Origin of the sequence: Pseudomonas sp. Sample_20 (assembly GCF_004307585.1) — a bacterium.
Taxonomy (GTDB): domain Bacteria; phylum Pseudomonadota; class Gammaproteobacteria; order Pseudomonadales; family Pseudomonadaceae; genus Aquipseudomonas; species Aquipseudomonas atacamensis.
Genome location: NZ_RCOA01000020.1, coordinates 114,145 through 171,815 on the forward strand (window position 1 = coordinate 114,145; position 57,671 = coordinate 171,815).

Sequence of the window (57,671 nt, forward strand, 5' to 3'; positions counted from 1 at the left end):
TTGGGGCATGGAATCGAGAAGGACCTGGGCGTACGAAGAAGCTTGGCCGGCCCTCTCGCAAGGGAAAGAGACATGGTTACCGTTGCGATGCAGTCATGCAGCAGATGCTACTGAAGGGGTTCCTCGCCAGTAAATCTCCCCACAAAACTCAAAACAAGATCTACAGCGACATCCTTACGGGAGAGTTTGGTTGCATTGCATACAAGTTGGCCGGGAAGACAGTGGAGTATAGACATCCGCAAGGTGAGCCATTCCCTTCTTTCCCGCAGTTTAGGTACTGGATATCTAAATTGATAAGCGCAAAAGAGCTGCGTATCGCTTTGAAAGGAAAGCATCGCGCTCGTGCTCAATCTGGTTCAGAGGGAAGTTTTGCCGATAACCTCATCAATGTGAATCAGCGGATTGAGTTCGACGGATATTATATTTCCGAGAAACTCTCTGGATTGACTGAAGGCAGTGCGGTTGACAGCTTCTGTGTCGTCCGTGCTGTTTGTGCGTTGTCAGGGATGGTGCTTGGCATTGGCTTTTCAGAAGGCAAAGAAAATATGGCCGCCTATCACATGGCGATCTACTGCATGGCATGTGACAAGGTCAAATTCTGCGAGCAGTACGGTATTGAAATCAGCGCCGAGGAATGGCCAAGTGCTGGCTTGTCGGGTGGCATCGTGCTTGATAGAGGACCTGCTGCAGGCTACGAAGTAGAGCCAGAGATTCACTGGTTAAAGTCGGTAGAGCTGACACCAGTCTACTCAGGCCAATCCAAGGCTACTGTCGAATCCTCTCACCCGAGAGAAAAGAAGGCGTTGGGGCAGCCGACCTATTTTCACAGCAAGCTTGATTTCGTGCAGATGGCCAAGCGCGAGATTCTGCGGGTCCTGAAGGATAACCATACCTCTGACGCTGGAAAGCGCATGGACGAGGAGATGATTCTGGCCGGCATTAAGCCAACCCCACATGACATTTACTGCTATTGGAGTATGCGAGGACGAGACTCCTCGATTGGCGTTCCCTTCGATACTGCTGTGAGGCAGTTTTTGGATGTACGGCCAGCTGCGATAAGAAAGGACGGTGTCTATTTTTACGGGCGAAAATATCGATCCCGTGCGCTGGAAGAAACAGGAGTATTTGACTTGGTGGCTCGGCAAGGCGTCATCAATACTTCAGCATATGTTTTGGTCATGTGTGTTCGTCATATATGGATCGAAATTAAAGGAGCCTTGTACGAATTAGACTTTGTGCGGCCATCGCGTAGCTCGTATGGCTCTATCGATATTTCCCTGCGTGATCTTCAGTCGGTTGACCAGGTGCGTCGAGGAGCTGCTGCTGATCTTAGAGATGAGCGCCCTGCGCATGAACAACATTTCGAAGACAGATTCAAAAGGAGTACAGGCGAGGACTGGAACGCTGGCGAGAGAAAAATCGGACGGCCCTCAAAAGGCGGCGCTGCCCTGCGCGACAGGGACGATTTCAATCGATTCAGAGGCGCTAAAAAATGAACAGAACCATCGAAGCCCGTTTCGACGGTTATATGGATATTGAAAGCATCCGTAGTCGAGTTACCGTTCGACCAGATCCGGTACCGGATTTGGAGACGCTTCCCCCCATGCTCGGTGCTGAGCTACTCGCTGAGCGGCTCAAGGAGATGTACCTCCCCAGCCAGTTCTCGCTCAGTTTCATTGAAGAAATGATCGGTTTGGCATATCTGCACAACCTCAAAGTTTTCAGGAGCGAGGCTGAGTACGCTGGCAGGATCTTCAACCCTCCCGACGTGGAGGCTTCACCGATTTGCCTTACCGGTCTGGCTGGGGTGGGGAAAAGCCAGACGATTGCTGCTCTTCGAAGAGCAATGCCCCCACCGGTAGAGCTCACTTGTGACCTGTTCGAGGGCAGCATCGAGCTTACCTCTATGTGGTACGCGAGCGCCCGCGGGAAAGCGAGTGGTAAGCAGCTCCTGCTGGATTTCGTTCATGGAAGCGGTCATGACGGGCGTGGTGGCAATCTGGCAAAACTGCTTGTGGAGTGTCGCCGTCGCGCCAACCGGGACGGAGTTTCAACTGTTGTTATGGATGAGACACAGCACATCAACACCGGCATGGGCGCGTCCAAAGTGACCGACATACTGCTGACGATGGTAGCCATCGGAGTGCCAATGATTTTTGTGTCCAACTACAGCCTCGTGCACAAGCTGCTTCGTCGCAACAGTGAGGACAAGCAGAGGCTGCTTTCCGAACCAAGGATAATGCTGCCCGAGGATCCAAGGAGCCAGGATTGGGCAGAATACATAGGCGAGTGCATGAGGGTCAGTGGCGGCCGTATCAATTCAGGTAAGGACGAATTTGCGGCTGAGCTTTACCGTTCCACCTTTGGTATCAAGCGGCTCGCTGTGCAGCTGGTAAAGCTCGCTTACATCGAATGCCGAGCCGCTAGTAGAAATCGGATTGAAGTCGAAGACCTCCAAAAGGCCTACAGGTCCAGCGCATACACCAGCAGCGCGAAGGAGGTCGAAGAGTTGCAATTGCAGGTCATCAACAAGGGTACCCACGGGGCGCATCTGGACCTGTGCTGTCCATTTGATTTACCTGTTGAATTCAAGTCGAACGTGGTGAGCTTTAACCGGGCAGATCGCGATCAGCGTGTACAGACAAGGGTCTTCGATTCGTCGGCTACCGAGACTGAACGCTCCCTATTGAGGGAGATCGCCAAGCCGGAGGAGAAAACTCCGACCAAAGCGACCCGTCGAAAACCGCTTCCAGTGGCGACCGACGAAGAACTAACGCTAGCCTTTCATCAATACATGGAGTCACAGTCGCCGTCCTCAAACCTCAAAAAGCCGAGGTAATGTTCATTAGGGCCTCCGAGCCATCGGCCATCACGGAAAAAATTCATCCCTGGAAGCAAGCCCGAAATTATCCTCGGGCTGTTGTGGAACAACCTCGAACATGGTGAAGGATCGTCCCCCCGCGACGAGGCCCGAACGCGCCTGCTGGCTACTCAGTCAAAAGGTGGACCGTTATTGATTACTTCCCCCAGCAATTTGCGAACGTGCCCGATGTACGAGTTCAGTCCTGCCTGTACGCTTACCTCGGATGCAGCGGCCGAAACGCCAAAGATCATTGATAGAGCTTTATCAACAGCAGGATTGGAGCGGATGGCGTGTTGCGTACGTGGGTGGTCAAGTTCAACGAAACCCTGGATCAGCCCTTCAAGCGTAATGACCTTTCTCCTCAAACTAGGGGCTAGCGCTTCGAGAAGGTGCTCACCTAGTCCATTTAGTGCGCGTTTGTCGCCAGTCAAAATGACGCTGTCAGGATCTGCGGCGGCTGCTGCAAAGAGCAGTGCTTCGCCGGCATCAATTCCAGGCACGGCGTACAGTTGCTCAAGGACATCCAGATCAACTTCTGCAACTGATACTTTTTCCGCCAAGCCCAGTAGCGTTGCGATCTGGGTGGCAGCTTCCTCGCTTTTGCATAGTTTGAGCGGGTTCTGCTTCGGCAGTAGCTTGTAACGAGCGGAGTCCAGAACCAACACCTGGATCGCACCACTCCGAGTAAAAAGCTTTGGGAGCTGCTCCAGTATTCCGTACTGGGCCAGTTTGAGAATCACGTCATTATCGATGAACAATTTCAGCGCCATACGAAATCCTATTCGGCTGGAGCCACACGGTAGAGGAGATCGATGGTGTCGTCCGGGAGAACCTCTGGCTTAATGCAACGCCAGAGCAAATCGTTGACGACGATGCCGGCCGGTTTGGCCCCCGCCTGTAGAAGGTTGATCGCGGCCATTCCTAGTGCCCAAGCATCATTGTGTTTGGCAAAATTTAGTACCACATGACCGGGGTCCACATGGTTTGCCTTACCGTATTGCATAGCCGCATCTGCAAGCCCTGCTGCGGACATGTTGCCTGTGCCATTGCCGTAGGTCGCGTTTTCCCGACCGTTCAGCAGGGTAATCGCAAACTGATCTGCCGCCTGCTCGTCTGCATCAGGATCATCTAGTGCATACGACTGCTCGCCGAGTGTCTCGTCGATCAAGATTTCGTCTGGATCGATATGTCCTAAAGCACAGTGCCCGATCTCATGGGCGATAATGAATGACTGCCAGGCCCACGACCTGCTTTTTTTGGACAAGATAATGACAGGTCGCCCTTCGAGCATGGTGACCATGCCATCCATCTTTGGTAGCCCTTCGCATACCTGTTCCAAATAGATCACAGGTACGCCATGACGCCAGCATGCTTGCAGCATGTTACGCAGACCCAGCCAATTCCCACCTTCCGTTCCTAAAATCTCATCTCGGAGCTGCAAAGGGTCTTGTGGAAAGGGGGTGTATTCGTAGGGGGTCGCGTAGGCAATAGACTCTGCGACAAACATCGCTAGTGAGGTCGCAGCGCTGAGGTTCTTCGATTTGTTGGGAATAGAGCGCTTGTACTTGATGTCACGGCGCCGGAGTTCTTCGAGTCCAGGACTGTCGGAGAACAAGGGAGCGACACGCAGCCCCAGTCGCTTGGCCAGGATTGATGCGACTTCGAGAGTCGCCCCCTCATCCTGCAGCATCTCGCTGGTCACCCAGTCGGGTAGCAGAGAGCTCTGGAATTCACGGGGATAACCGGCTGACTCTAGCGCCCCGAAGATTCGATCAATTTGAGTGGCCGGCATTGCGACCTCCTTGAGCAGAAAGCGGGACCGATTGACCGACAGAGTTCGCTGCAAGCCCTTTCAGGCTCCGAACTACCTTAATCAACGCCCGGGCATGAACATCCGAGCCATCCCATACAGACATTATTGCATCCTTCAGTTCAGTCTCCAATGAACCATGCCCTAGGGGGGCGGCCAATTCATTAACCCCGTAGAAGGTGCAAAGCTTATTGAATTGCTCGCTGTACCTTAGCCTAGGTTTGTGGCCATTGCGAAGCCTCCATACAGTTGGCTGAGAAACCCCGCTTTGCCTTGATATTTCAGCATCACTGCGGGAGTCTGCCTTGATGGATTCTATGATTTGGTTATAGACGAGCTGGATCTTGGTGCTACTCATGATATTCACTATAGGCTATTCGCCTACACAAATGAATAGATTTTTGGTACGCTTGTCCTTGTTATTTGACCTTTGGACCCACACCTCATGATCCCTTCCACTTTCTGCTGGACCAAAATGGGCGTCGAATCAGGCGAAGGCCTGGACCTTATCGTGCGTCGCAAGGAGTGGGAGCGTCAGCTCGGGGACGGTCTTTTCTTCTGGGGCATTGGTCAGTCGCTTGGAGACAATGCTCGCGATGCCGCGGCATCCATTGATGGCGAAATGCAGGTTCTGTTCTCGCCGATGTTCAGCAAGCCGAAGGACATTGACGTTCGCCCTGAAGACATCTTTGTCTGGAACAGTTGGGTTGATGGGCGAGGTAACGTCATGCCTCTCCCCAAACACGTCTTGATTACCAGTCGAGCCGACCTTCCTTCAGGACGGCGCAAATCGAGTCACTACGCTCTGGTCTGCAGGTCGGATCAGCGGCTGGGCGGTGGTACGGAGATAGAGGTGACCGCAGCCCACCTTAGGAATTTTTCCAGTGATAAGCCGCTAGGTGCTTCGCAGGTTACTGCCGTCGTAAAAAACGCCAACCACGCGCTCAACGGAAATGCCGCCAGAAAGTATGCAGTGAGCTTCACCGCCACCATGGAGGCTCCGTATGCTGTTCAGCTCAGTGATCCTTCGCTTTTGACTGTTCAAGATTTGGAACGCATCAGCGAGGTCTCGACCAGCGGCGATTTGAAGGACTGGAGTGCACTCGTGTCGAGCCTTCGCGGCCAATCCCAGCCCGCTCTCACTTCGCCAGTTACTCTTGATCTTTTCGACTTTGAATCTGGCTTGTCAGTGGCCGTCTGAGCGGAGCAGCTTGGAAACCTTCAGGAAATTCTGCAGTACCTCCTCACCTGGTTTCCCTGCGTCCAGAAAGTACAGCTCTGCTCCCGTCTCGAACGCATAAAGCGAGGCAATCTCGCATTGAAGGGTCACATGTCGGCGCAGGTCGCTTGCCTTCGGCAACGGGCGGCCGGCAGGATCTGCCTTGATACGATCTGAGAGTGTCTGCGCATCCGCGTAGAGGCAAACAATCACGTCTGGCGCGAGGTCATGCAACTGCGCTTTTGCGAATGGCGTCACCCTGAAACCGAACGTTTCGATCGTAACGGGGTGAGAGTCGACTACGAGATTGCCGCCTTCTTTTTTGAGCGTTGCCGCGACCGCAATCAGTTCTCTGTCGATTCGCTCGACATCTTGGCGCGTTATCAGGGCTGCGGATTTCTCTCGCATATCGTCTTGCGTCACCGGGCCCGTACGCTCGGAAACGACGCGAGCTAGCTCCTTGCTGTAGGTAAATACGCGGACTTGGCCAGGTAAACTGGCCAACCGCTCGGTCAGCGTCGATTTGCCGGTAGCCGGTGCTCCGGTCAAATAGATCAGCCTTCCCATCCCTGGATTCTCCTTATCAGTCCCTGAGGAACACCGCGTAAGGGGGTTTAACGCGAGCAATTAAGCCAATCTGCTTGATGATCCGTTGCTCAGGAGGTGGTGGGATGTGCGGCTCGTTATAGATCAGGCAGCCCTTATCGTTTTGCCCTTTCAAGTATTCAGCTGCAATTCGCCCACGCGATTGGCCTACACCGACATGGAAGTCGTTCAGGTTGACCTCAAACTCCTCCGTTTTCAGTTCATCCAGGACAAGCGCAAATCGTGAACCACGTACCTCGATACCTCTTGGAACAGCCTGCCAGTCCACGCCATCTTCAGAGTACTGAGATGCAGCTACCGGGGGGGCCGAATGCTTGGAGTTCATCTCGTTCATGATGATAAGGAGATGTTTTCCTTCCTCCTGCATAGCCCTACCAAACGGCTGGACCATCGTGCGAGGATGGCAGGAGCTTCCTCCGTATCCCCAGAAAATTGAACCGGCCTCATCGAACTCTCGACGCTTCCTTTCCACGATATCTTCGAGTGTCTCGGAAGCGTGAAGCCCCACCTTCATGAAGATCACGCCTTGGCCATTCGCAAGCGGGTTAGGCATCCGGAACCTCCTGATAATGTTCGAGGGAGTAGCGCTGCTCTGCCTCACGATTTACGTTGAGGCTGGGGATTTCTCGCACGTGCTTGTAAATCAGCGGATTGTCCTTTCCGTAGAAATTTCGGAGGCGTTCGGCTGACAGCTTCTCCGAGGTCTTTTCCATCAAACCTGGGACCACCCTGCGGAACAAGCATGAGCAGGAACGCAGGTCAGGTGCGTCATCGAGGTGGTAGAGATGGAGCTGCGGAAGCATTTCAGAGACGACGTAACCCAGTTCTATGGCCCTGAGCTGCGTATCTCTGAGCACCTCTTGAGTCCAAGGAAGATCCGGATCATCAGCAATGACAACAATGCCAAGACCTCGCTCGTTGGTAGCCTGGCTGCCTCGCTCCAGAAACGCCGTTACGCTTTGGCCACCGTTACTCGCTCCCCAGGGCGGGTTGATATGGAAACCGTCGTAGGCGCCAAAATGCTCGGTAGGAAGAGGGTCAGCCACGTTATAGAGATGGGCAGTGATCTCGATCTTGGGTGCTAGCTTCTCACCGAATCGCTGTACGGAGTTGACGATACGCTCATCGAAATCCAGAAGCGTGATTGATTTCGGCCCATAACTGATCACATCTTGGGCTTTGAGGTGAGCAGCGGAGAGGGCTATTCCATCGCCGTCACCAACGAAGACAACCTTCTTCCCATCGAAGACCCTTGCGACGTACTCGGCCTGAATGACCATATCCGCGACTTTCATGTAGATCTGGTCGAACTCGCGCAACGGTGCGGGTCGATTCATCACCACATCAGATATGCTATTGATTGCATTTCTTAGATCAAACTTCACTATCAACCTCCATGTTAGCGGCTGATCCTTAGCGGTGATGGATAGTTTAATGGCTAAGGGCTATCTGCAAGCATAGTCTGGGTGGTGAGGTGAATGGAAGATGCTACCGGCACGCCTTTGGGTCGTGAGTTTTTGATGCTATCCAATTTGTTTGAGCATTGTTCACGAGAATAGGCATTGCCAATGTTCTCGCTAGAGCTAGATGGTAGGTGATGAGCCGATTGGGTATTCTCTGAGAGCTAGCTCCGAGATTTTGTTGGCTCGTTGCCTCCCCTTGGAGACGCTTGACAGCCCGCTTCCACAGCGGGCTTTTCTAATTCTGCAATGATTTTGGTACTTGCTACCTACCACGCGATCTTCAAACCACCCACCTCGGCAATGCTGCTTACACCACTTCATGAGATGGTATGCGCTCCTATCCTTGGCGCTGAAAAGCCCCCGCGTCCCTTGCTCAACGTCATTAGCAACCTGATACCTAGGCAATAGATCTCTTTCGGGTCCGCGCTACTGCTGCTCACACACTGGTGTCTGAAGTCGCTCGCCTGATGGATGGGGGGATATCTCCGTCCGCTTTGCTGCTCTGGCCGATCCTGGCGGCCGCCGCGGTTATCCACGTCCAGACCGGGCGATGCAAGTTGGGCGCCTGAAAAATGAGAGCTGATGTACACCAGATCCTCTCCTAAGGCCCGTGCTTAATCACAGCTGACGCTAGTTTTCCCCGCCAGATGGGATTGAACTGGGCCTGCAGTCTAGTGATGCTGTTTCTTAGCTTAGGTCATCCTAAGGTTCGTCACTGCTGAATGCGTAATCCGGTTGCATCGTGTTTGCGCTTCAGAGCGACATCAATATCCGCAATGAACCGTTCGGGCGTCATCGCCAGAATTTCCCCCGTTAGCCGGTGCACAGCGACTACAGTTTCCGCCCGAACGGCTTGATTGCTGGTGAGTTGAACTGCACGTACCAAATTGGATGGCTCGTAAAAGTCGCTCAGCATTTTGGACAGGGCTCCGAGTTCTCGCTCCATGCTCGTGATAGCAGCCACTTTATTGAGAGTGGATTCTGCGTGATCGATTTCAGCGTTAGTCAGGTGTTCTTTGGCAGGGATGAGTTCGAGCTGTTTACGGTAGTCTGATATCTGCCCGGCGTACGTTTGATAGTCCAGTTCAAGCCATGCTCCCAACCCGGTGAGCTTGCCGTAGGAACTCGGGTACCAGGTTCTCTCGACCACTTTCTTTCCATTATCGGTACCTGTCTTGGTTATCTGATATTCCCAGACCACCTCTAGCCTATTCGTCTTCCAGCGGTCGATTAATTTATGCCAAATCTGCCGGGGTAGTGCGTTGTGCAACTCAGTGATCCGCGCTTGCAAATCCCTGTGTTGCATGTGAAGGGCTTTGCCCTGCTCCACGTAGGATTGCCGCTTCTTGAGTAGCGATTCCACCTTACGGCGGCGGATTGATTGCCGCTGGTTCATATCAAGCTGCTTGAAGCCTGCTTTGACCGATTCGTCATCCAAGCTGAGGTACTTGTGAGCGCAGCAATGACCGATCAGAACCACGGAGCCATCGGTACAACCTACGACGTAACCTTTTTGGTGCTGCTGAGCACATCGTTTACCAAGCTTTTCATACTGGCAGCTTGCTTCAGGTTGATAGAGTTTATAAGGCCACACCCCGTGGCTGAAATTCTCTTTTTTAAGCAGCAGGTCTAGGGCGATTTCGAAGTGACTTTGGATGTCAGCCAAGGTCTTGAATTCTATGAAGTCGGTTGATGGCATCAATTGCTCCAATCTGGTTAAAACGGGAGAAGATGGGGCGCGCAGGGTGGTCTGTATGTATAAACAGTATAGGGTGCATAGATCTTCGATGGAAGGCTTTGTGCCATCACTTCATATTGGGGTAGGGGTCTTGGGCGGGACGGAGTCTGGCCACGCACAAGGCCAGGACGATCAGCCTACAGTACGGGGTTCGCGCTTCCCCCCGTCCGGCGCTCTTGACCGAGCGGGAGGCCGCATCGATTCTGGCTGCGACAGTTTTAACTCTAAGTGGCAGTAAAGGTTTACTCATCGATGGATCTGTCTGCGGATTGTAAGTGTGTTGCGCTGATCAAATCTCGCCGTTTTATCCTTGCTACCGCGCCCGCAGGAAACGCAAAATGCGGCCACCATGGCTGAATCCGACTTTTGCCTGCAAACGTAGGCGATCCCGTACCCATTAGAAACAGGCCAGTGGCTACGGCCATTGCTTGGTAGGTGTACAGCAGCCCGAACCGGATGTTTCAGCGCTTGTGCTTTTTAGCTTTTTTCTTACGTTGCTCTAGCTTTTTATCAAATACAATTTTATTCCACTGTTCTGCCATTTCGCCAGCCTGCCTATAAACGCCTTTGCTCATTTCAATACTTTCAAATAGTTCAAGTATCGTAGGAGAGATCTCCATTCTCTGCTTTGTAAGAATGAAAACCATCAGGTGCGAAAACACACAAAGACACAGGGCGGTCAATAAGAGTGTTATCTGAATCCACAGGGATTCTGCGGGCGCGAATGCACCGGAGTTAATCTGTATCAGGTAATAGTTAAATACGCCTATGATGAAAAGCTGAAGTCCAATCAAGGAACGCGTTATGGCCTTAGGAAGTCGGGCACCGACGATCTTTCGTTTTTGCAACGCAAAGCTGTCGTACACGCTTAACAATAAAAATGGGAAGCCAGCAAAAGCTATGTCAATGCTTGACAGGCTGTAGTCCGCCGAAGAGATGTTTATAATGAATGTAAGTGATAATCCGCTAAGTAGTGCTATACAGAAATCTTTATTCAGCTCACCATAAAACTCCCTGTAATAGGGAGAGCTTCGTCCAGTCAAAGCTTGAATACAGTCATAGGTGTATACCGTGCCGAGAATCCATGAGACGGATATTGCTGACAGCAGAATAAAATGCCACCAGGAATGGTATTGAAAACTCAGTTGCCACAAAGTCGATGCGGCAGCGACGAAAAACAGAATGTATTTCATTAGGTTCAGCAATCTCTCATTGGCACGACTGTTACGTTTGGCGGCTCTCTGAAACCTGCTTTGATCAGCAGTTCATGCATCGCACGGTGCGGCGCTTTTTTCCAGGCTGGCTTAGGTTAGTCATGCGCAAGCCAAGAGCGCCTTTACGTCGTCATCGTTGAGCATGAACACACCTGCCGCCACACTTGATCCTGGTGTGCCCATCACGACCAGGTCAGCGTACATCCCTTGAGTCAGTGCAAATCCTTGCTGCTTCCCAGGAACCGCGAATGCGCCTTTTTGCTCAAGCCCAGCATTCTCGTAGAAATCTACTAGGTCATAGCCGCACAACAGGTGCGTATCGCGCGCATCGTCGATCAGCGCATTGAGAATCTGTGATCCAATACCGTGGCCGCGAAAATCTGGGAAAACAAAGATTTTGTGACAATAGCGTGGAACGTTCGGGTCTGGATGAACGAACATCAACGCATAGCCGTAGAAGCAGCCATTTTCATGGCTCATGGCAACCTTCAGTTGCCCTGCTCGGTAGCACTCGTCAAAAATTCCCACTACATGCTTGATGGCCTTTCGGGTTGCCTCTTCTGAAAAGAAAAGAAACTGCATGGCTAGAGTGGGCTGAGCGAGCAGATCCTGAAGCACGCCCTTGGCTTCGTTTTCCAAGATCTGGGGGAGGAAGGTGTCGATCAGTTGTTGATCAGAAAGAGTGGTGTCTAGCATGGATAAGCGCTCCTGCTTTGCCTGGATAGCCTGCTTGTTTTCGCATGGACTATACCAGTTGTCCTAGGGTAGAGCGCCGAGCGTACCTGCCACTGTGAGAGTTTGTCATCCGACAAATCATCCAACATCTTGCGGTTTGGATAGCTCGCGACGCCCTTGCTTGTGTGTTCGAGTTGAAACTAGGAATGCCTGGTTATTAAGAGCTTAGATGGCCTGGAGCGCTGATATTCAGCCGGCAGTGAGGCAAGTGTGTTGTCTAGAGCTGTCAACTTGATGATCAACACCACTAAATACGAAGTTAGGACAATCACTAGTTAATTTTCGGCTATGACCCTTCCCCTGGCAGGAGTATCGGCCCATGCAAACCATGATCCTTTTCCCTGGTGACACCCCGGTCGACAGTTCAACCCATGAAGGGAAAGGCACGCTTGCAGGTTAAAGGAATGAGGAACCCAAGTAGGGAAAGGGCTGAAAAGTGAAAGGCATGTGAATGGCCCCCTTGTTTGCTGGGCATGCTCCGGGTTTAGCTTTTTCACCGACGCATCTAGTTTTTGATAGCAGATGGCCCTTCCTGCTAGCTACGATGACTCTAAGTTATCTGAATTGGGGGGGGCCGTATGGAGCAAACCGAAATTGAGCCGCTTTTGGCGACGGTATACGCGGTTCTGCGCGCAGAGGGTGCTGATGAGGCGGCGGAGGTAGTCCGTGGTCATCCTGCAAATGCGGAGCTGACAGGCAACGACAACTGGAATGGCGGAACCAACTATTGGGAAATCCACTTCATCATTCCTGCTTTGGAGTACGCCAAGCTCGGGGTCAAACGGGTCCAGCTACAGGAAAGGATCACAACCGCGCTGAGGACGGTAACCGAGCACGAGCAAAGCGACGCGTACTCGGCGCTAATCGTGCCTGCACGTGAGTATCACGTGGATTGGCGTTCCGGGAAGTCTTCCAACCTACCGAAATCGGTGCGGCAAAACATCACGGACGGCCTACGTCTAGAGAACGTGAAGTGGTATGGGGAGCTCAATGATGTTGAGTTTCTGAGTCGGCTATATGAGCTTGAAACCCTTCCCTCTACGGACAGTCGCTACAAAGACGCTGTCGGCGACATTTGGCAGCATCGCTATAACAACGATGACTGGGAGGATGACTGGATCTTCAGCGACTCCAGATTCAACCTCTTCGATGGGAGCGCTGAGGCATTTCTCCGGTTTCTCTGCGAAACGGTGCACCCCGTAGTTCGTCCCCAACGAGAAGAAGCGATTAAGCTCGTTGAGCATTTCAACTATCAACTCCAGAAAGCCGGCTGGGAGTTGTACCAGGAGCAGCAAATTGCCGGCCGCCCACGCTTTTCCTACCGGTTGATAAGCAGCGCTTCGACAGAAGCGAACGCAACCAGGTCGGTCATGCGAGCGAGAGTTGTTGTCGAGGCGCTGAGCGCCGGATGGATGGCGAAGCAAATTGAACGTCTGGAATATGCCGTAGATTCAGACCCCGAATTGGCGATCGGGACGGCCAAAGAACTGGTAGAAAGCTGCTGTAAGTCCATTCTCACGAAACGAGAGATTCCGTTCACCAAGGCCGATGACCTAGGCAATCTGACGAAGAAGGTTACCAAAGCATTGCAGCTGGTTCCCGACGGAGTCAGTGAAGCAGCTAAGGGCGCTGAAAACATCAAGAATATCCTCCGCAACCTCACTCAGTTGACCAGCAATCTCACACAGTTGAGAGGTTTGTACGGTACCGGACATGGCAAGGACGGCCAACATCGCGGGCTGCAGCCCAGGCATGCTCGGCTTGCGGTTGCCGCAGCAGTGGCATTTATCGATTTCGTATCGGAAACGCATCGATACCGAGAAGCTTCCGAGCCGCAGAGGTGAAGAGCTTGGCAGAGCAGTCGTTTGAAGGACCCGATGGGCATTAGCCCCGACCGGCTCGCCTCCAGCCAGACGCTTCCAGATACCCCCATCAACAAACAGCGGGCTGACGCCCGCGGAAAAACTTAACGCGGTGTCTGAGATTAGTTGACCACTACACTCCCTGCCGTAAAAAGATAAAGGGGTGCTAGACTCCTTGCGAGGTCTAGCACCCCTAACCTTGCGCCACCACAGCCCTGACCAGTCAAGACTCGACCCTCAGCTGGTTCAGGGCTTTATTTTTGAGGGCGCCGAGGTGGGTGGATTGGCACTCGACGCCCGCGACTCTTCTCCTCAGTAATTGCATTTTTTGGCCTCCTCTAGGTTGTATCGATCAGCTAAGCGTTGCACCACCACAGCCCTGACCAGTCAAGACTCGACCCTCAGCTGGTCCAGGGCTTTATTTTTGAGGGCGCCGAGGTGGGTGGATTGGCACTCGGCGCCCGCGACTCTTCTCCTCAGTAACTGCATTTTCAGCCTCCTCTAGGTTGTATCGATCAGCTAAGCGTTGCACCACCACAGCCCGACCAGTCAAGACTCGACCTTCAGCTGGTCCAGGGCTTTATTTTTGAGGGCGCCGAGGTGGGTGAATTAGCACTTAGCGCCCCGTACTCTCCTACGCATTAGCATTCGTCCTCCTGATCCGCTTGGGTTTGGTGGGTGGAGCTGGGGCCGTCTCGTCCAATACGGAGGGGCTCGATGCCTGCTTAGCAACTTCAGCAGCCACAGCCGCCTTCTCTGCTTCTTTGAGCGCGGCCCAATAGGCATGGAGCGCTTCTATGTCGCCATAGGCACCGATCTCCGGAAGTCGCTCGATGAAGCGGCTATACAGGCCATCCTGAACCTTGCCGTGGCTGCGCATCCACTCGACCGCAGCATTAGGATTGGTGAGCATCACGTAGTGAAATTCGCCGGATGCGCCTGGCTTGGTCATGATGAAGTTCAGCTCCCGGAGCTTCTTCATCCGGCGACGCCAGGTGTCCACGGCCCGCTCCCCGAGAAACCCGGCTTCAGCCGCAAGCGTGCTTGGGTTCTCGATCGTTATGACCGGATGATCGGGCATACGCGCCCATAGACAAAACAGCACGTGCCCGGCAGGCTGCCCCTTCGAATCGGCGTCAATAATCTGCATGGCAATGGGCAGGGTTCGAGGAATCGTGCTAAAGCCGTCGTGGGTTTTTCGCGTCCATTTCAACGCATCGGGAATGGTGGGAAAGTGGACCAGCATCAGTTGCTGAGCACGTTCCGCCATCGTTAAGCGGCGTTTTGCTGACTGTTTTGAGTTGGCCATTGTGCAGCCCTTATCCGTTTCTGTTGGGTTCAGTTTCCGGGCATCTGTTGACGATGGCAAACCGTCATTACACGCTCATATCGCGCATTTCTATGCACGTGAATGAACGATACAGACCACTCAAATTCCTGATATGAGACTAGTTCAGGTAATCGAATTGCGTGATATCGCGCAGAAAATATTTATAACCTGCTGAATTTCATATTTTTATTTTTGTTTTTCGGTGCTCAGTTGTGCTGAATGTACTCGGCGTGCTCAGTGTGCTCGCCGTGCTGCAGGGTGTAGGGTGTGGGAAGAGGGGCATGGCGAGGTGGGGCAGCATCCTTTTTTCGCACCTGAAGGCACGATCGCCTTCATCAATAGCGGACCTTGGAAGTCGGAGAGCGGAAGCCCTATTGCGCACTTCAGCTCATATAGGCTTTCATCCGCACAACAAGGATGGAGACTTTAATGTACCTCGCTGAGCTGACTATTAAGAATTTCCGCAAGCTACGTGACGCCAAGCTGAAATTTCAGCCTGGGTTGAATGTGCTGGTAGGTCCAAACAATGTTGGCAAAAGCGCTGTAGTGGATGCGCTTCGGACCCTTCTCGCCGGTCATGACGAACCGTATCCCCGCCTTGATATCGCCGACCGGCACCGTCCGCTTGAAGGCGAGCCGGCTGGCGACATTTCCTTCCATTTTGTCTTTCGTGATTTAAGCCATGATGATGAAGCGGACTTTATCGCTGCGCTCAAGCCTGCTGCTGAAAAGACCATGGAAGCCCATATCCATGTCCGCTATACCGACGCAGATCAGACAGGACGCTTCAGGGTGAAGCGTTGGTGTGGAGATCATCAGGACGTGGCCCTTACCTCAGACATGATGGAAAACCTCAGGGGCGTTTATCTCCAACCCCTGCGGGATGCCGCTCAGGGACTTCGACCCAGCCGCAACAGCCAGCTGGCACACCTGCTTCACATGCTTACGGATGAACCTGCCCGTGACGCGATTAACCAAGCATTGAAGGAACTGGACGAAAAGCTCCAACAGACCGAAGCGATCCAGAACACCCATACCGCGATTTCGTCCCGACATGGCCTGATGATGGGCGATCAATTGGCACAGACACTCGCTGTTGGGCTTAGCGCGACGGACTTTCAGCGGTTATCTGCTCGGCTTTCCCTCACGGCTCAAGCAATGGAAATTGAGCAGAATGGCCTAGGTTTCAACAACCTGATTTTCATGGCGGTAGTGCTAAGCGAGCTGGCCAAGAATCCGGACGCCGCGTATCGCAGCTTGATTGTTGAAGAGCCGGAAGCCCATTTGCATCCCCAGTTGCAGCGCGTGTTGTTGCGCTACCTCGCAGGCGTGCCAACGAGCGAAGGTGAAAAGGCGGTGCAGCTGTTCGTCACCAGTCACTCCCCCAATTTTGCCAGCAACTCCAAGCTCGAATCCCTGGTGTGTTTGGTTGAGAACGATGCCGGCGTAGAGACCTTCTTCCCGCGCGACATCAAGTTCGGTAAGGGCAAACGCGAAAAGCTGGAGCGCTATCTGGACGTTACCCGAGCCGAACTTTTTTTTGCTCGCCGGGTTATATTCGTGGAAGGCGCCGCCGAGCTCATGCTCGTCGATGCTCTGGCCACGCTCATGGGGCTGGACTTGCGAGAGTTCGGGGTCAGCCTGATCAGTGTCGAAGGACTCAATTTCGATTCTTTCCTACCCTTGTTCGGTGAAAACGGACTTCGGATCCCGGTTGCCGTCGTAACCGACGCCGATCCTTTCGAGGAGGAAGAGGCCAACGAGCTTGCGGAAGGTGCGCTGGATGCAGGTAACATCGAAGACATTCTCGCCGAGGCTGCGTATCTCGAAGAAACGGACGCCCCTGTCGCCGACGGTCCTGACGCGGATGGTCCGTTGGCTGAGCCTGCGAAGAAAAAGAAGAAGCTAAAACGGAAAGAAGTTTACCCGTCGCTGGGAGACGAGGTGAGGCTGTCGAGCAACACCGTCAAGATGAAGGAATCGGAAGACGCTTTCGTCAAAGTGTTCCACGGTTTGAAAACGCTGGAATACGACCTTGCATTACTTGAGGCGAACCGCGACCCGATGCTCAAGGCTTTGGCAGACCCTCATCCGATCATTTCGGCAGCGCTACGCAAGTTCGTCGATGCTCAGCCAGACAACACCGCGAAGGCGAGAGCGCTGTTTTGCGGTATGTTCGAGCGTAAAGCGAGTAGCGGTAACCTGCAAAAGGGTCGGTTTGCCCAAGCTTTGGCTGAACAGATTGCCAGCACGCCAACGTGCGAAGTACCTGATTATCTCCGTAAAGCGATTGAGCATGTCTGCCAGGGAGCGATCAAACCATGAAGCTCTCCGATGAGCAGAAGGACATAATCAATGCGCCTCTAGGGCCTATCGCTGTCACAGCCTGCGCAGGTAGCGGCAAGACGGCAACAGCTATCAGGCGTCTGATTGCCGTCCGGCAAAAAATGGAAAATAGCCGGGGTCGAGTTGTCCTTTTGTCTTTCTCGAATGTTGCGGTCAATACCTTCAACAAAGGCTATGCCCAGCTCGCTTCAGACCTTCCAGATGACGCCAACCGCAAACGCGTGGAAGTGGACACGCTCGACGGTTTCTTCACTCAGCATGTGCTGCGCCCCCACGCTTACCGGACAATGTCCTCAGACCAAGCTGCGTACCTTGTATCCGGTACAGAGCCATTCCTGACCAACTTTAAATACTGGCCTGAGGAAGGACGTCCGACCCCCATCAAGGACGTCAAATTGGGCCTGGAGCATGGGAACTTCTACTTTTTCACCGGTACCCACGATGATTTGGTGATGCTCGATACTGTCAGGGCATCAGAGACGATCAAGCGCCTGGGCCGCATTGGGGCTTACACGCACGAGCTTGGCCGGTACTGGGTGTACCGGACGTTGATGGGTCAACCTGCAGTCTTGCGAGCGCTTGCCGCCCGCTACCCACAGATTTTGGTCGATGAGTCCCAGGACCTGGGCACCTTGCATCAGGCCATCTTGGAATTGCTCATCAAGGCTGGAGTTCAAGTCTCGCTCATCGGCGACGTAAACCAGGGTATTTACGGCTTCGCAGGTGCTGACGGTTCATTTCTGAGCACCTATTACGACCGTGCTGGGGTGAATGACTTCAAGCTCACGCGCAATTATCGCTCTCTGCCTCCAATCATCAGCATCGCCAACTCGCTCTGTGGCCGCGAAGATGACGCCGATCGGGAGCCTGAAAACGGAGGGGCGTATTTTGTCGGGTACAAAGACTCGGAGCTTCCTAATCTTTTTGAGTCTTTCAAAGCGCAAATTGACGACCTGGGCATGCAACATCAAGATGCGGTGATACTCAGCCGGGGGATTGAGCGGGCGGCAGTGCTTTCCGGCAAAGCCGCTCCTCCAGGTCAAGGTACGGTTGCTCTGTTCACCGAAGCAGCATTGCTCAGAGACCAGCAAGGCCGCTATCAAGAGTGCTTCAAGCTTGTATGCCGAGCAGTGGTGGGGTTGATGGATCAGCCGCCGCATGGCCTCAGCACTCACCTTCAGGGTGCCCCGCAGGATGCATTGTCGCTTGGGCTTAGACGACTGCTGTGGGGCTTCATCCGCAACGCTGAGGCCGGGCTACCTTCATCTACGCTTTTGGCCAAAACCGAATGGCATCCCAAATTAGTTACCAATCTCAAAAAACTTCTCGCGACAACCGAAGGGCAATGTGGGTTGAAGGCCGCAGACAAGCTGGGCAATAAGCTGGCTAAAACCGGGTTGTTGGATTTTCCCCTGACTGGTGCGGTGGAGGAGAAAGATCGGGGCCCCGGGATTAGAGTGGAAACCATCCACCAGGTGAAGGGCGAGTCTATCGGTGCGGTTCTGTACGTAACCAAAAAGCCGAACGTTGACGCCTTGCTTGCCGGCACCCTTACCGAGGAAGGTCGCATCGGCTATGTCGCCGTGACCAGAGCGCGGAACCTGTTCTGGCTGGCCGTGCCACATACTTGCTTGAAAGCACTTCGCCCGAATCTGATTGCCGCTGGCTTTGAAGAGTTTCCTGCCCGCAAGTAGCCAGGATCAAGCGGCATTGCTCAGATGGGCATCAAGGCACGCTTGCAGGTTCAGGGAATGTATGGAAAGGGCTGAAAAGTGAAAGGCATGTAAATGTCCCCTGGTTTGCTGGGCATACCTCAAGTTTAGCTTTTTCACCAACGTATCTAGTTTTTGATAGCAGATGGCCCGTCCTGCTAGCTACGATGACTCTCAGTTATCTGGATTGGGGGGCCGTATGGAGCAAACCGAAATTGAGCCGCTTTTGGCGACGGTATACGCGGTTCTCCGCGCGGAGGGTGCTGATGAGGCTGCGGAGGTAGTCCGCGGTCATCCTGCGAATGCGGAACTGACGGGCAACGACAACTGGAATGGCGGAACCAACTATTGTGAAATCCACTTCATCATTCCTGCTTCGGAGTACGCCAAGCTCGGGGTCAAACGGGTCCACGGACAGTCGCTACAAAGACGCCGTCGGCGACATTTGGCAACATCGCTATAACAACGATGACTGGGACGATGACGTTGCACGCCCGCTTTGTGAGTCGAACTGTTATCCAGGATCACACCCCTTCATTGAGCAAAAGCAGTATCCGCGCCCGCTGAGCAAGGCTCTGCTCCAGCGTACTCATGCGCAGCCAACCTTGAAGTGTAAGAACGTCGGCGGGCTGCAGTGCGAAGGGAGAAATTGGACGAGGCATGCCTGGAACCATCTCGGGGCGAGGGGTGCACAGTAGATCGTTGTGCGTTAGAAAATAAACTAACCACTCACGACACTAGTATAAAGCTTTCAAAGGTGGTTCGTTGTTGTTGATATCAAATTATCTTTGAATTATGCTTGATGTGAAAGACTGTAGAAGATTTTTATAGTGTGATTCTAGCGTTTCGTCCTCAGGCAAATATTTATTTTGCAAGGAGTTTTCTTTGAGCTTGGTCGCAACAAAAGTCTCAGCGGATGTATTATATGACATGTTTGAAATAGTTGAGGCTCAGACTTGGGTCAAAGCGTATTTAGATGAGTTTTCAGATCTGTGGAATATCTGTGATCATCGAAGCGAACAAGTATTTTTGAAAGAGCTGATAAAAGAATTTGTGATACTGGACTCGATAAAAGAGCGAAATGCATACAGAGATCTCAGTGCTAAAATCACAGCTTGGGCGTTGAGTCCAGAAACCACGTGGATAGTTGCAGCCTGTAACGATATGGAAATTGATGGCTCTGTAGCAGCCATGCAAAAGCTTAAAAATAAGTTAGATCCCTATGATGATTGGCACCTTCGGATGTTACCTAGCATTCCTAGTGGGGCGAAGTCTATACAGAACGGTGACGTCGTCGTGCTTTTTGATGACTTCATTGGTAGCGGTGGAAAGCTAATTACAAAGGCAAAGTGGCTGACCAAAATTCTTTCGAAAAGAGGAGTTGAAGATTTTACCCTTTATTATATGTCTGTTGCAGGCATGCGGTTTGGATGCGATCGGATTGCGGATGAAACCGGATGCGAAGTATTTACAGCAATATCTCTAGATCGAGCTATTTCAGACAAGTATGAGCCTAAAGTGGCTGATGAATATAAGCTACTTATGCTTGGGTTGGAGCAGAAACTGCACGAAAACTATAAAAATAAAAAAATAAAAGACTACAGCTTTGGGTTTTCCAAAAGTGAAGCGCTGTACTGCGTAGAAAATGATAATTGCCCTAACAATGTCTTCCCTGTGTTTTGGTGGGCAAAGTTGAAAAGCGGGGATAGCTTTAGAACCCTCTTGAGGCGGGCGGGCTGATCAATGAGCTCAAAAAGAACAGCGCTCAAAGAGTTTATTGAATTTATTTCTGATCGGAAGTGGCACGAAATTTATGATTTTCACTTTCAGCATGGCGTCTCCCCTCTGCTAATTATAGAAGTCATGGATTTTATGGTCCGTAATGATTTAATTGTTAGGGAGGGTCGAAGCGTTCGACTTTCACCAGATCTATCTAATGCTAAGATCGCGTTGCTAAACAGGCTCCGTAAAACTCAACGGCCTAGTGTGTTGGATGAGTACACTCCTAAAGCCTTGACCGGAGCACGTCGCTATGTATAATGCGCCCGTTGGGGTCGACTCTAGTAATCGAAGGTGTATCCGCCTTTATCATTCAGGCTGATTTTAGCCACGAATGAATTCAACTCTATCGCTCCACTCGCTTCGCTCGCTCCTCGATAGAGTTAAATCCATTCACTACGTGAATGAATTTAAGTGAAAAGAGCAAGCTGGTAGGGTCGGCCTTCAACACTAGTTAGGTTTTCTATGCAGATAGATTCGCACTTACATATGCTCCTTGGTATTTCCACCGAGGAGGAGCTTTCTGTATTGTCACGCATTATAGCAAGCCCATCGAGCTTCTATAGAGAATTCAAAATTTCAAAAAAAAGTGGTGGAACTAGGACAATAAGTTCCCCATACCCTTCCTTAGCGATTATACAGAGTAATATTCTGAATAATTTGTTTTTTCCTTTTGAGTCCAACTCCTCTGCCTGTGCATATGTGAAAGGTAAGAGCGCGATTGATCATGCTCGTATTCATGTCAATGGTAGGGAATTATTGAAGCTTGATATAAAAGACTTTTTTCCTAGTATTTCTAGGCAAATGGTCTTCGAAGCTCTTCAGAGAAATGGGGCTAAAGCTGATGTGTGTTTTTATACTTCGCTTATTTGTATCTTGAATAATGGCCTTCCACAGGGCGCATGTACAAGTCCCGCACTTAGTAATCTAGTGTTCAGCCCGATAGATGTCAGACTTGCCGGACTGGCAAATTTTTTTGGTTTAAAATATTCTCGTTATGCAGACGATCTAGCATTTTCAGGGGAGTTTATACCTAGGGATTTGGCGTCATTGGTAGGCGAGATTTTATTGGAGTATGATTTTCATCTAAATCATAAAAAAACGCAGCTAAAGTTGGCTGGTAGGAAAAAGATTGTAACGGGCATCTCAATATCTTCTGGGCAAGTTAGGGCTCCGAAATCATTTAAGAGAAAGCTCAGGGCTCAGATTTATGAGTTGGAGAAAAATATTGGTAGTCTAGCGCGGCTGCCAGATTTTGATCCGTTAATTTATGAGCGTTTAATAGGTCGAATTAATTACCTTCTCCAAATCGAACCCGAAAACAAGTATGCGCAGGTGAAGAAAGCTTACCTGAGTAAATGCCATCAAGATTTTCTCGGACTTGTTGATGAGCAGATTATCAGTGAATTTGTGTAGTTTCGCTTGAGCTATAAAAATAGTATTCGGCTGTTATCTGTTATATCGTGCAATTGAAATTATGCTTTAGATCGCGTTTGCTAATACTTTCAAGCTTTTAGATTTCATAGCTTTTACACCTTATTTTTCTAAGTTCTTTTTTCACCCGATTGACTGTTGCGACACCACAACCTGCCAATGTTGATGTTTGATCTGCTGATGCACCTGGAAACTTTTCTAGAAGCACCTTAGTGCAATTTCTCCGGCCAGATATGTCGTCGCGAGCAGCACCTCGCTTGCACATAAACTCGGCAAGCCCCTACCTTCGCCGGCAGGGCTACTATTGGCCCTAGAGAAGAAATCGCTCCCGACTCAGGTAGGCTTTCTTCTCAAGTTTACACCGATGGTACGCATCCGCGTACAGGGGTGGTTAAGTGGGGAGTATCGGAAACGCATCGATACCGAGAAGCTTCCGAGCCGGAGAGGTGAAGAGCTTGGCAAAGCAGTCGTTTGATGGGCCCGAAGGGCATTAGCCCTGATCTGCTTGCTTCCAGCCAGACGCTTCCAGATATCCATCAACGAACAGCGAGCTGACGCCCGCTGTGGCCGAGGAAAAACTTAACGCGGCGTCCGAGATTAGTTGACCACTACAGTGGTGGGGGCCAGCGAATTGTAGCCATTGAAAAAACCTACCCTAGTTGAGAAGCGGCCTGTTCAGTACCTTTCACCTTGCGATCAACGCAATCAACCAAGAGGTGAGTCATGAAAGAAAAATTGAGTCGTGCGGCACGGGCGTCCAAGTCTGTCTACAAGGCTGGGAGTGAGCATTACCACTTCAACATGGGATGCATGGAACAGGGTGAGCCCCGCATGCTGGCTGCAATGCAGGAGGACATCCTGAAGAACCAAAAGCTTTCCTTCGAGGACGCGGCTTTTGCTGCTGCAGTTGAATTCAAGGTCATGAAACGGCTTGAGTCCGGTGAGGAGCGTTTCAAAGCGATTCGTGAGCGAGCGGCGTCAGCAAATGTCACTACCCAGGCGATTCCGGCCCCCGGTTTGTTGGCTTAAGAACCTTAATTGCCGCCTCAAGAACTAATGGGGCGGCACACTCTGATCCAGGAGACACATGTGGATTTAGAAAAGCTTCGTGAGCAGGTTCAAGAACAGCCGGAGGTTCAGCAGTGCCCGGAAGGGCCTTTTAGCCGGGCTTTTCTGCGGGGACACGCAAGGATTGGTGTACGCACCCTAGATACGATGGCATACAAATGGCCGAAGAACTCTCAATCGCTGGTCGAGCTCATCGTCAACTACCTGCTGACCGATGACGAGCGTGGCATGGTATTCCCATCGGCCTATGATATGGGGAACCGGCAGATACTTGATTCGGAAAGCACTCGTCCAGCTCGTATCTCGGAGCACTTGCAGGTGCTCTTTACCGGTCGCGCCCCAAAACCCCTGTTGAAATCTGTCAAGGATGACATCAAGCAGTGGACAGGCCATGAATTTAGGGCCTACTGGGAGTTTGATCGGAGCATTGCCACCAAGGTGCTGTGTGGTCTCTACGAATTTAGAGCGTGGAATCGTCCGACACTGACTAGCCTTCTGCAACGCCTCGAGCCCGCTAGGAGTTTTTCTTCTGAATTCAGTAGCGCCTGGCCGTTTACGTCTGATGGTGAATCCGCAAGGAAGGCCCGAGAGATCGTTGCTGTCGTCGCGGATCTCAAGGCCATGATGACGTTCCAGATGGGGAGTGACCATGATCACATGAGGCAAGTCCTGCTGTTACTGCAATGCCAGTTCGAAACCCGAAGCTTTCCTCACGTATTCAGCACCCTGAAAGGCTACCGACCGATGAAGGCTCAGGTGATCCAAGAGCTAACCACATGGCTGCCTCAAGGCAGTGCCAAAGCGGCGGGTAGGCTTGATCAGGCGCTATACATCTATCTCACGCTCCTGGAGATCGAACACAAGCTTCATGCGACCGATGCGCTGGTAGAGTTCTTGAGCACGGATAGCAGCATTCCAGTCCTTACTAATTTGGAACCAAGTGGTGAGCTGCTGTATGACGAAAATGAAATCGATGCTCATCAGATCTTCGATGGGCTCGAAAGCATTACTGGCATCCATATAGAGCGACAGGAACGGCAGTTTTACTGGAATTGCTCTAGCTTGGTGCTGGCGATGAGTCTCAGGGTGAGCGAGGAAATTTCTCTGGTGGAGCGATTTTCGGCGTTGGCAGCAGTATCAGGCACCAGGGTGCAAGAACTGGAGTATCCAATCTGGTGGAAAGGTTACAAATCGATTAGCCAGAGACCTTGGTTCTATCTCACTAGTGCAGTGGAGGCCTTGTCTGAGAGCGCTATAGACAGTGTGATTGACACTGTCCCTTATGGCTACCGAGAGTTCTGGGCACAAAGATACAGTCTGATTGTGCATCGTGCTTTGAGGGCCGAGGAGGTATGGCTTGATTGCAACTACTGCGCAAGCGAAGAAATCAGGATGGTCGTGGAAATGTTTCGTTCGATGGATGCGGATGTAGCTGTTCAACACGCCGACGCGTACATCCAGATGAAGATTGATAACAGCCGGAGGCAATCGGACAAGATTTTAGCTGACAGGTAGGTGCTCGTTGTGGGGGCACCGGCGCGACTGGCAAAGACACCTTGCGAAGGTCAGTTTGGCATCCATTGCTGCGGCAAAAGCTGCGCAATCTTACTGGCCTTATGAGTCGGCATCCAGTTTTACACGGTCCTGACGCAGGTATATATAGCGCTTCCGGGGCGACCTCGTGAACCTGATTGAGAAGGCGAAAACCCATGGATATCCCTGAGAACCAAGGAGTAGTTATGTCCGATTCACCTGAAAAAGTCACTGCGCTGCAACAGTTGGCGCAGTTGGAGCAGGAACTGAAGGAAGCCGAGGAAGCCTTGGCGCAGTGGCAAGAGTACGACTTTAACCGGAGGGACGGCAGCGGCGCCCAGGACCGTCGCCACGAAGAGCGGGGCGAGCGACTCCGCAATGCCGTATGGTCGGCGCGCCAAGCTGTTGACGCCCAGAAGCGCTATGTCGCCCAACTGCCTTTATGCAAAGGAGCGGTAATGTCCACATCAACTGAAAAAGCAGCCGCCTTGCCGAGACTTCACCGATCCAGTCTGACTCCTCGCGAATCATTGTCTGTGCTGGATTCGTGCAGTTTTTGAGGTGGGTCAGTCTTGCCACGCTATGTGGGTGGGGCAATTCGGGGTCGGCGACAACACCTGCAGGAATAGGCTGTGACGTCAGTAATGTCTGAGGACCAAGGCGTCGGCAAGTTAGGAGCGCTCAGACTCAGCCAAGGTGTTTTTTTGTCCGAATTCGTCAACTCGATGATCAACACCACTAAATACAAAGTCAGGACAGTCACGAGTCAATTCCGACTTTGACCCTTCCCCTGGCCGGAGAATCGGCCATGTTTACCATGATCCTTTTCCCAGGTGACACCCCAGTCGACAGTTCAACCCACGTCTGGTTGATGACCATCGGTCTCGTTGCCTACTTCATCCCTCGTCGATGATTCTACGACCGGCGGCCACCTGCCGCCGGTCCTCTTGAACGCGCGTGAAAGCCGTGTCGTTTCTGGTTGCGACAGTTTTAATTGTCTAGAGCATGAGGCTTAAGTCGCGATTTATACTGTTGCGACAGTTTTGCGTTTCCTCCGAAGATGGCTGAAGAGCCCGAGGAATCAGCAGCGGCTGCGACAGTTTTAATTCTCTAAATTCAGCTTCCCCAATCGCAGCCTCGGCTGCGATTGTCGTATCCGCCGCCGAGGAATCCCATGGACCGCTTTCAGGAAATGCAGATCTTCGTTGTCGTCGCCCAAGAGCAAGGCTTTTCGGCGGCTTCGCGGCGTCTGGGTCTGTCGGCGGCGAGCGTCACCCGGGCGGTGGCGGCGCTGGAGCAGCATATCGGTACGCAGCTGCTGGTGCGCACCACGCGCACCGTGCATCTCACCGAAGCCGGGCAGCGTTATTTCGATGACTGCCGGCGGATTCTTGCCGAGGTGCAGGAGGCCGAGGATTCGGCGGCAGGCAGCCATGCCTTGCCGCGCGGGCAGTTGACGATTACTGCGCCGGTGCTGTTCGGCGATCTGTTCGTGACGCCAGTGATGGCCGATTACCTTTGTCGTTATCCGGATGTGTCGATCAACGCGCTGTTGCTGGACCGGGTCGTCAACATGGTCGAGGAGGGCATTGATGTCGCGGTGCGCATCGGTGAGCTGCCGGACAGCAATCAGCATGCGATTCGCGTCGGGGAAGTGCGGCGGGTAATCTGCGCTTCGCCGGGCTTTCTGGCTGAACATGGCCGCCCGGAGCATCCGCAGGCATTGGCCGGGTTGCCGGTGGTGGCGACATCGGCGATCGGGCAGCAACGCAACTGGCCGTTTCTCGACGGCGGTGAAGCACTCAGTGTGCGCACCGAACCGCGCCTGACCGTCACGGCCAATCAGTCGGCGATCACCGCCGCGCGAAAAGGCTTGGGCCTGACGCGAGTGCTGTCCTATCAAGTAGCGGACAAGGTCGCAGCGGGCGAGCTGGAAATCGTCCTCGCCGAGTTTGAATTGCCGCCGTTGCCGATTCATGTGGTGTATCAGGGCGGGCGCAAGGCACCGGCGCGGATCCGCAGTTTTGTCGACTTCGCCGTGAAGGCGCTGCGTGAGCATCCGGCCTTGAGTGCTGCGGCGTTATTGCACGAGATGAAATAATCGATTGCAGTGGCTGGTTATTCTGTTGTTCCGGCAACCCATAGATGATGACTCCATCGGCGCGCTCATCCCCGTAGCGACGTCACTTTCCAGCGGAGTCGACCATGCAAGCGATCAAACTCTACAACTTTCCCCGTTCCGGTCACGCCCACCGCGTCGAGTTGATGCTGTCGCTGCTGCAACTGCCGACCGAGCTGATCTTCGTCGATCTGGCCAAAGGTGAGCACAAGCAGCCGCAGTACCTGGCGATCAACAGTTTTGGCCAAGTGCCGGCGATTGATGACAACGGCGTGGTACTGGCTGATTCCAACGCGATTCTGGTTTATCTGGCGCAGAAATATGGCAACGGACGCTGGCTGCCGGCCGACCCGGTGGGCGCAGCGCATGTGCAGCGCTGGTTGTCGGCAGCGGCGGGACCGATTGCCTTTGGCCCGGCGGCGGCACGCCTGATCACGGTGTTTGGTGCGCAACTGAATGCCGAGGAAGTCATTGGCCGTGCGCACAACCTGCTCAAGGTCATGGAACTGGAGTTGGGCAAAACTGCATATCTGGCGGGCGAAGAGCCGACCATCGCTGACGTGTCTGCCTACAGCTACATCGCACATGCGCCGGAGGGCAATGTCTCGCTGGATGACTACGCCAACGTTCGCGCCTGGCTGGCACGAATCGAAGCGTTGCCGGGTTTTGTCGCAATGCCGCGCACTGTCGCCGGGTTGCAGAAAACCGCGTGATCTCCACTCAAGCGTAGGACAGAGCCTTTTCAGCCAGCAGTTCCTGATACAGCTCTGTCCACTTGCGACCCATCTCATCGGCGGTGAACAGCTGCCGATAGCGCGCTTCCGCTTTGACCCCCATCTCGGCAGCACGCTCAGGGTTTTCCCAAAGCGTACGCATGGCTTCGCGAAAGGCCTGTGGATTGCTCGGCGGAACCACCAGTCCGGTTTCGTTGTGGATATTGATGAAACTTGTGCCGGTGCCGATTTCGCTGGAGATCAGCGGTTTGCCGTACATCGCGCCTTCGAGCAGCGAAATCCCGAAAGCCTCGGAGCGCAGGTGCGAAGGAAATACGATCGCGTAACTCAATTGCAGCAACGCCACTTTGTCCTCGTCACTCAGACGGCCGAGAAAGTGAATATTGCGCAGGCCCAGCGCGGCGGCCTGTGCATGCAGTTCCTGCTCCAGCGGACCGGCACCGACGATCACCACCGGATAATCGACGCCCTTGAGCGCATCGAGCAGGATGTGCAGCCCCTTGTAATAACGCATCACCCCGACGAACAGAAAAAACTTATCCCCAAGCTGTTGGCGCCAGCGGTTCATGCGTTCGGTATCAGGCTGTGGATAACCTGCTTTATTCAGGCCGTAGGGGATAACGCGGGTCTTGTCCTGAAACTGCTGCAGCACATCGCTGGTGTGCAGATAGTTCGGCGATGCAGCAACGATGCGGTCGGCGCTGGCGAGGAAGCGATTCATCAGTGGCCGATAGAGCTTGAGGAGATGCTTCTGGCGAATGATGTCCGAGTGATAGGTGACCACGCTCGGCTTGTTCACGGCGCTGGCGAAATGCACCAGATCCATGAATGGCCACGGGAAGTGATAGTTGATCACGTCGGCTTCGGCGGCCAGCTCACGGAACTGCTTGAACACGCTCCAGGAAAAACCGGTCGAGGCGAACTGAATATCCAGCTTCGCCCGATGTACTTCGTGCTGGCCCAGTTGCACCACAGGCGGCGTCGGATTGGTGCTGAGGGTCAGCACTTGCCCATCGATGCCATGCTGGGCGCCGCTTTCGCACAACTGAAAGATGACTTGTTCGATGCCGCCGACCGAATCGGGCAGGTACGTCTTGAAGAAATGAAGAACGCGCATTCAACCTCCCATGGCCTGGCGATAGGCACCGGCCGTAGCCTGTGCACAACGTTGCCAGGAAAAAAGCCGCGCCTGCTGCAATCCTGCTTCGCGGCAGGCCTGCCAATGCTGCGAGTCGTCAAGCAGACGGCTCATTGCATCGCGCAGGCCCTCGGCATCGTCCGCTTCAATATAGTTGCCAGCCGCACCGGCCACTTCCGGCATCGCCGAAGAACGGGTGGTCACCACCGGCGTGCCACTGGCCATGGCTTCCAATACCGGCAAGCCAAAGCCTTCATATAACGATGGAAATATCAGCGCCCGGGCGCCGGCCAACAGTTGCGCCAATTGCTCATCGGGCAGATAGCCGAGCAGGCACACGTGGCCGCTGGCCAATGCCTGGCGTAGTGGCTCGCTGAACTGCTCGCGCTGCCAACCGGCCATGCCCGCAATCAACAAGGGAAAGCGCTGGCGCACAGCGTCTGGCAGCAGGGCGTGGGCCTGCAACGCCAGGCTCAGGTTCTTGCGTGGCTCCAGGGTGCCGACACAGAGGAAATATTCCCGTGCCTGGACGGCGTGAGCCTTGAGCACACTGTCGATTTCCTCAAGTGGCCGAGGACGGAAGCGTTCGGCCACACCCAACGGCGCCACCACGAATCGCTGTGCAGGGAGATTGAAGTAGGCCTGCGCCTCGTCAGCGATCGCCTGCGAATCGGTCAGAATGACCCGCGCCTGCTCCACGCCGGCGGCCAGACGACGTTCGATTTCCCTCAAACGTGCTGGTGGCTGGGTTTCTGGAAAATGCAGGTGCGTCAGATCATGCAGGGTGATCACGGTCGGGCCGTCGAAGGCCAGGGGCCACAGGCTCGGCTCGTGATAAAGATCGAGCCCTTGTGCACGCCCCTGATCAAAACGTTTCTGCTCCAGCCAGCGGCGTGCCTGATAAGCCCCGGGAATTTGCCGCAGCAATGGCGTCATGCGCGAGTAGCCGGGCATGGCTGCGGCCGGCAGGGCCGAACTCCAGCCCCATCCGTGAAACAGGCTTACGTCCACATCGGGTTCGCTGTGCAAGGCGTTGACCAGTTCGGCGACGTAGTGGCCAATGCCGGTGCGCGGTGCTTGCAGGATGCGGGCGTTAAGAGCAATGCGCATGCGGCCTCGCTTGCACGCGCGGGGCCTGCTGAACATGGGCAAGGCTGCGTGTCGCCAACTGCACACTGGCCTCGCGCCAGCCGATCCAGCGCCAGCCAGCGACGTCGCGGGCGGCGGGAAACTGTCCGCTGCGCTGATAGGTTTCGATCAGATCGGCAAGGCTTTGTGGATCCAGCAGATCGAAATACGCCATGAACTCGCCACCGATTTCGCGGAATACCGCGATGTCGCTACCCATCGCTGGCAAACCGCGCTGCATGGCTTCCACCAGCGGCAGGCCGAAGCCTTCGACGAACGAGGGGAAGACCAGCGCACTGGCGTGCGCGTATGCATATTCAAGGCTGGTGTCGCTCAGGTCATTGAACATGAACAGGCGCCGATTCAGTTCCGGATGATTGCGGATTCGCTCGAGCAGCGCGTCGCATTTCCAGCCGATACGTCCGGCGATGCACAAGCGTGCCGTCGAGCCGGCAGCCCAGGCGCGTTCGAAGGCGTCGAGCAGGTACCCATGGTTCTTGCGCGGCTCAATAGTGCTGACCATCAGGAAAACCGCTTCGGACCCGAAGAACAGATCCTTGAGGCGTGGTTCGATCGTTGCCGCGCCGTGATGCAGGTCGAGCTCGGACCCCAGATAAAAATAATCGAACCAGCGCTTTTCAGTCTGCTCGGCACCGATTCTGCGTTGCAATTCACCACGCACCTGATCACGCACCGTGGCGGAAATTGCCATGTAGCCGTCGGCCGTGTGGGTAATCCAGTCGAACCACTCATTGAAAACTTCGACCAGACGCGTGTCGTAAAACTGCGGATGCGTCAGCGGAATCAGGTCGTAGATCACCGCGATCATGCCGACGCCGTCGCGTTTGAGCTGCTCGACATGGGCGAAAAAGTCCGAGTGCCAGGATGAATCCAGCAGCACCAGTTGATCGCCCGGGTGGTGTTGAAGCGGCGAGCAACGTTTAAGCAGCTGCCTGCGATTGATCCGTCTGACCAGCCGAATCGGCAGGCCGAGCACGGCAAACTGGGTCAACCGATAGCTGACATAAAGGAGCCGCCGCGCCAGTTTCGACGTGCATAGCGCATCGCGGCGCTGATGCCACTGCCAGAAACGATGGGCGAGGCGCTCCAAGCGTTCACCGAAGGTTTCGAGGCTGTTCCAGAACGGTGTATCGAGTGGCGCCAGTTGCAGCACGCGGTAGAGCTGGCGATTGATCACCACCACCGGCATGCACTCAACGCCGTCAGCGCTGGCGGGCAGCTGCTTGATGACGTTGCGCACCACGCGCTGGATCCCCGAATTGACCTTCGGATGTCTGAATACGTGAGTGCATTCGACCAGCAGCCGGGTCATGGTGTGTGCTCGACGTGGCCGACTTCGGTATGACGGCTGATTGTGGTCTGCGCATTCAGCCATGAGCAGCCGACGAAATCTTCGCGTCGATTGTTGATGACATGAAACACCAGACCGAAATCACGCCATTCGAAGTTTCGATCCAGATGCGAGTCCAGCCTCGACAGGCTCAGCGCTACGGAATAGTTGCCTTTTCCAAGGCCCATCACAAACGCGAAGCGATAGTTGATGCGCTCACCGGCGCGCAGATTTTCCAGCGCCTGGTTCTGGCGATGGGTATTGATCCCATACATGGGCTGGCCGAGACGATCCTTGATCATGAAACCGAGCACCAGCCTCTCGATGTCCTGACGTACCTCGACGTCCACTGCCAGGACCACTGGCTGGCCGACTTCGGCGGCCTCGATCAAGCGCTCGGATTCGTCGAGCAGGCGCACCCGCACAATGCCGGCTTCACCGGTACCCGACACGGTCTGCACGTGGCCGCCACTGAGCATTTCCTGGCGCACTGTCTGGCCCTCGCGCTCGGCGAGCAGAGCGTTGTAATAATCCATTACGGCTTCAGGCCTGTCGTGCATGGCCAGACGGCCACCATCAAGCAAGATCGCGGTATCGCAGATCGACTGAATCGCCGAGCGGTCGTGGGACACGATCAGCAAGGTTGTGCCAGCCTCGCGAAAGCTGCGGATGCGCTCAAAGCTCTTGTGCTGGAAATACGCATCCCCGACAGACAACGCTTCGTCGACGATCAGAATATCGGGGCGGCGTGCGGTGGCGACGCTGAACGCCAGACGCATCTGCATCCCACTGGAATATGTACGCACCGGATGATCGATCGCCGCGCCGATTTCCGCGAAGCTCTCGATTTGCGACATCAAGGCGTTGATTTCTTCAAGTTGCATGCCGAGCAATTGCCCGGCCATCACGGCGTTTTGCCTGCCGGTAAAGTCAGGATGAAAGCCCATCCCCAGTTCCAGCAATGCGGCGACCCGGCCGGTCAGCTCAATGGTGCCGCAGGTTTGTCGGGACGTGCCGGTAATCATCTTCAGCAGCGTACTCTTGCCTGCGCCATTGACTCCGACGATGCCCACGGCCTGGCCCGCAGGTATTTCGAAGGTCAGGTCCTTCAATACCCAGTGCCGGTTGTGCCGCAATCGGGAAAAGGGAATCAGCCATTCGGCCAGACGACTCCAGCGACTGGGGTATTGTTTGTAGGCTTTGCCCAGCCCGGTAACACGGATATGTCCCATCAGAGTTCATCCACCATTTCACCGACCCGCTGGCGGAACAGGCGCAGTCCTATTGCGCAGAAGATCGCGCCGATCATGAATGCCGGCAATAGTGAACTCCAGGCTGGCCACTGGCCGTAAAGGAAGACATTCTGATAGCTGGCAATCAGGTTTGTCAGAGGGTTGAATCGCAGCAGACTCTGCAGCCACTCCGGCAAGATGGTGATCGGGTAGACGATCGGTGTCAGCCAGAACCAGAACTGCAGACAGATGCCGAACAGTTGACCGACATCGCGAAAGAACACGTTCAAAACGCCGAGGACCATGCCCAGCCCGGCGCAGAACATCATTTGCAGAGCAATCAGCGGAATCAGTGCCAGTAAAGCCATTCCCGGCCAGCGCCCGGTGATCAGCAGAAACCCGAGAAACAGGCTGATGATGATCGCGAAGTTGATCCCGGCGTTTATCAACACAATCACCGGCAGGCAAATCCTCGGGAAGCTGATTTTCTTCAGCAGGTTGGCGTTGTCGAGAAACATGTTCTGGCTGCGCAGGGTGATTTCGGAAAACAGCCCCCAGGCCAACAGGCCGGCGCACAGGTAGATGCTGTAAGCCATGCCGTCAGCTACCCCGGGCAAACGGGCGCGCATGATGTGCGAAAAAATTACCGTGTAAACGATGATCATCGACAGCGGATTGAAGATCGGCCATAGCGCGCCGAACAGCGAGTTGCGATAACGCGCTTGAAACTCGCGCTGCACGCTGCCGAGGATGAATCCACGGTAGCTGTGCAGCGAGCGGTACAGGGAAAGCAGCATTCAGACCGTCCTGCCATATTGATCTTCGAAGCGAACGATATCGTCCTCGCCCAGATATTCGCCGCTTTGCACTTCAATGATGACCAGGTCGATCACTCCGGGGTTCTCCAGGCGATGCTTGTGGCCGGCAGCAATGAACGTTGATTCATTCTTGGCGACCAGGGTCGTGCCGGAACCGTTGTTGGTGACCTTGGCCATGCCTTCGACCACTACCCAGTGTTCGTTGCGATGATGATGCATCTGCAAAGACAGCTTGCCACCGGGTTTGACCACGATGCGCTTGATCTTGAAACGCGGGCCTTCCTCCAGAACGGTGTAGGTGCCCCAGGGACGGCTGACAGTACGATGCAGGCGATAGGCTTCGTGGGACTTGTCCTTGAGTTGCTTGGCCACGCGGCGTACATCCTGTGCACGGTCGGCATGGGCCACCAGCACCGCATCGGCGGTGTCGACGATGATCAGGTTATCCACACCGACGGTCGCCACCAGCCGGCCTTCGCTCTGCACGAAGTTGTTGTGGCTGTCGATGAAGATCGCTTCGCCGCTGGCGCGGTTGTTGTCGGCGTCGGCGGGAATCAGCGCGGCGACCGCGTTCCACGAACCGATGTCGCTCCAGTCGAAACCGGCAGGTACCACCACGACTTTTTCCGAGCGCTCCATCAGCGCGTAGTCGATGGAGATGTCGGTGATTTCGGCAAACAGGGCCGATGACAACTCCTGTTGCAGGCAGCCGACCGTTTCGACCGGTGCGCTGACGGCCATGCAGGCGCGGGTCTGTTCCAGCAACTCGGGTGCGTGCAGTTGCAGTTCGGTAATGAGCGTCGCGGTGGTGAAGCAGAACATTCCCGAATTCCACAGGAAGTTGCCGCTCTCCAGGTAATGCGTGGCGGTCTGCAAGTCGGGTTTCTCGACGAAACGCTGCACCTTGGCCGCGCCTCTGGCGTCCAGCGGCGCACCGGTCTCGATGTAGCCGAAGCCGGTTTCCGGCGCGGTCGGAACTACGCCGAAGGTCACCAGATAACCGTCCTTCGCCAGATTCACTGCGTGCTCGACCGCACTCTTCAAGGCGTCCTGATTGACGATCAGATGATCCGCCGGCATCACCACCATGATTGCGTCGTCACCATGCAGCACCTGCAATGACAGTGCTGCCGCTGCGATCGCCGGTGCGGTGTTGCGCCCGCTCGGCTCCAGCAGAAAGTGCCCGCGATGGCGCGACACATGCGCCGCGCAGTAGTGATCCTTGCTCTGGAAGTAATACTCGCGGTTGGTCACGGTGACGATGTCGCCCCAGCCGTCCAGCAACGCCGCCGCACGCTGGTAGGTCTTGCCCAGCAGCGACTGGCCGTCGGGCAGGGTCATGAACGGCTTGGGGTGGCCCTCGCGGGACACCGGCCACAAACGGGTGCCGGCACCGCCGGACAGAATCACCGGAATCAGCATGGCCTACTCCTTGGCGACGCGTTTCATGTCCGCATCCATCATCATGCGGATCAGGGTATCCAGGTCGGTTTTCGGTTTCCAGCCCAGCACTCGCTGAGCCTTGGCCGGGTTGCCGAGCAGCACTTCGACTTCGGCCGGGCGGAAAAACGCCGGGTCGATCTTCACGTAATCGCGGTAGTTAAGGCCAACGTGATCGAAGGCAATGCGGCACATTTCGCGCACGGTGGTGGTGACGCCCGTGGCGACCACGAAGTCGTCGGGTTTGTCCTGCTGCAGCATCAGCCACATGGCTTCGACGTAATCGCCGGCAAAGCCCCAATCGCGTTTCGCGTCGATGTTGCCCAGCGCCAGGTCATGCTGTTTGCCCTGCTTGATGCGCGCGGCGGCGTCAGTGACCTTGCGGGTAACGAATTCGATGCCGCGCAGCGGTGATTCATGGTTGAAGAGGATGCCGCTGCTGGCGTGCAGGTTGAAGCTTTCGCGGTAGTTGACGGTAATCCAGTGGCCGTAGAGCTTGGCCACGCCGTAAGGGCTGCGCGGGTAGAACGGCGTGTTCTCGTCCTGTTGCTCAGCCTGGATCAGGCCGAACATTTCGCTGGTCGAGGCCTGATAAAAACGCGTGTGCGGACTGAACTGGCGGATCGCTTCGAGCAGGTGTGTCACGCCCAGCCCATCGACGATGCCGGTGGTCACCGGTTGATCCCACGAGGCGGCGACAAAACTCTGTGCGGCGAGGTTGTAGACCTCGTCCGGTGCCGATTTGATTACCGCACGCTGCACCGAGCAGGCGTCCGCCATGTCGCCGTCGAGGTAGACGATATCGGCTTCGATACCCGTCTCGCGCAGGCGCCAGCGTGAATCGCTGCTGCGCCGGGCGACGAGGCCGTGAACCTTGTAACCCTTGTCCAGCAGCAGTTTGGCCAGATAGGCGCCGTCCTGGCCCGTGATCCCGGTAATCAGTGCACTTTTTGTCATTGTTGTCGTACTCGCATCTCCCAGTCGGACAGGATCGCCCGCAGGGATTGTTGTGTGGTGGTGGCGGGCGCCCATCCTGTGGCGCTGGCCAGTTTTGCGTGACTGCCGCAGACACGGCGCTGGTCGGCGCGCCGCATGCGCGCCGGATCCGCCACCAGTTCTACGTCGACTTCGGCCAGATCGGCCAATTGCTCGATCAGGCTGCGAATGCTTTGTTCGCGGCCCGAGCAGATGTTGTAGACCTGCCCGGGTGTGCCGTTTTCCAGCAGGGCGAAATACGCTGCGATCACGTCGCCGACATCAAGAAAATCCCGCGTAACGTCGATATCGCCGACTTGCAATTGCGGCGCTTGCAGACCCTGTCTGATACGGCAGATCTGCCGGGCGGCGCTGGCGATGACGAAGCTGTCCTTCTGCGCGGTGCCGATGTGGTTGAACGGACGCGCTACCAGCACTGGCCAGCCTTCACTCAGGCCCCATTGCAAACTGAGGAACTCCGCTGAAAGTTTGCTCACCGCGTAAGGATTGCGCGGCAGCGGCGGTTGTTGCTCGGTGATTGGCAGATGCTCTTCGGCGACTTGCCCGTAAACGTCGCCGGAGCTGACGTACAGGAAAGTGCCGGAAAAGCCGCGAGCCTTGAGCGCCTGCAGCAGGTTGAGGGTGCCGAAAAGATTGATATCGAAGGTGCGGGCCGGGTCACGAAAGGCTTCCGGCACGAAGGTCTGGCCGGCCAGATGAATGACTGCATCCGGCAACTCAGGCCAAAGGTCGATGAGGCTGTCGGCGTTCGTAAGGTCGTAGGCCGATGCGGCAGGCAGCAGCTCCCACGACGAGCCCGGCGACGCCAGACGAGACTGAATGTGTTGTCCCACGAAGCCGCTGAGGCCCGTGACGAACAGACGTTTTTTCAAACAGCGACCCCTTGGTCATGACTCGCGCCGCTTTCCTTACACGCTTTGAGGAAAGCGCTGTCAGACCGGAGGAAATATCCGGTGAAACAGCAGGCGAAGCCGTTGTTGTAGTTGTTTGGTTGCCAATCTGTGCCAATTGCTCGGCAATTTCAACAGGGCAAACCGTGACTGGTCAGTTCTCATCAGCGTAGTCAGATTTATTCTCACCGGGCGGTTCCCGGAGCCACGACGGATGTGTTTAGAATGGCCCTCGTCACGATCGCCATGGAAGTTCTGGCTCATTGTGCGCAAAGGTGAAACTGACCACTAAAACAAGAACAAGACGTGACTTGAGACGAAGAACCGCCACCGAGCCGGTTCGACGCTTGGCCGTCACTAGTATGAAGCTGCCGGTAACGCGGTTTCATTGTGGAAAGCCATGAATTTCATTCTTTATTCGGACATCAACGAACACTCCATCAGGGAGAGTCTGGGCCATCCCGACGCCAGTTATTACTTCGTTCTGAAGGCCTACCGTTCGTTGCTCGAAACAGTCGGGCGAGTCCATGTAGTGGGTAATGTCGCAGAGGTCGATCCGCTGTTTCGGCAATTCCACGCGGCCGGCGAGGAGAGTGTGTTCCTCTCGTTCACCCGACCACAGAAAACGGCGATCGACCTTCAATGCCCGACCGTTTGTGTCGTGACCTGGGAGTACGACTCGATTCCCGATGAACAATGGGGCGATGATCCTGGCCAGGACTGGACGCGCATGTTGGCAAGGCATGGCCGCGTGATCACACTGTCCAGCCATACCGCCCGAGCGATTCGTCGCTCGATGGGAGAGGATTTCCCTGTGCTGGTATTGCCCGCCCCACTCGGAGAGGAGCTTGCGTCCATCGGTAAGCAGCACCTCAGCACACCGGTCAACACAGATACGACGTTGACACTCAAGGGGTGCATTTTCGATTCCCGCCAGATGAATCTGCATCCGGATAATCTGCTGCCCAAGCCGCTCACCGCCGAAGAGCTGGCGGAAATTGAAGCTCAGCTGGAGGCCTCGCGACCACCACCGCTGACGTTGAAACGACGCTTCGTCATCGCAAAACATTACCTGCGCCTGTGGCTGCTCAATGCCGGCCATGATCAGACACCCCCGGTGCCGCGGGTGTGGTTTTTGCAGAATTGGTACTGGGAGGGGATCCGCGATTTGCTCCGGCATTCCTGGCATGACTGGCTTGCCAGGTATCTGCCCGGCATCGCCGGTCCTCAACCTTTGCCAGTGTCAGTGCAACCGCCACCGCGAGATATGCCGGACACCTCATTGCAGGTTCAAGCCGAGGTCAACGGTGTCGTCTACGTATCGGTGTTCCGCCCGGAGGACGGGCGTAAGAATTGGCTGCAGATCCTCACCGCTTTCTGCGCAGCTTTTCGTGACACGCCCGACGCCACACTGGTAATGAAATTTACCCAGAGCGACCTGGCGGCCGTCTATGCACACTTGATGACGCCACTGGCGCAACTGGCGCCTTTTTCCTGCCGGGTCGTGATGATTCACGGTTACATGGACGATGCGCAATATGCGCGGCTTTACCAGTCGGCGAGTTTTTACGTCAATGCTTCGCATTGTGAAGGTCTGTGCCTTCCGCTGATGGAATTCATGGCCTGCGGCAAGCCGGTGATCGCTCCCGACCACACGGCGATGCAGGACTATATCGATGAGTCCGTGGCGTTCGTGGTCGACTCCAGCGTTGAGGCGTGCACGTGGCCCCACGACCCGCGCATGCTGTTTCGTGCGCATCGTCACCGGCCAGACTGGGGCTCCTTGAAACAAGCCTACGAAGACAGTTACCGGATGGCCACGACACAGCCTCAGGATTATCAGCGAATGTCGTTGGCTGCCGCGCAGCGCATGGAGCATTTCAGTGCGATCGCGGTTCTGCAAAAGCGCGTCGAGGATTTTTTCGGGCTCGAACCACAGCCCGGTCACGTTGCCCAGGTCAGGGATAGCGCCCCATGCTGATCATCATCCATTCGGAAACCAACCAGCACACCATCAGCCGCAACCTGGGGCGCTCGGAGTACAGCTATTACTTCGTGCTCAAGGAGTATCGGCCAGTGCTCGAACGTCTGGGTCGGGTGATCGAGGTCATGGACCCGAACAGCGAAGTCGATGCGTTGTATGCAGAGTGCCAGTCACGTGGCGAGGCTTGCGTATTTCTGTCGTTCTCGCCACCGCATCGCACCCCGGTGCATCTGGCGTGTCCGACCCTGCCGGTCTTTGCCTGGGAGTTCAGCACGATTCCCGATGAGCCATTCGCTGGCGATCCGCTGAACGACTGGCGCACAGTACTTGCCGCCTGCGGTGCTGCGATCACGCACTCCAGTTACACGGTCGATGCCGTGCGCAAAGCAATGTCTGTCGAGTACCCGATAGTCGCCGTCCCAGCGCCGGTCTGGGATCGGTTCGCAGCGCGCGGCGTTCAATTGCAGGGACAGCCAGCCGTCGATTCAGTACGGCTGAAAATCAAAGGCCTGGTAGTCGACAGTCGCGAGATCGCCTTGGATGCGTTCGCTCCTGTGCCGTTGCGCCGTGGGCGTGGAATCGATTTCCTCGCGCCGGTCACCGAGCAAGAGCTGGTGCTTGAAGGTGTGGTGTACACCTCGGTGTTCAACCCCCGGGACGGGCGCAAGAACTGGGAGGACATGATCAGTGCCTTCTGTGCCGCTATGCGTGAAAACGCTGATGCAGCCCTGGTGCTGAAACTCACCCATCACGATGCTGAAGAAGCCCTCACCGACATCCTCCATCACCTTTACAAGAATCAGCCTTATCGCTGCCGCATCGTGCTTATCTACGGCTATCTGGCAGACGCGGATTACGAACGTCTGGTGCAGGCGACCCGTTACGTCGTCAACACTTCCTACGGCGAAGGCCAGTGCCTGCCGCTGATGGAATTCATGTCGTGCGGCAAGCCGGCGGTGGCACCGTGCACCACGGCAATGATCGACTATATGAATGCCGATAACGCTTTTCTGATCGAGGCAACCGAGCAATTCACGGCCTGGCCTCACGACCCGCGTTCGGCCTATCGAACCTTGCGCTACGCAACGAGCTGGGCTTCGATCTGTGCCGCTTACACTGCCAGTTACGACGTCGCGAAAAACGATCTCCAGCGTTACGCCACCATGTCGGCACAGGCTGTCGTGAGTCTCGAGGCGTTTTGCAGTCAAGCGGTGGCCGAGCAGCGATTACGGGCGTTTCTGGCGAGCCTGCTGCAAGCCCGCGCCGAAATGGCGACGGAGGTTATCGGCGCATGATTCGCAGATTGCTTCATCGATTGTTTGCCCAAGCGCAATCTTCGCAACCGCCGCCAGCGGCTGAACCGATAGCGGAACCGGTGATTGAGCCGACGGCAGACGCTGAACCCGAGCCTTTATTTGTCTGGTCGCCCCGTGATGTCGGTTTGCGTGATGCCGTGCTGGACGGCTGGTTTCTCAATGACAGCGGCGAATTGCTCAAGGGCTTTGCCATTACGCCTGACGACACCTTGCTCGACGTCGGTTGCGGCGAGGGCGCCGCAACATTGTTTGCCGTACGCCAGGGCGCATCGGTGATTTTCACCGACAGTGAACACGACAAAGTGCGCGAGCTGGCACGGCAGGTCGAAGACCGCAGCACCCGGCCGAATCTGGGACTGGTCAGCAACACCTTACCGTTACCGTTGGCCGACGGCTGCGCCAGCCGTGTCGTGTGCATGGAGGTGCTGGAGCACGTCGACGAACCCGAAGCGTTCATGGCCGAACTGGCGCGTATGGGGCGCCCCGGTGCGTTGTACCTGCTCAGTGTGCCGGCTCCAGTGGGCGAACATCTGCAAAAAGGCATCGCTCCGCAGAGTTATTACCAGTCGCCCAACCACGTGCAGATCTTCACTCCAGAGCGCTTCGCCGCACTGGTCGAAGACGCCGGACTGATCATTGAGCATCGGCAGGCGACGGGGTTTTTCTGGGTGATGGGGATGATCTTTTTCTGGGCCAGCGAAAAAGCGGCCGGCAAGGATCCGGGCGGTGCGGTGCGTGATCGGATCCACGCGCCTTTTCCCCATCTGATGGGTGGATGGGCGAGGACCTGGGAAGAGATGCTCGACCGGCCCGACGGACTTGCGATCAAAAAGGTGCTGGACCAGTTCATGCCCAAAAGCCAGGTGATCATTGCGCGTAAACCGCTGGATGCGGAGATGCCGGATGAGCAGTAAACGCATCATGGACATCGAGGTACTACGCGCCGTGGCCGTGTTGGGTGTGCTGTTCCATCACTTGGCCGGCAATCTGTTCCGCGATCCGGTGCCCCTGCTCGATGCCATTCACGCGTGGGCGCAACCCTGGTGGGGCGTGGACCTGTTTTTTGCCATTTCCGGATTCGTCATCGCTCGCAGCCTGATTCCTGAGCTGCGTGGCTGCAGTACCCGTCAGCAATATTGGGAGCAGACGCGCAATTTCTGGTTGCGCCGCGCTTTTCGCCTGCTGCCCTCGGCTTGGCTGTGGCTGGCCTTAGTGCTGCTGATGTGCATTTTCCTCAATCGTTCCGGGGCGTTCGGCACGGTACAGGCCAACCTGCAGGCGACACTTGCGGGATTGCTGCAGTACGCCAATTTCCGCTTTGCCGATGCATTCTTCCGTTATGAATACGGCAGCAGTTTCGTCTACTGGAGTCTGGCTCTTGAGGAACAGTTCTACCTGTTGTTTCCACTGCTGATTCTGCTGTGCCGCAGACATTTGGTGTGGGTGTTGCTGGCGTTGGTTGCAGTGCAACTGCTGGCGGTGCGAACGCCGCTGCTGATGGTCGTTCGAACCGACGCGCTGGCCCTTGGCGTACTGTTGGCAATGTGGAGTGCTCAACCGAGTTACCAGCGTTGGCAGCCGCTGTTTCTGAGTCGCAACGGGGCCGGAATCTCAGCGCTGATTGTCGTCGCAACGCTGATGAGTTACCTGGCCACCGATGGATTTTCCGCGACTCACTTTCGCGTTGGCGCCATCGCTTTATTGAGTGCCTTGCTGGTGTGGATCGCCTCTTACAATCAGGATTACCTGTTATCGGCCGGGCGCTTGCAGCAATTGATGGGATGGGTGGGCAGTCGGTCGTACGGCATCTACCTGATTCATATTCCCGTGTATTTCCTGGTACGAGAAGTTACTTTCCGTTTGCAGGAAGCGGGCCTGCCGAGTCCGGCAGGTCATCCAGTGGTCACCTTGCTGTGGGCGTTCGGTCTGATTGCCCTGCTCAGCGAATTGAATTACCGCTTCATCGAAATGCCTATGCGCAACCGCGGTGCCGCGCTAGTGCAACGTCTTGGTACGTCCAGCACACCAACTGCGTCTTCTGAAGCCGCAGTCTGATCGACTCGCTCACGCCATGTTTTGTGTAACCTTGCAGCCCTGTGGTTTCAGGGATTTTCAAGGTATGCGGTTTATTGCGGGTCTGATCTTTAGCGTCTTGCTGGCAGGTTGCGAGCAACACGTCGCGCCGGCCCTCGACCAGCAACTCTACGTCTGGCAGCGCCAATGGACACCTGCGCATGAACCGGCATTGCGCGACAGTCGCCATGATTTCTCCACTCTGCGCGTACTGGCATTGCAGGCCTTTCCCGGCGAGCGGTGGCGCAGGGCGCGAGTTGATCCGGCGTTGTTGAAAACTGATGGTCGCGCTCTGATCGCAGTGATTCGCCTCGATGGCCAGTTGCAGTCGCTGGACCAGCAGCAGGTCACCGAGCAGATTCTGCAGGTCATTGCCGATTGGCAAGCGCAAGGCCTCACGCTGAACGGTATCGAAATCGACCACGATGCCGGCAATGCACGGCTGCCCGTGTACGTTGAATTCCTCAAACACTTGCGTGCGGTCTTGCCGCCATCGTTGCCTTTGAGCATCACCGCGCTACCGGCGTGGCTCGATAGCGCGCAGTTGCCGGCGCTGTTGCGAAGCGTCGACAGCAGCGTGTTGCAAGTCCACGCCGTGAGCGATCCGCGACTGGGCCTGTTCGATCCCGAGCAGGCGTTGAAATGGGCCAAGGCCTGGGCACGTATCAGCGACAAACCGTTCTATCTGGCGCTGCCGGCCTACGGCGTTGCGCTGTTGAGCGATGACGGTGGCGCGCCGGTAGTGGAAAGCGAAGTGCAACTGGAGCGCGGCGGGCAGCGCCGGGAGTTGCTCGCCGATCCGCTGCAACTCAGCCAATTGGCCAAGACTTTGCGCGAGGATCCGCTCGAGCATCTGGCCGGGCTGATCTGGTTTCGCCTGCCGCTGGCCAACGATCGTCGCGCCTGGAGCCTGACTACTTTACGCGCGGTGGCTCGCGGAGATGTGCTGAACAGTCAGTTGCGCCTGTCATTCAAAGAGCAGGGCGGTCTCTATGACATACAGCTCGATAACCGCGGCAATCTCGACAGCCCGTGGCCCGCGCAAATCACGCTGAAGGTGCAGGATTGCGCAGGCGCCGATGCGCTCGCCGGTTACTCGTTGCAACAAAGTGCCAATCTGCTTACCTTCACCCGCCTGCGTGACGGTCGCTTGCCGGCGGGCGGACAGCGCGCTGTCGGTTGGGCGCGTTGTGCACATATTGATCAAGGAGGTTCGCATGTTGACCCGTAACTGGCCCCGCCATCTGCTTTGCCTGAGCCTCAGCCTGCCGCTGGGTTCGGCGCTGGCCTGCGGCCCGGACTTCCCGATGCGCCTGCTCGACAACCGCGCGCAGACCTTGGCCGATTTGCCCGAAGGCAGTTTCAGCTTCGAAGTCAGTCGCCTCGGTAAAACCATTGCCGGGCTGAAAAATGTCACAGCGGCGACCCACAACCCCAACGATTATGCCGAAGACAACGCGTCAGAACTGGCGCGCGAACAGGCTGAGCAGGTTGGCCTGAGCGCCGAGCAATACGCGGTGGTCAAGCGCCTGCGCGGGCTCAGCGATGCACGTCAGGCCGAGGAACAGGGCGCCAGTCTGCCGGCGGAAATCCGTTTGTACGTTGCCGGGGCGGTGGCATTTGCTACCGGTGATCATCAATTGGCCACGGAGTATTTCAACGAGGTGCTGGCGCTGCCGGCAGACCAGCGTCCGTTGCGCAGCACCTGGGCGGCGTATTCCCTCGGGCGCATCGCCTTCGCCATGAGCAACGAGGCGCACGATCGCATCGAAGCGCTGGAAGAAGCGCGCGATGCCTTCCGCCAGGCTCGGCAACTGAGCATCGACGGCTTCAGCGATCCGCTGGAACTTGGCGTTGCCAGCCTTGGTGAAGAGGCGCGGGTGTTGCGCAGCGCGGGCGACTGGAGCGGCGCCATCGAACTGTACGAAGCACAGAACCTGCACGGTTCGGCCGTCGGTTACACCTCGCTCAAGCAACTGATGAACGAACTGGCCGAATTGCCGGAATCTCAGTTGGCCAAACTGCTCCAGCAGCCAGCAGTGCAGCAACTGGTCACGGCGTCGCTGGTCAGCCGTCAGGGCTGGTCTTTCGGTGAGCAGCCGCCGAATGAAAAGAAACTCGTCACACTCTTGCAAAACAGCACCCGTGGCAGCCTCGACAATGCCGATCGACTGGCGGCGATGAGTTATCAACAGGGCGACTACGCGTCTGCCAAGGCTTTTCTGGTAAACGCCGGGGACGGCGGGCTGGCCTGGTGGCTGCGGGCAAAACTGGCAGTGCGTGACGGCGACACGACTGCCGCTGCCGCCGCCTACGCCAAAGCCGCCCAGGCCTTTCCGCAGAATGAAGACTGGGGCTATCGCCGCACGCCGGACTGGGCGTTTGAAACGGTGCAGCCAAAATGTCGGGTCGAGGGCGAAAGCGCGATCCTGGCGCTGCAACGCGGCGAATACCTGCAAGCGTTCGTGCAGCTGTATCGCAGCAACAGCCTTTACTGGTTCGATGCCGCCACCGTTGCCGAGCGGGTGCTGACGGTCGATGAGCTCAAGCGGTACGTCGATGAGAACGTGCCGGCGCCGCCGCCATTGACTCAGCAAGAGCGCGATAACTATGTGCCGCTGTCGGTGGCCGCCAATCTGCGCAATCTGCTCGGTCGGCGCTTGCTGCGAGAAGGGCGATACGAGGAGGCGGTCGGTTATTTCGCCAGTGACGATCTGCAGCACAAGGCCCGGCTCTATGGCGAGCAACGGCTTAAGGCCGAGTCGGCGTGGTGGCCGAGCAAACGCGCCAGTGCGTTGTACAACGCCGCATGGACGGCCCGGGAGTGGGGCATGGACATCCTCGGTTATGAGATGGCCCCTGATTACGCCACCTTCGGCGGCAATTACACGCTGGAGAGCACGAAGCTGGATGTCGGCCCGCTGATTTCAGCGGCGGAAGTGCAGCGCCAGCAGGCCAGCGCCGCGCAACCGGATCAGCGTTATCACTATCGTTTTGTCGCCACGGCACTGGCCAGTCGCGCCGCCGATAATTTGCCGCACACCAGTCAGGCGTTTGCTGCGGTGTTGTGCAATGCCGCCGGCTGGAACAGCAGCCTTGAAGACCAGAGTGCGCTGTATCAGCGCTACGTCAAGGAAGGCCCTTATGTGCCGTGGGCGCAAGACTTCGGCAATCAATGCCCGTACCCGGATTTTGAGAATGCCGACAAGCGCTACGTCACCCAGGTGACCGATGCCGTGCGTGGGACGCTGCGGCCGTACAAGTGGCCGGTGCAGATCGGCGCGGTGCTGCTGGTCGCTGTTGCTGCGTTAATGCTGATTACCCGTCGTCAGCGCAAGGTGCGCAAAGGCTAGGCCTGTTGAATAAAGCCCAGGCGTACGGCGAAGCCAATCAACAGGCTGCCGAACAGCCATTGCTGAATGCGCTGGGCGGTCGGACTGTGTTGCAGCCAACGGCCCAGGGCCGCGCCGGTCATGGCGACAACACTGTCGAACAGCAGGCCGACGCTGACCAGCACCAGGCCGAGCACGGCGAACTGCGTCAGCACCGGCACGCCGTCGCTGACGATAAACTGTGGCAACAGCACTGAGCAGAACAGCAGCGCCTTGGGATTAAGCAGGTTGGTCAGCAAACCGCGACGGATCGCACCGCGCCACTGGCCGGGAGCAGGTGCCTGCTCTTGGTTTTGCAGACTCGGTACCAGCGAGCTGCGAAAACACTGGACGCCGATCCACAACAGATAGGCCGCGCCAGCGATGCGCACCACGTCAAAGGTCCACGGCGCCGTTTTGAACAGCGCCGCCAGCCCCAATGCCGCCAGTGCCACGTGGCAGGCGCGGGCGATGGCCAAACCCAACGCCGTGGCCAGCGCCGCCGCTCGACCTTGCCGCGCACCGGTTTGCAACAGCAGGATCATGTCCGGTCCCGGCAGTAGCAGAACCACAGCCAGCGTCAGAACGAACAGCCACAGACTTGCCACATCACACCCCCTTTCGTTGTTGATTTGCTCGGGCCAGTCTAGAGCGAGAGGGCAGGGCAGGTGCTTGCGTAGTCGGCTTCAATTGTTCGCAGCTTTGGCATAACCTGCTGGTTTTCAACCGTCAGACTATCGGGATCTGCCAAAGATGAAACTCGACGCCTATGACCGCAAGATTCTCGCCGCGCTGCAACGCAACGGGCGTTTGAGCAATGTCGAGCTCGCGGAAGAAATCGGCCTGTCGGCTTCGCCGTGTCTGCGCCGGGTGCGCATGCTGGAAGAGGCGGGGGTGATCCGAGGCTACCAGGCCAATCTGGATCGCGATGAAGTCGGACTGGGGCTGACGGTGTTTGTCGGGGTCAAGGTCGAGCGGCACAACGAAGAACGCGCCGAGGCTTTTTATGCCGCTGTTACTGCGCTGCCTGAGGTGGTCTCAGCGTTTCTGGTGTCCGGCGAATCGGACTTTTTGTTGCAGGTAGTGGTGCCTGACTTGCGCGCTTATGACCGCTTTGTCAGCGCGCACCTGCTGAAACTGCCGGGGGTGAGCGATATTCGCAGCAACTTTGCCATTCACACAGTGAAAGCGCCGGGCGCGTTGCCGTTAGGCCATCTGCCGCTGTAGACCGGGTGGCACCATTCGCGAGCAGGCTCGCTCCCACGGGGGAACGCATTCCAATGTGGGAGCGAGCCTGCTCGCGAAGACGGCGGCAAGGTTTGGAACCTACATCTGCGTCGCCATCCCCTCGACATTCATCGCTGCCTGACGCAACGCTTCCGAACGCGTCGGGTGCGGATGGCAGGTAAGGGCAATGTCCTCGGCCGAGGCGCTGAACTCCATCGCCACACAGAACTCGCCGATCATCTCGCTCACGCTCGGACCGACCAGGTGCACGCCGAGGACTTCGTCCGTGCGCTCGTCGGCGAGGACTTTGGCGAAGCCTTCTGTCTCGTGATTGATCTTCGCCCGGCTGTTGGCAGTGAAGGGAAACTTGCCGACCTTGTAGGCACGGCCCTCGGCCTTGAGCTGTTCTTCGGTCTGACCGACGCTGGCCAGCTCCGGCTGGGTGTAGATGACGTTGGGGATCAGCGCGTAATTGACCTCGCCGGCCTTGCCGTGGATCTGCTCGACGCAGGCCATGGCTTCGTCTTCAGCCTTGTGCGCGAGCATCGGCCCCGACGTGACGTCGCCGATCACCCAGACCCCGGCGGCTTCGGTGCGATGTTGCTTGTTGGCGAGCATGCCGCGTTTGTCGGTACTCAGGCCGACGTTCTCCAGCCCCAGGCCTTGGGTGTACGGGCGGCGCCCGATGGCTACCAACACATAGTCGGCTTCGATCAGCTCAGCCGTGCCACCGGCGGCAGGCTCGACGCTAAGCTGCACGCCTGTGGCGGAGCTGGTGGCACTGGTGACCTTCGAGCTCAGTTTGAAGGCGATGCCTTGCTTGCTCAGCGCGCGCTGCAAGGTCTTGCCGGCCTCGCCATCGACGCCGGGGCAGATACGATCAAGGTATTCGACCACGGTGACCTGCGCGCCGAGTCGGCGCCACACCGAACCCAGCTCCAGGCCGATCACCCCGGCACCAATCACTACCAGATGTTTGGGCACTTCACTCAACGACAGCGCGCCGGTGGAATCGAGGATGCGCTGGTTGTCGATCTCGACGCCGGGCAGGGGAGTGGGCTCGGAACCGGTGGCGATGATGATGTCCTTGGCGCTGAGTTCGCTCTTGTTGCCTTGAGCGTCGGTCACCGTCACTTTGCCCGGGCCGTCGATGTGACCCCAACCCTTGATCCAGTCGACCTTGTTCTTGCGAAACAGAAACTCGATGCCCTTGGTCAGGCCGGCGACGCTTTCGTCCTTCTGCTTCATCATCTGCGCAAGGTTCAGCTTCGGTTCGACCTCGATGCCGAGATTGGCGAACTCCGTGCCCACCGCAGCGGCGTACAGCTCCGACGCGTGCAGCAAGGCTTTGGACGGCATGCAACCGACGTTCAGACAGGTGCCGCCGAGGGTTGCGCGTCCTTCGACGCAAGCGGCCTTGAGCCCGAGCTGGCCCGCGCGGATCGCCGCGTTATAACCGCCGGGGCCACCGCCCAGAATTACCACGTCATAGTTGCTCATGCGCTTGCTCCAGATTGCTCGATGGGGATAGCCAAGATTAGTCGCGATAAAAATTATGCGCGTAATATGAGCTTCGCCGGACATTTCGGTCAAGGCTTCAGGCAAGCGACAGCTGCGGCATCCTTGAATAAGCGTAATTGTGTACGAATATTTCACAGTTTGCGTTATATCGTAACGCTATGAACGCTGAGCCTACATTTTCGGGGTGTTATGCAAGTCGATCTTGAATTGGACGCCACGCCAGTCACCGGGCTGCCGCGCTTTCAGCAGGCAGCCGTGCAGTCACGCAAATTGCGTCCGTTGGCGTATGGACTCGGCGCAGTGGCGGGGTCGGGCTGGGTGCTGGCGTTTTTCGTCGGCCTGTTTGCGCCGCAGTCCCTGTGGTTGCCGTTGTTGGTCAATCAGGGCGCAGCGTTGCTGGTGCTGGTCGCCGGTCTGCAATCGGCGTGGTGGGTGACGCACTGGCGCGCGCGGGTGATGCATCCGCCCGCTTCGCAATCGACCGTTGTGGAGGAGGGCGCTGCAGCCGAGGGCTGGTACGAAAGGCTGCTGGAGCGATTGAGTCAGCAGAGCCGCCATCTGCTTGGACAAGTCGGTGCGCCGACGTTGTGGCTCGGCGGCTGGGCGTTGCTGGTTCTGCTTGGTATTGAGCAGGTGTGGAATCTCACGTTGCCTGCGGCGGCCTTGGGGCTGTCGGCGAGCATCGGTGCGGCATTGGCGTTGTTGCTGGCGTTTGCCCTGCTGGTGCTGGAGCGGCAACTGACGCAGGAGCCGCCGGAGCAATGGCCGGAAGCGGCTGCGCTGGCACAACTGACCCGGGTGCTGATCATCACCCTGTTGATCGGTGCGCTGTGTCTGTTGTTTGCCAGCGAAGACGCAGTCTGGCCGGCGCGTGTTGCGGTATTTAGCGCAATCCTGCCGATGTTGGTTGCCATCGAACTGTTATTGCGCGCGGTGCTGTCTGTTTTCAGCCCGCGCCGCGAACAACTGGAACCGACCCTGCTGGCGCGCAGTTTTATCGCCGATATGCTGCGCTGGCCGCCGCAGCCGTGGCTGGCGTTGCAGCATGAAATGCACAATCGGTTCGGCATCGATCTGCGGCAGATCTGGGCCTTCAGTTACATGCGCCGGGCCTTGTTGCCGGTGTTGGCAGTGGTCGCCCTGAGCGGTTGGCTGCTGACAGGGGTACATGAAATTCCCCTGCAAGGTCGCGGCATCTACGAGCGCTTCGGTAAACCGGAACAGGTTTTCGGCCCGGGTTTGCATGCCGGTTTGCCCTGGCCATTGGGGCGTGTGATCTCCGTTGAAAACGGCGTGGTCCATGAACTGGCGACCAGTGTCGGCGACAAGCCAATCGCCGTGCAGTCCGACTCCGCTGAAGGCCCGGCGCCGCTGACCGCCAACCGTTTGTGGGACGCCAGCCACTTTAATGACAAGTCCCAGGTCATCGCCAGCAGCCGCGGCGCGCAACAGGGCCTGCAAATCGTCAACATGGACGTGCGTTTCGTTTACCGCATCGGTTTGAACGACGAAGCGGCACTTGCTGCGACCTACAACAGTGCCGATGTACCGACGCTGATTCGCAGCACCGCCAGCCGCATCCTGGTTCACGATTTTGCCTCGCGCACCCTCGACGGTCTGCTCGGCGACGACAGGGCAGGGCTGGCCGAGGAAATCGGTCGCGCAGTACAAAGTGATCTGAACAGATTGAACAGTGGTGTGGAAATCCTCGCCACAGTCGTCGAAGCGATTCATCCACCGGCCGGCGCGGCGAATGCCTACCACAGTGTGCAAGCGGCGCAGATCGGCGCGCAGGCGTTGATCGCTCGCGAACGCGGCGCGGCTGCGCAGGCCACTAACGAGGCGCAGTTGCAGGCGAGTACGGCGCGGGATCAGGCAATGGCAAACGCGCGGGAGATCAACGCCGCTGCGCAAACCGCCGACCTGAAATTCAGCGCCGAACAGAAAGCCTTCGTCAGTGCTGGCCAGGCTTTCGTGCTGGAGCAATATCTCAGCCAGCTCAGTGAGGGCATGAGTAAAGCCAAGTTGCTGATACTCGATCATCGACTCGGCGGCAGCGCAAATGCGCCAACCATCGATCTGCGTACTTTCACACTGCCGACTGATCCGTCGCCCGCCCGTACCACCGCTCAACCAGGAGCCACCCATTGAGCCAGTCGCCTGTTCATGACGTTCACGACCACAGCGGCCACGACCATGGCCACGGCGGGCATCACCATCATCATGGTCATCACCACCATCACGGCGAGGTGCCAGAAGTCGGACCATTTCCGTGGCGGCGTATAGGCTGGGCTGCGTTGCTGGTGGCGTTTGCCATCGCTGCCGCGAGTCTGGTGCAAGTGCGCTCCGGTGAAGCCACGGTCATCACCCGTTTCGGTAATCCTTCGCGGGTATTGCTTGATCCCGGGTTGAATTGGCGCTGGCCGGCTCCGTTCGAAGCGGCGATCCCGGTGGACCTGCGCCTGCGTACCACCTCAAGTGGTTTGCAGGACGTCGGCACCAAGGACGGTTTGCGCATCATCGTTCAGGCCTACGTGGCGTGGCAGGTGCAGGGTGATCCTGAACACGTGCAGCGTTTCATGCGTGCCGTGCAGAATCAGCCGGACGAAGCGGCGCGGCAGATTCGCACTTTTGTCGGCTCAGCGCTGGAGACCACGGCCAGCAGTTTCGATCTGGCCAATCTGGTCAACACTGATGCCAAACAAGTGCGCATCGGCGATTTTGAAACGCAGTTGCGTCAGCAGATCGAGCAACAGTTGCTCGCTACATATGGCGTGCGCGTTGTGCAGGTGGGTGTCGAGCGTTTGACTTTGCCATCGGTCACGCTTAGCGCCACGGTCGACCGCATGCGTGCCGAGCGTGAAACCATTGCTACCGAACGCACGGCTGTTGGCAAACGCGAAGCGGCGCAAATCCGTTCCGCCGCCGAGCGCGATGCGCGAATCGTCCAGGCTGATGCGACGGTGAAAGCCGCTGAAATTGAAGCGCAATCGCGAGTCGAGGCTGCGCAGATTTATGGGCGCGCCTACGCCAGTTCGCCACAGCTTTACAACCTGCTGCGCTCCCTCGATACCCTCGGCACCATCGTCACGCCGGAAACCAAACTGATTCTGCGCACCGATGCTGCGCCGTTCCGTGTATTGGTCGACGGCCCACCGACGCTCGACAACAAAGCTGGATCGCAGCCATGAGCGAAGAAGTTCCACGTGGAACACATGCGTTGAACAGTCCGTGGATTCAGGCCGGTCGTCTGACCTTCATCGCCCTGTATGCGATCACTGTTTTGGCCGCACTGGCATGGGTGTTCTCGAATGTCCGGCAGATTGATCCGCAAAACCGCGCCGTGGTGCTGCACTTCGGCGCGCTGGATCGCGTTCAGAATGCCGGACTGTTATGGGCATGGCCGCAACCTTTTGAACAGGTGATTCTGCTGCCAGCGGCGGATCGGGTGATCGAGCGCCGAGTGGAAAATCTGTTACGCAGTGACGAAGCGCTGAAGGCAGACCGGGTGGCATCCTTCGCCACGCCATTGAGTGATGCACTCGCCGGGTCTGGTTATTTATTGACCGGCGATGCCGGCGTAGTGCAACTGGACGTGCGGGTGTTTTACCAAGTCTCCGATCCGTACGAATTCGTGTTGCAAGGCGAGCATGTGCTGCCAGCACTCGATCGGCTAGTGACGCGCAGCGCCGTGGCCCTGACCGCCGCGCGAGATCTCGACACCATTCTGGTCGCTCGCCCGGAACTGATCGGCGCCGACAATCAGGCGGCCGAGCGTCGTGAACGATTGCGCGGTGATCTGGTGCAAGGCATCAACGCGCGTCTCGCTGAACTGAAGGCGAGCGGGCAGGGCATCGGTATCGAGGTATCGCGGGTCGATGTGCAATCAAGTCTGCCGGAGCCAGCGGTCAGTGCCTTCAATGCGGTGCTGACCGCCAGTCAGCAGGCTGACAAAGCAGTGGCTAACGCGCGCACCGATGCCGAGAAACTTACCCAGTCCGCCAACGAACAGGCAGACCGCACGCTCCAGGTGGCTCACGCGCAGGCAGGCGAGCGTCTTGCAAAAGCCTCGACCGATACCGCAACCGTCTCGAGTCTGGCCACGTCTGCCGACCCGCAAATGCTGCTGCGTCTGTATCGCGAGCGCATACCGAAGATCCTCGGTCAGGCCGGGTCGGTCACCACCGTCAACCCGAAAGACGATTCCCGGTTGATCATTCAAGGAGCCAGTCAATGACGGCGACCACCGCTGCTCCGAGTCTCTTGTCCTCGGCCGAACAACGTCGCGCCGCGCGTCAGTTGACCCTGGCGATGCTTGCGCTCGGGTTGCTGGGTCTGGGTTTGCTCTGGCGCTGGATGCTCCCGGAGCAAACCGGTGTCAGCCAGTTGCTGCTCGGTTTCGCCTCGTTGCTGGTAGCGGTTCCGGTGATGCGTTCGGCGTGGTACAGCCTGCGTTACCCAAGCCTGCACGGCATCACCGATCAATTGATCGCGCTGGCCATGCTCGGTGCCTGGGCGACCGGTGATCTGCTCACTGCGGCGTTGTTGCCGATCATCATGATCTTCGGCCATGTGCTCGAGGAGCGCAGCGTCATCGGCTCCCAGGAAGCGATCAATGCACTTGGCCAGTTGACCCGCAGCCATGCGCGCAAGCTGCAAGCAGATGGTTCGATCATCGAAGTGGACAACGGCACGCTCAGCGCTGGCGATGTTGTCGAGGTGCGGGCCGGCGATCGGGTGCCGGCGGACGGTCGGGTATTGTCCGGCCAAGCGAGTCTCGATACGGCGTCGATTACCGGTGAGTCGGTACCGGTGGAAGCTGGCGTCGGCATGCTGGTGTTCGGCGGCGCGATCAACCTGGATGGATTGCTGCGCGTCGAAGTCACCCGCACCGGCGACGAATCCACTTTGGGCAAAGTCATCGCCCTGATGCAAAACGCCGAGCGCTCGAAACCGCCGATCACGCGATTGCTCGAACGCTATGCCGGCAGCTACATGGTGCTGGTCTTGTTGCTGGCGGCGGTGACCTGGTTCGTCACCCATGATGCACAGGCGATGCTCGCGGTGTTGGTGGCGGCGTGTCCGTGTGCGTTGGTGCTGTCGGCGCCGGCCACGGCGATTGCCGGTGTCGCCGTCGCCGCGCGTCACGGGATTCTGATTCGCAGCTCGGCGTTCCTCGAAGAACTCGCCGATCTGACCTCGCTGGTGGTCGACAAGACCGGCACGCTAACTTACGGCACCTTGCGTTTGCAGTCGATCGACAGCCTGAATGCGGACACCGCCGAAGTGCAGACACTGGCCGCCAGTCTCGGCGCGGCGAGCAGTCATCCGGTGAGCCGGGCACTCGCCGGGATGGCCGATCAGGAAGCCTATTGGCCTCTGACCAACATCCATGAGCGCCAAGGCTTGGGCGTAGTGGCGACGACAGAAAAGGGCGAGGCCGCGCTCGGTCGTCCAGAGTTGTTCACGCAACTGGGTATCACAACCACCCTTGTTCCTGAGCACGATGGCCCGATCGCCGGGTTGGCCCTGAACGGCGAATTCCTCGCCTGGCTGCTGCTAGCAGACAGCATCAAACCGGAAGCGCGCTTTGCCTTGAACGAGTTACGCGAATTGGGGCTGGGACGCCAACTCCTGTTGACCGGTGATCGTCAGAGCGTTGCCCTGACCCTGGCACAGGAAGTCGGGCTGAACGAAGTCCAGGCGCAAGCGCTTCCGGAGGACAAACTCAATCGCGTGCTCAAGGAAATCGATCACGGCTTTCGTCCGATGGTGGTAGGCGACGGTATCAACGATTCACTCGCGCTCAAGGCCGGCGTGGTCGGCGTGGCAATGGGTGCTGGCGGCGCTGACATTGCCCTGGCGTCGGCGGACATTGTCTTGATCGGCAGCGATTTGCGCCGCCTGGGTACCTGCGTGCGCTTAAGTCGTCAGTGCCGGCGTACATTGCAGGTCAATGTGATCATCGGCCTCGGCTGGACGCTGGCCATCGTGGTCTTCGCGGCGTTCGGTTGGCTTGGCGCGGCCGGGGCGATGATCGCGGCTCTGCTGCATAACCTGAGTACCTTGTTGGTATTGGGCAACGCCGGACGTTTGCTGCGCTTTCAGGAGCCATTGCTCAGGCTCGACGCTCAGAATAAATGAAAGAAAATTCATCGAACCGCCAAGTGCGCAGACAGTCATCTATCGTAAGGCGCGTCGCCTGTGGCGTTCAGCCGAAGTGCCGATCACGATAGACAAGGCCGATCGAATCGATAGCCTGCTATTTTTCCAGGTTGGTCTACCCTCAGATCAGACGTCTGAAACAAGGGGGGATTTTCCATGCTCGCGCAACTTCCACCGGCCTTACAGAATCTGCAGTTACCGCTTCGCCTGCGACTCTGGGACGGCCACGAGTTCAATCTGGGCCCGACGCCCAGCGTAACCATCGTCGTCAAGGACCCGCAGATGGTTACTCAATTCACCCACCCAAGCCTGGATGCGCTGGGTGCGGCGTTCGTCGAAGGCAAGCTGGAACTGGAGGGCTCGATCAGCGAGGTCATTCGGGTTTGCGACGAGTTGAGCAATGCGCTGCTCGACGAAGACGAAGGCAGTCAGCCGGTGCGTGCGCATCACGACAAGGACACTGACGCCAAGGCCATTTCCTACCACTACGACCTGTCGAATGCGTTCTACCAGCTCTGGCTGGACAGCGACATGGCGTATTCCTGTGCCTATTTCGAAACCGGTAGCGAAACCCTCGAACAGGCGCAGCAAGCCAAATTCCGCCATCTGTGCCGCAAGCTACGCTTGCAGCCGGGCGAATATTTGCTGGATGTCGGCTGTGGTTGGGGCGGTCTGGCGCGGTATGCCGCGCGAGAGTTCGGGGTCAAAGTGTTCGGTATTACCTTGAGCAAGGAACAGTTGGCCCTGGCGCAGGAGCGGGTCAAGGCCGAAGGTCTGGAAGATCAGGTCGAACTGCAATTGCTCGACTACCGCGATCTGCCGCAGGACGGCCGCTTCGACAAGGTTGTCAGCGTCGGCATGTTCGAACACGTTGGCCATGCCAATCTCGCCGAGTACTGCGCAACTCTGTTCGGTGCGGTGAAGGAGGGTGGATTGGTAATGAATCATGGCATCACCGCCAAGCACACTGATGGCCGCCCGGTTGGACGAGGCGCTGGCGACTTCATAGAAAAATATGTGTTCCCCAACGGCGAGCTACCGCATCTGGCGATGATCTCTACCGAGATCAGTGACGCGGGGCTGGAGATCGTCGATGTCGAAAGCTTGCGCCTGCACTACGCGCGCACGCTCGATCACTGGAGTGAGCGACTGGAGGATAACCTCGAAGCTGCGGCGAAACTGGTGCCTGAGCAAGCACTGCGTATCTGGCGTCTGTATCTGGCCGGTTGCGCGTATGCCTTTGCGCGTGGCTGGATCAATCTGCATCAGATCCTCGCCGTGAAAGCGCATCCGGATGGCAGCCACGAACTGCCCTGGACCCGCGACGACATCTACCACCCCTGAAACGGAGCGCTCAGAGTATCGGTGAAATCAGCCGGGCGATCCGCATGCCGACCTGTTGCAGGCGGTGGATCTCCCGGCTTTCTTCTTTGGCCACTTCATCGGCCAGGGCGAAATCGTCATTGAGCATGTGTTCCACGGCGGCGGCGAACTCGCTGTCGACGGTCAGCAACATCACTTCGAAATTCAGGCGGAACGAGCGATTGTCCAGATTGGCGCTGCCGATGGCGCTGATTTCGCTGTCGATCAGCACGACTTTCTGATGCAGAAAACCCGGACGATAGCGGAACACCCGCACGCCGGCACGCACCGCCTCGAAGGCATACAGGCTGGAGGCGGCATAGACGATGCGATGATCAGGCCGCGACGGCAACAGCAGGCGCACATCAACACCGCGCAACACTGCCAGCCTTAGGGCGGCAAATACCGCTTCGTCCGGGACAAAGTAAGGGCTGGTGATCCATACGCGTTGCGTTGCTGCGTGAATGGCTTCGACGAAAAACAGCGAGCAGGTTTCGTAGGCATCCGCTGGGCCGCTGGCGAGCAATTGGCAAAGCACGCCATCCTCCGGATACGCATCTGGAAGGATCAACGGCGGCAGAGTACGAGCAGCCCAGAACCAATCTTCGGCGAACGATTCCTGCATGCAGGCCACCACCGGCCCGCGGACTTTGACGTGGGTGTCACGCCACGGCGCCAATGGTGGCTTCTCACCCATGTATTCATCGCCGACGTTATGCCCGCCGACAAAGCCGACTACTCCATCAACCACAACGATTTTGCGGTGGTTGCGGAAGTTGACCTGAAAGCGGTTGAGCCAGCCGCTGCGCGTGGCAAAGGCTTTGACCTCGACGCCGGCATCACGCAGCGACTGCACGTACTGATGGGGCAGGGCATGGCTGCCGATGCGGTCGTAGAGCAAATGAATTGATACGCCTTCGGCGGCTTTCTTCACTAGCAAATCACGCAAGCGCTGGCCGAGCCGATCGTCGTGAATGATGAAGAACTGGATCAGCACGGCTTCCTTCGCTTGTGCGATCGCCTGAAATATCGCATCGAAGGTCGCAGTGCCGTTCACCAGCAGTTGCACCTCGTTGTTCGCCAGGCACGGCATGCGCCCCAGTTTCGGCATCGCGCGCAATGAGGCATAGGCACTCGAAGCGCGAGCGGCGAGGGCTTCTTCCACCCACGGGCGCCAGTTCAATTCGGAAATGGCCAGGCGCATCTGCTCGTTGGCCTGGCGCCGCGCCTTGATGTAGCCATCGAAGGTGCTGCGACCAAATACCAGATATGGAATAAGCGTGAGGTAGGGAATGAAGATCAGCGACAATGCCCAGGCGATCGAGCCTTGCGCAGTGCGCACGGTGAGCACCGCATGGATCGCAGCGATAGAACCGAGTGTGTGCAACAGGGCGATCAGGTAACCGAAAATGTGCGGTCCGAAAAAATCCATGGGGCAGTCTTGCTCCGTGAGATGCAATGCTTAACAGACCATGTTCTGCGGCGAATGTCTCTATTTAATCGGCGCATGAACCGACACAATCGGCCGGCGTCTAACGGCCACAACTGATCAGGAGTTACTCGATGAACGTTCGTCTGCTGGGTTTGGCGCTGGGCCTGGGTTTGGCATTACCGGTGGTTGCGCAGGCGCAAATGCTGCAGCCGGGGTTGTGGGAAATGTCTTCGAGCAATCTGCAGGTCGATGATCAGGCCATGGATGTGCAATCGATCCTTGGCCAGATCCAGGGCCAGATCACCCCGCAGCAGCGGGCGGCGCTGGAGAAGAACGGCATCAACATCGGCGGGAAGGGCATCCGCGCCTGCCTGACGCCGCAGCAGGTGGCGACCAACGACATCCCGCTGGCCGACCCGCAATCGGGCTGCAAGCAGCAGATCACCGAGCGCACCGGCAACCAGTGGAAATTCCGCTTCAGCTGCCCGAAAGCCCAAGGCACCGGTGTGGCGACATTCCTCAGTGACCGCGAATTCACCACCGTTGCCAATGGCACCTTCAACGCCATCGGCATCAACCAGAAGGGCAGTCTGGAAACCCGTGCGGTGTGGCTGGGTCAGGATTGCGGCACGGTAAAACCCCGCGCTTAAACCCTCTGCGAC

At 56.7% G+C, this 57,671-nt stretch carries 46 protein-coding genes and 2 pseudogenes (1 of these 48 running past the window's edge); 27 read left to right on the forward strand and 21 right to left on the reverse strand.

Going from position 1 to position 57,671, the window contains the following annotated elements; genetic code table 11:
* Together D8U70_RS27910 and D8U70_RS04205 are read left to right on the forward strand one after the other, a co-directional pair.
* On the forward strand, positions 1-1,496 hold the 3' portion of the coding sequence (locus tag D8U70_RS27910) for a transposase (RefSeq protein WP_130928345.1). The gene continues 517 nt to the left of window position 1, outside the view; the window shows 1,496 of its 2,013 coding nt (coding positions 518-2,013); its start codon lies off the left edge, out of view; it ends in the stop codon at positions 1,494-1,496.
* A complete protein-coding gene (locus D8U70_RS04205) occupies positions 1,493-2,839 on the forward strand; it encodes an AAA family ATPase (RefSeq protein ID WP_130928346.1) in 1,347 nt (448 codons plus the stop codon). The genes D8U70_RS27910 and D8U70_RS04205 overlap by 4 nt, the downstream gene beginning before the upstream one ends.
* 152 nt (positions 2,840-2,991) lie before the next feature.
* Here the strand turns inward: D8U70_RS04205 and D8U70_RS04210 are convergent, their stop codons facing one another.
* Positions 2,992-3,633, reverse strand: a complete 642-nt coding sequence (locus D8U70_RS04210) for a hypothetical protein (protein WP_130928347.1) — start codon at positions 3,631-3,633, stop codon at positions 2,992-2,994.
* 8 nt (positions 3,634-3,641) lie between these two features.
* Entirely contained in the window at positions 3,642-4,655 is a 1,014-nt protein-coding gene (locus D8U70_RS04215; protein WP_130928348.1) for a hypothetical protein, read from the reverse strand.
* A gap of 463 nt (positions 4,656-5,118) precedes the next feature.
* Here D8U70_RS04215 and D8U70_RS04225 point away from each other — a divergent pair, with 463 nt between their 5' ends.
* Positions 5,119-5,874, forward strand: a complete 756-nt coding sequence (locus D8U70_RS04225; RefSeq protein ID WP_177433944.1) for a hypothetical protein — start codon at positions 5,119-5,121, stop codon at positions 5,872-5,874.
* Here the strand turns inward: D8U70_RS04225 and D8U70_RS04230 are convergent.
* The 6 genes from D8U70_RS04230 to D8U70_RS04255 all read right to left on the reverse strand — a co-directional run bounded on the left by D8U70_RS04230 (position 5,860) and on the right by D8U70_RS04255 (position 11,609).
* On the reverse strand, positions 5,860-6,459 hold the full coding sequence (locus D8U70_RS04230; RefSeq protein ID WP_130928351.1) for an ATP-binding protein: 600 nt from the start codon (positions 6,457-6,459) through the stop codon (positions 5,860-5,862). The two genes, D8U70_RS04225 and D8U70_RS04230, sit on opposite strands and share 15 nt — an antisense overlap.
* A 16-nt stretch (positions 6,460-6,475) precedes the next feature.
* Complete coding sequence (locus D8U70_RS04235; RefSeq protein ID WP_130928352.1) at positions 6,476-7,051, reverse strand: hypothetical protein; 576 nt, start codon at positions 7,049-7,051, stop codon at positions 6,476-6,478.
* Positions 7,044-7,883: a bis-aminopropyl spermidine synthase family protein gene (locus tag D8U70_RS04240; RefSeq protein WP_130928353.1), complete on the reverse strand. Its 840-nt coding sequence runs from the start codon at positions 7,881-7,883 to the stop codon at positions 7,044-7,046. Before D8U70_RS04240 ends, D8U70_RS04235 begins: the two co-directional genes overlap by 8 nt.
* A gap of 790 nt (positions 7,884-8,673) precedes the next feature.
* Entirely contained in the window at positions 8,674-9,660 is a 987-nt protein-coding gene (locus tag D8U70_RS04245) for a hypothetical protein (protein WP_130928354.1), read from the reverse strand.
* 500 nt (positions 9,661-10,160) lie between these two features.
* Positions 10,161-10,892 carry a hypothetical protein gene (locus tag D8U70_RS04250; RefSeq protein WP_130928355.1) on the reverse strand — a complete coding sequence of 244 codons (732 nt, stop codon included), beginning with the start codon at positions 10,890-10,892 and terminating at the stop codon, positions 10,161-10,163.
* 120 nt (positions 10,893-11,012) lie between these two features.
* Positions 11,013-11,609: a GNAT family N-acetyltransferase gene (locus D8U70_RS04255; RefSeq protein ID WP_130928356.1), complete on the reverse strand. Its 597-nt coding sequence runs from the start codon at positions 11,607-11,609 to the stop codon at positions 11,013-11,015.
* 617 nt (positions 11,610-12,226) lie between these two features.
* Between D8U70_RS04255 and D8U70_RS04260 the strand changes: the two genes are divergently transcribed.
* On the forward strand, positions 12,227-13,492 hold the full coding sequence (locus D8U70_RS04260) for an abortive infection family protein (protein WP_130928357.1): 1,266 nt from the start codon (positions 12,227-12,229) through the stop codon (positions 13,490-13,492).
* A 652-nt stretch (positions 13,493-14,144) separates the two neighbouring features.
* Here D8U70_RS04260 and D8U70_RS04265 read toward each other — a convergent pair.
* The gene (locus tag D8U70_RS04265; RefSeq protein ID WP_206663043.1) at positions 14,145-14,819 is read right to left on the reverse strand and encodes a hypothetical protein; all 675 of its coding nucleotides are present in this window, start codon (positions 14,817-14,819) and stop codon (positions 14,145-14,147) included.
* A 450-nt stretch (positions 14,820-15,269) separates the two neighbouring features.
* On the opposite strand from D8U70_RS04265, the gene D8U70_RS04270 reads away from it, so the two are divergent.
* The 3 genes and pseudogenes from D8U70_RS04270 to D8U70_RS27915 all read left to right on the forward strand — a co-directional run.
* The gene (locus tag D8U70_RS04270) at positions 15,270-17,165 is read left to right on the forward strand and encodes an AAA family ATPase (RefSeq protein ID WP_130928358.1); all 1,896 of its coding nucleotides are present in this window, start codon (positions 15,270-15,272) and stop codon (positions 17,163-17,165) included.
* Positions 17,162-18,880, forward strand: a complete 1,719-nt coding sequence (locus tag D8U70_RS04275) for an ATP-dependent helicase (protein ID WP_130928359.1) — start codon at positions 17,162-17,164, stop codon at positions 18,878-18,880. Before D8U70_RS04270 ends, D8U70_RS04275 begins: the two co-directional genes overlap by 4 nt.
* 350 nt (positions 18,881-19,230) lie before the next feature.
* Positions 19,231-19,347, forward strand: a pseudogene (locus D8U70_RS27915) (hypothetical protein); the annotation flags it as partial.
* An 81-nt stretch (positions 19,348-19,428) separates the two neighbouring features.
* On the opposite strand, the pseudogene D8U70_RS04285 reads toward D8U70_RS27915, so the two are convergent.
* Positions 19,429-19,560: pseudogene (locus tag D8U70_RS04285) on the reverse strand (IS630 family transposase); the annotation flags it as partial.
* A gap of 223 nt (positions 19,561-19,783) precedes the next feature.
* On the opposite strand from D8U70_RS04285, the gene D8U70_RS04290 reads away from it, so the two are divergent.
* The 7 genes from D8U70_RS04290 (at position 19,784) to D8U70_RS04320 (ending at position 27,544) form a co-directional block, all read left to right on the forward strand.
* Complete coding sequence (locus tag D8U70_RS04290; RefSeq protein WP_130928360.1) at positions 19,784-20,638, forward strand: hypothetical protein; 855 nt, start codon at positions 19,784-19,786, stop codon at positions 20,636-20,638.
* Between the two features lie 567 nt (positions 20,639-21,205).
* On the forward strand, positions 21,206-22,093 hold the full coding sequence (locus tag D8U70_RS04295) for a reverse transcriptase family protein (RefSeq protein ID WP_177433945.1): 888 nt from the start codon (positions 21,206-21,208) through the stop codon (positions 22,091-22,093).
* A 741-nt stretch (positions 22,094-22,834) separates the two neighbouring features.
* A complete protein-coding gene (locus tag D8U70_RS04300) occupies positions 22,835-23,140 on the forward strand; it encodes a hypothetical protein (RefSeq protein ID WP_129449910.1) in 306 nt (101 codons plus the stop codon).
* A 60-nt stretch (positions 23,141-23,200) separates the two neighbouring features.
* Positions 23,201-24,694 (forward strand): hypothetical protein, encoded by a 1,494-nt coding sequence (locus tag D8U70_RS04305; protein WP_130928362.1) that lies wholly within the window; start codon positions 23,201-23,203, stop codon positions 24,692-24,694.
* 224 nt (positions 24,695-24,918) lie between these two features.
* A complete protein-coding gene (locus D8U70_RS04310; RefSeq protein ID WP_130928363.1) occupies positions 24,919-25,272 on the forward strand; it encodes a hypothetical protein in 354 nt (117 codons plus the stop codon).
* 614 nt (positions 25,273-25,886) lie between these two features.
* Positions 25,887-26,813 carry a LysR family transcriptional regulator gene (locus D8U70_RS04315; protein WP_041476539.1) on the forward strand — a complete coding sequence of 309 codons (927 nt, stop codon included), beginning with the start codon at positions 25,887-25,889 and terminating at the stop codon, positions 26,811-26,813.
* Positions 26,814-26,917: 104 nt separating this feature from the next.
* Complete coding sequence (locus D8U70_RS04320) at positions 26,918-27,544, forward strand: glutathione S-transferase (RefSeq protein WP_076564722.1); 627 nt, start codon at positions 26,918-26,920, stop codon at positions 27,542-27,544.
* Between the two features lie 7 nt (positions 27,545-27,551).
* On the opposite strand, the gene D8U70_RS04325 is transcribed toward D8U70_RS04320, so the two are convergent.
* From D8U70_RS04325 to D8U70_RS04360, 8 genes are read right to left on the reverse strand one after another with little or no spacing between them, the layout of a single operon-like run.
* Positions 27,552-28,682 carry a glycosyltransferase family 4 protein gene (locus tag D8U70_RS04325; protein WP_130928364.1) on the reverse strand — a complete coding sequence of 377 codons (1,131 nt, stop codon included), beginning with the start codon at positions 28,680-28,682 and terminating at the stop codon, positions 27,552-27,554.
* Entirely contained in the window at positions 28,683-29,813 is a 1,131-nt protein-coding gene (locus D8U70_RS04330) for a glycosyltransferase family 1 protein (RefSeq protein ID WP_130928365.1), read from the reverse strand.
* Entirely contained in the window at positions 29,797-31,164 is a 1,368-nt protein-coding gene (locus D8U70_RS04335; protein ID WP_130928366.1) for a glycosyltransferase family 1 protein, read from the reverse strand. The genes D8U70_RS04330 and D8U70_RS04335 overlap by 17 nt, the downstream gene beginning before the upstream one ends.
* A complete protein-coding gene (locus D8U70_RS04340) occupies positions 31,161-32,414 on the reverse strand; it encodes an ABC transporter ATP-binding protein (protein ID WP_073470833.1) in 1,254 nt (417 codons plus the stop codon). Before D8U70_RS04340 ends, D8U70_RS04335 begins: the two co-directional genes overlap by 4 nt.
* On the reverse strand, positions 32,414-33,211 hold the full coding sequence (locus tag D8U70_RS04345) for an ABC transporter permease (protein ID WP_130928367.1): 798 nt from the start codon (positions 33,209-33,211) through the stop codon (positions 32,414-32,416). Before D8U70_RS04345 ends, D8U70_RS04340 begins: the two co-directional genes overlap by 1 nt.
* Positions 33,212-34,654, reverse strand: a complete 1,443-nt coding sequence (locus tag D8U70_RS04350; RefSeq protein ID WP_130928368.1) for a mannose-1-phosphate guanylyltransferase/mannose-6-phosphate isomerase — start codon at positions 34,652-34,654, stop codon at positions 33,212-33,214.
* A 3-nt stretch (positions 34,655-34,657) separates the two neighbouring features.
* Positions 34,658-35,629, reverse strand: coding sequence for a GDP-mannose 4,6-dehydratase (gmd, locus tag D8U70_RS04355; RefSeq protein ID WP_073470836.1), 972 nt, complete (start codon positions 35,627-35,629; stop codon positions 34,658-34,660).
* Complete coding sequence (locus tag D8U70_RS04360; protein WP_073470837.1) at positions 35,626-36,540, reverse strand: GDP-mannose 4,6-dehydratase; 915 nt, start codon at positions 36,538-36,540, stop codon at positions 35,626-35,628. The genes gmd and D8U70_RS04360 overlap by 4 nt, the downstream gene beginning before the upstream one ends.
* Positions 36,541-36,958: 418 nt before the next feature.
* On the opposite strand from D8U70_RS04360, the gene D8U70_RS04365 reads away from it, so the two are divergent.
* The 6 genes from D8U70_RS04365 (at position 36,959) to D8U70_RS04390 (ending at position 45,284) form a co-directional block, all read left to right on the forward strand.
* Positions 36,959-38,539, forward strand: coding sequence for a glycosyltransferase (locus D8U70_RS04365; protein WP_130928369.1), 1,581 nt, complete (start codon positions 36,959-36,961; stop codon positions 38,537-38,539).
* Positions 38,533-39,837 (forward strand): glycosyltransferase, encoded by a 1,305-nt coding sequence (locus D8U70_RS04370; RefSeq protein WP_073470839.1) that lies wholly within the window; start codon positions 38,533-38,535, stop codon positions 39,835-39,837. Before D8U70_RS04365 ends, D8U70_RS04370 begins: the two co-directional genes overlap by 7 nt.
* Positions 39,834-40,772, forward strand: a complete 939-nt coding sequence (locus D8U70_RS04375) for a class I SAM-dependent methyltransferase (protein WP_130928370.1) — start codon at positions 39,834-39,836, stop codon at positions 40,770-40,772. The genes D8U70_RS04370 and D8U70_RS04375 overlap by 4 nt, the downstream gene beginning before the upstream one ends.
* A complete protein-coding gene (locus D8U70_RS04380; RefSeq protein ID WP_130928371.1) occupies positions 40,762-41,913 on the forward strand; it encodes an acyltransferase in 1,152 nt (383 codons plus the stop codon). The genes D8U70_RS04375 and D8U70_RS04380 overlap by 11 nt, the downstream gene beginning before the upstream one ends.
* Positions 41,914-41,977: 64 nt before the next feature.
* Positions 41,978-43,162: a DUF3142 domain-containing protein gene (locus D8U70_RS04385; protein WP_130928372.1), complete on the forward strand. Its 1,185-nt coding sequence runs from the start codon at positions 41,978-41,980 to the stop codon at positions 43,160-43,162.
* A complete protein-coding gene (locus D8U70_RS04390) occupies positions 43,149-45,284 on the forward strand; it encodes a hypothetical protein (RefSeq protein WP_130928373.1) in 2,136 nt (711 codons plus the stop codon). The genes D8U70_RS04385 and D8U70_RS04390 overlap by 14 nt, the downstream gene beginning before the upstream one ends.
* Here the strand turns inward: D8U70_RS04390 and D8U70_RS04395 are convergent.
* Positions 45,281-45,910, reverse strand: a complete 630-nt coding sequence (locus D8U70_RS04395; protein WP_130928374.1) for a LysE family translocator — start codon at positions 45,908-45,910, stop codon at positions 45,281-45,283. The genes D8U70_RS04390 and D8U70_RS04395 overlap by 4 nt on opposite strands.
* 145 nt (positions 45,911-46,055) lie before the next feature.
* Here D8U70_RS04395 and D8U70_RS04400 point away from each other — a divergent pair, with 145 nt between their 5' ends.
* Positions 46,056-46,529, forward strand: a complete 474-nt coding sequence (locus D8U70_RS04400; RefSeq protein ID WP_024014870.1) for an Lrp/AsnC family transcriptional regulator — start codon at positions 46,056-46,058, stop codon at positions 46,527-46,529.
* A 99-nt stretch (positions 46,530-46,628) separates the two neighbouring features.
* Here D8U70_RS04400 and lpdA read toward each other — a convergent pair whose 3' ends face one another.
* A complete protein-coding gene (gene lpdA, locus D8U70_RS04405) occupies positions 46,629-48,029 on the reverse strand; it encodes a dihydrolipoyl dehydrogenase (RefSeq protein ID WP_071171353.1) in 1,401 nt (466 codons plus the stop codon).
* A 210-nt stretch (positions 48,030-48,239) separates the two neighbouring features.
* Here lpdA and D8U70_RS04410 point away from each other — a divergent pair, with 210 nt between their 5' ends.
* The 5 genes from D8U70_RS04410 to cfaB all read left to right on the forward strand — a co-directional run bounded on the left by D8U70_RS04410 (position 48,240) and on the right by cfaB (position 55,559).
* Positions 48,240-50,201, forward strand: a complete 1,962-nt coding sequence (locus D8U70_RS04410; RefSeq protein ID WP_130928375.1) for a protease modulator HflK — start codon at positions 48,240-48,242, stop codon at positions 50,199-50,201.
* Positions 50,198-51,241 (forward strand): protease modulator HflC, encoded by a 1,044-nt coding sequence (locus tag D8U70_RS04415; protein WP_073470848.1) that lies wholly within the window; start codon positions 50,198-50,200, stop codon positions 51,239-51,241. Before D8U70_RS04410 ends, D8U70_RS04415 begins: the two co-directional genes overlap by 4 nt.
* On the forward strand, positions 51,238-52,287 hold the full coding sequence (locus D8U70_RS04420; protein WP_130928376.1) for a protease modulator HflK: 1,050 nt from the start codon (positions 51,238-51,240) through the stop codon (positions 52,285-52,287). The genes D8U70_RS04415 and D8U70_RS04420 overlap by 4 nt, the downstream gene beginning before the upstream one ends.
* Complete coding sequence (locus tag D8U70_RS04425) at positions 52,284-54,194, forward strand: cation-translocating P-type ATPase (protein ID WP_130928377.1); 1,911 nt, start codon at positions 52,284-52,286, stop codon at positions 54,192-54,194. Before D8U70_RS04420 ends, D8U70_RS04425 begins: the two co-directional genes overlap by 4 nt.
* A 177-nt stretch (positions 54,195-54,371) precedes the next feature.
* Complete coding sequence (cfaB, locus tag D8U70_RS04430) at positions 54,372-55,559, forward strand: C17 cyclopropane fatty acid synthase CfaB (protein WP_130928378.1); 1,188 nt, start codon at positions 54,372-54,374, stop codon at positions 55,557-55,559.
* Between the two features lie 10 nt (positions 55,560-55,569).
* Here cfaB and cls read toward each other — a convergent pair whose 3' ends face one another.
* Positions 55,570-57,009: a cardiolipin synthase gene (cls, locus tag D8U70_RS04435; protein WP_130928379.1), complete on the reverse strand. Its 1,440-nt coding sequence runs from the start codon at positions 57,007-57,009 to the stop codon at positions 55,570-55,572.
* Between the two features lie 131 nt (positions 57,010-57,140).
* Here cls and D8U70_RS04440 point away from each other — a divergent pair, with 131 nt between their 5' ends.
* Complete coding sequence (locus D8U70_RS04440; RefSeq protein ID WP_130928380.1) at positions 57,141-57,659, forward strand: DUF3617 domain-containing protein; 519 nt, start codon at positions 57,141-57,143, stop codon at positions 57,657-57,659.
* The last annotated feature ends 12 nt before the right edge of the window (positions 57,660-57,671 follow it).

What these genes read in the sequence shown, in the direction of transcription:
- D8U70_RS04205 (WP_130928346.1), top strand. Translation starts at nt 1,493, where the DNA reads ATGAACAGAACCATCGAAGCCCGTTTCGACGGTTATATGGATATTGAA.
- D8U70_RS04210 (WP_130928347.1), bottom strand. Translation starts at nt 3,633, where the DNA reads ATGGCGCTGAAATTGTTCATCGATAATGACGTGATTCTCAAACTGGCC.
- D8U70_RS04215 (WP_130928348.1), bottom strand. Translation starts at nt 4,655, where the DNA reads ATGCCGGCCACTCAAATTGATCGAATCTTCGGGGCGCTAGAGTCAGCC.
- D8U70_RS04225 (WP_177433944.1), top strand. Translation starts at nt 5,119, where the DNA reads ATGATCCCTTCCACTTTCTGCTGGACCAAAATGGGCGTCGAATCAGGC.
- D8U70_RS04230 (WP_130928351.1), bottom strand. Translation starts at nt 6,459, where the DNA reads ATGGGAAGGCTGATCTATTTGACCGGAGCACCGGCTACCGGCAAATCG.
- D8U70_RS04235 (WP_130928352.1), bottom strand. Translation starts at nt 7,051, where the DNA reads ATGCCTAACCCGCTTGCGAATGGCCAAGGCGTGATCTTCATGAAGGTG.
- D8U70_RS04245 (WP_130928354.1), bottom strand. Translation starts at nt 9,660, where the DNA reads ATGCCATCAACCGACTTCATAGAATTCAAGACCTTGGCTGACATCCAA.
- D8U70_RS04250 (WP_130928355.1), bottom strand. Translation starts at nt 10,892, where the DNA reads ATGAAATACATTCTGTTTTTCGTCGCTGCCGCATCGACTTTGTGGCAA.
- D8U70_RS04255 (WP_130928356.1), bottom strand. Translation starts at nt 11,609, where the DNA reads ATGCTAGACACCACTCTTTCTGATCAACAACTGATCGACACCTTCCTC.
- D8U70_RS04260 (WP_130928357.1), top strand. Translation starts at nt 12,227, where the DNA reads ATGGAGCAAACCGAAATTGAGCCGCTTTTGGCGACGGTATACGCGGTT.
- D8U70_RS04265 (WP_206663043.1), bottom strand. Translation starts at nt 14,819, where the DNA reads ATGGCCAACTCAAAACAGTCAGCAAAACGCCGCTTAACGATGGCGGAA.
- D8U70_RS04270 (WP_130928358.1), top strand. Translation starts at nt 15,270, where the DNA reads ATGTACCTCGCTGAGCTGACTATTAAGAATTTCCGCAAGCTACGTGAC.
- D8U70_RS04275 (WP_130928359.1), top strand. Translation starts at nt 17,162, where the DNA reads ATGAAGCTCTCCGATGAGCAGAAGGACATAATCAATGCGCCTCTAGGG.
- D8U70_RS04300 (WP_129449910.1), top strand. Translation starts at nt 22,835, where the DNA reads ATGAAAGAAAAATTGAGTCGTGCGGCACGGGCGTCCAAGTCTGTCTAC.
- D8U70_RS04310 (WP_130928363.1), top strand. Translation starts at nt 24,919, where the DNA reads ATGTCCGATTCACCTGAAAAAGTCACTGCGCTGCAACAGTTGGCGCAG.
- D8U70_RS04315 (WP_041476539.1), top strand. Translation starts at nt 25,887, where the DNA reads ATGGACCGCTTTCAGGAAATGCAGATCTTCGTTGTCGTCGCCCAAGAG.
- D8U70_RS04320 (WP_076564722.1), top strand. Translation starts at nt 26,918, where the DNA reads ATGCAAGCGATCAAACTCTACAACTTTCCCCGTTCCGGTCACGCCCAC.
- D8U70_RS04325 (WP_130928364.1), bottom strand. Translation starts at nt 28,682, where the DNA reads ATGCGCGTTCTTCATTTCTTCAAGACGTACCTGCCCGATTCGGTCGGC.
- D8U70_RS04330 (WP_130928365.1), bottom strand. Translation starts at nt 29,813, where the DNA reads ATGCGCATTGCTCTTAACGCCCGCATCCTGCAAGCACCGCGCACCGGC.
- D8U70_RS04335 (WP_130928366.1), bottom strand. Translation starts at nt 31,164, where the DNA reads ATGACCCGGCTGCTGGTCGAATGCACTCACGTATTCAGACATCCGAAG.
- D8U70_RS04340 (WP_073470833.1), bottom strand. Translation starts at nt 32,414, where the DNA reads ATGGGACATATCCGTGTTACCGGGCTGGGCAAAGCCTACAAACAATAC.
- D8U70_RS04345 (WP_130928367.1), bottom strand. Translation starts at nt 33,211, where the DNA reads ATGCTGCTTTCCCTGTACCGCTCGCTGCACAGCTACCGTGGATTCATC.
- D8U70_RS04350 (WP_130928368.1), bottom strand. Translation starts at nt 34,654, where the DNA reads ATGCTGATTCCGGTGATTCTGTCCGGCGGTGCCGGCACCCGTTTGTGG.
- gmd (WP_073470836.1), bottom strand. Translation starts at nt 35,629, where the DNA reads ATGACAAAAAGTGCACTGATTACCGGGATCACGGGCCAGGACGGCGCC.
- D8U70_RS04365 (WP_130928369.1), top strand. Translation starts at nt 36,959, where the DNA reads ATGAATTTCATTCTTTATTCGGACATCAACGAACACTCCATCAGGGAG.
- D8U70_RS04370 (WP_073470839.1), top strand. Translation starts at nt 38,533, where the DNA reads ATGCTGATCATCATCCATTCGGAAACCAACCAGCACACCATCAGCCGC.
- D8U70_RS04375 (WP_130928370.1), top strand. Translation starts at nt 39,834, where the DNA reads ATGATTCGCAGATTGCTTCATCGATTGTTTGCCCAAGCGCAATCTTCG.
- D8U70_RS04380 (WP_130928371.1), top strand. Translation starts at nt 40,762, where the DNA reads ATGAGCAGTAAACGCATCATGGACATCGAGGTACTACGCGCCGTGGCC.
- D8U70_RS04385 (WP_130928372.1), top strand. Translation starts at nt 41,978, where the DNA reads ATGCGGTTTATTGCGGGTCTGATCTTTAGCGTCTTGCTGGCAGGTTGC.
- D8U70_RS04390 (WP_130928373.1), top strand. Translation starts at nt 43,149, where the DNA reads ATGTTGACCCGTAACTGGCCCCGCCATCTGCTTTGCCTGAGCCTCAGC.
- D8U70_RS04400 (WP_024014870.1), top strand. Translation starts at nt 46,056, where the DNA reads ATGAAACTCGACGCCTATGACCGCAAGATTCTCGCCGCGCTGCAACGC.
- lpdA (WP_071171353.1), bottom strand. Translation starts at nt 48,029, where the DNA reads ATGAGCAACTATGACGTGGTAATTCTGGGCGGTGGCCCCGGCGGTTAT.
- D8U70_RS04410 (WP_130928375.1), top strand. Translation starts at nt 48,240, where the DNA reads ATGCAAGTCGATCTTGAATTGGACGCCACGCCAGTCACCGGGCTGCCG.
- D8U70_RS04420 (WP_130928376.1), top strand. Translation starts at nt 51,238, where the DNA reads ATGAGCGAAGAAGTTCCACGTGGAACACATGCGTTGAACAGTCCGTGG.
- D8U70_RS04425 (WP_130928377.1), top strand. Translation starts at nt 52,284, where the DNA reads ATGACGGCGACCACCGCTGCTCCGAGTCTCTTGTCCTCGGCCGAACAA.
- cfaB (WP_130928378.1), top strand. Translation starts at nt 54,372, where the DNA reads ATGCTCGCGCAACTTCCACCGGCCTTACAGAATCTGCAGTTACCGCTT.
- cls (WP_130928379.1), bottom strand. Translation starts at nt 57,009, where the DNA reads ATGGATTTTTTCGGACCGCACATTTTCGGTTACCTGATCGCCCTGTTG.
- D8U70_RS04440 (WP_130928380.1), top strand. Translation starts at nt 57,141, where the DNA reads ATGAACGTTCGTCTGCTGGGTTTGGCGCTGGGCCTGGGTTTGGCATTA.